We start from the raw sequence: 57,671 nt of genomic DNA, 5'->3' as shown, positions 1-57,671 counted from the left end.
CAATGCGGCGGGAATAAACGGCTCCTCGCTAAATACATCCAGTGCCGCGGCCTTAATACCGCCACGGCTTAATATTTCAGTCAGTTCAGGTTCGTTAACCACCGTACCGCGCGAGATATTAATCAGGGTTCCGGTCGGTCCCAGCGCAGTCAGCACGCCACGATCCACCGCCCCCTGCGTGTTACTGCCGCCCGGCACCGCCAGCACCAGAAAATCACTGAAGTCGGCCAGCTCTGTCAGGGTGGCAAAATAACGGTAATCAACACTGTTATCTTCACGGCGGTTGCAATAGGCGACAGACATATTGAAACTCTGCGCGCGACGGGCAATCGCCTTACCGATTTTACCCAGACCAAAAATACCGATTTTTTTGCCACTCACTTTGCCTGACAGCGCCGGGGGCTGTGAATGCCAGTTACCGTTGCGGCAGAATCTGTCTTGCAGTAACAAATTTCTGCTGCTGGCCAGAATAAATGTCAGCGCCAGATCCGCCACATCATCCGTTAAAACATCGGCGGTAATCGCCACGCTGATATTTCTTTCTCTGGCGCTGAGTAAATCAATACCGTCAGTACCAATACCAAAAACTGAAATAACCTCCAGGTTGGGTAACCGGGCCATAATTTCAGCATCCACCCCCACATCACCGCGGGTGGCGATAGCGCGGATTTTCTCTCCGTGATGCTGAATATAACGGGAAATATTTTCATGCTCATACAACAAGTGGCAATTAAACGTTTCTTGCAGCTTAGCCGTTAATTCTGGCATTAACGGTTTTATAATTAATAAGTCAATATTGTACGCAGGCATATTACTTCCTTATTTTCATCAGGCAGCAGGTGATGATGCGAATACATTATTTCCAATTCTGGCCTGTTCAGATGACACAGCCATATTGAATGACTCTTAATAAATAGACTAAATGGTTTTAGTTTTGTGATAAATGTCACAGAGCAGATTATGTTACACGACTCTGTTACGCATAACATAACCTTTATCACAAATCAGGCTGCCTGAAAGGTGAAAAAAACTTTCCTCATTCCGCTACTGCCAATTTCCCGCACCTGTTTACGGCTAAAATATAAATCAGCATCGTTGATCAACGCGTCGCAATATTTACCAGCCGTGGGCTGTCGATTAACAGGCGAAATGCTGCTTCAATTTCTGCCGGGATATCCACATGGGCAATAAAGTTTTTTCCCTGCGGACCATAACCCCTGGCATCATCGCGCAAGCGCGGAATCTCTCCCAGCAGCAGTGACAGAAAACGCTCCAGCGACCAGAGACCCTGCTCCGGTACACCGCTAAACTCTGCTTCGCCATTGTTCAGCGCCAGCTGCGGCACCAGTACCGGCCAGTTTAAAAAAGTGGCCGCCAGCCCGGCCTGCTGCCAGTGATGGCTGAAGGTGGCAAAAGTACGGCGCTGCATCAGCGGATCCTGCACCAGCACGATACGCTGCGCCTTAAGCTGTTTGTCAGCCAGTAACTGACAGCTAAAGGCGGCGTTCTGCCCGCAGTTAGTTGAGGCTTCTTCGCTAAAAATCTTCTCCGCCGGAATAGCGAAGCACTCCAGCGCGATCGCGCGCAACATCGCCGCTTCCGATAATCCGTCGGTGTGCAGATGCTGATAGCGCGGATGCGCTGCCATCGCCTGCGCCAGAAAAACCGTCGAATGGCCAATACCGCCACTCAGCAGCAGCGGCAGCTGATATTCGCGTGCAAGGCTGAAAGCCCCTTCGATATTCGGCAATACCGCATGGCCCGCCAGCACCAGCAGGTCAGCATCGAGTGTGGCGCGCTGTGGCGTCACATCGTCCAGCGCCAGCCAGCGCGCAATAGTATTGATCGCTGCGCATTGCGCCGGGTTAAGGGGGATTTGCGGCATTTCGGGTTCCTTAAAGGAGATCTGGGAGATATCACATCATCAGATATCTGATGCAGGCTGAAAACCCTGTTCGACGATTTTCAGACTACGTGAATTATTTGCTACACTCGCGCCAACATATTCAGGAGATAGCCATGACATCCCGTTCGGTGACCCTTGAAGACGTGGCGAAACTGGCCGGCGTCTCCTATCAGACTGTCTCACGCGTGCTGAATCATTCGGCAAAGGTTTCCGCGGCCACGCGCGAAAAAGTCAGTGCAGCGATGCTGCAACTTAATTATGTGCCGAACCGCGTGGCGCAGCAGCTGGCGGGAAAAGCGACCCGATCCCTCGGGCTGGCCACCACCGATTTGATGCTGCAGGCTCCGGCGCAAATTGCTTCGGCGATCCAGCATCGCGCTGCCGCACTTGGTTATCAGCTGGTGATTGCGATGGCTGACCTGCCTGGTTTCCCCTCCGCGCAGGCGGCAGTCAATGATTTGCTGGCGCAGCGTGTCGACGGATTGCTGCTGAATCTGCCGTTGCAGAACGATGAAGCGCAGGCGTTGGATCAACTGTGTGGTCAGCTGCCCTGCCTGTTTATGGATGTCGCCAGTGATGCCGCGGTTAACCGCTGCCAGTTCAGCGCCAGCCAGGGCGCGCGTCAGGGTGTCGAGCATCTGTATGCCCTCGGGCACCGGCAGATCGCGCTGATTAATGGCCCGCTGACCTCGGTTTCCGCGATGCAGCGTTTTCAGGCGTGGCAAAGCGTGCTGGCCGAACACCAGCTGGCACCACATTCGGTGCATCAGGGAGACTGGAGTGCAGAATCGGGCTATCAGGCGGTCAGATCGCTGTTACCGGATAATCTGCCGACGGCGCTGCTGGTTGCTAACGACCAGATGGCGCTGGGTGCGATGCGCGCCCTGCACCAGCAGGGTATTCAGATTCCGCAGCAGATCTCAGTGGTTGGCTATGACGACACCGCCGAAAGCGCCTGGTATCAACCACCGCTCACCACCATTCGGCAGGATATTCGTTTACTCGGTAAGCAGAGTGTCGATGGCTTAGTGGCGGCGATTCAGAGTCAGCAGGGAGAGCAGCTGGCGCCGTTATCCACCGAACTGGTGGTGCGCGAGACCACGGCCAGCGTGGATCAGGGAGCGGATATTAGCGAAGTCGCCGGGCAGTTAGCGTCGCTGGCGCAGCAGTTAAGACGGTTGAAGATTAAACCGTAGGGGCGGCGTTCTCACCGCCCGTATCACAGGTTAGCACTGTGTCTGCTATTTGAGCGGGAGCCGAAAACGGCTCCCCTACGATGTTGCAGATTGTCAGGGGAAAGTTATTCTTGTGGCTTTGGCTCGCCCATCGCTTTCAATTTCTTCGACAATTCACGACGTTCTTTCGACAGGTCGGCGTTTTTGATGATGTAGTCATCAACGCGATCTTCATAGTCGCTGCGCATGCTGGCGATGATTTCCTGAATGGCTTCAATGCTCATACCTGGCTTGATGTATTCGCCGAGGTTATCCAGCAACAGCACACGTTTCTGGTTATCACGAATTTTCTTTTCGTTGTCGTGAATTTCACGCTGCAGTTTATTCTTACGACGGAACATACGTACGAACTCCAGCACGTCCTGAAAAGATTGCTTTGCGTTTTCCATGATGACACCTTTCATTGGGCCTGCAGAGGCAGGCGTAATTGTCGTAGCCTTCAGCTTAGCGGCTCACTGTCGCCGTTGGCAATTCTTCACATTCAAATTCAGACAGGCGCTTATCTTAGCGCGAAAAGTGCCAGCGGCGCAGTAAGTTGTTGTTAAAGCTCTGCCGTCGTCATTGTGATACGTTACTTACGCATCGCCAGCCGAATCAGATCCGACAGACGCTCCAGCTGACGCGTCAGCTCAAGACTCAGCCAGACGTAGCCGTGGATCTGGGTCTCCACCCGCGGATCGCTGTTCGCCTCGGCGATCAGCTGTTTCAGCTCCTGCGACATCTCCGCCAGTTCGGCGCTGGTCGCCGCCAGTTTACTGGTATCGGCGCTTAACAGCGCCGCCGAAAGCGCCTGCAGGGTCTGCCCGGTCATCTGCTGGGTACGACGCAGGGTTGGCGCGTTAAGCATCAACAGGTGACTTTCACGCGACGACCACCAGGCATTGATTTGCAGCTCCAGCGTACACAGCATATTGCGGTTAACCGTCTGGATACCATCCAGCACCGACTTCGGGATGCGGGTTTCTTTGCTGGCGGGGTCGAGGAAGGCGCGCATTTTCACCACTTCCGTCAGCAGGCGCTGCATATGTTTGGTGAGCCGGGGTTGCTCCACCAGATTTGGCGAGAAACCGGCATGATGCAGTTTCGCCATCGAAGAGAGTGCGTCGGAGAGTTTAATCCGCCAGTGGGTATAGGCCTTCTGCGGGTAGATACTGCTAAACAGCAGCGCCAGCACGGAACCGAGGATCACATCACCACCGCGCCACAGCGCCGTCTCGAAATCACCGGCAGGCGCGCCGCACACCACTGCCAGCGTAATTCCAATCAGCAGCGCCATATAGGGATGTTTACCCAGCGTCAGATAGCCGCTGAGAAATACCACTACTGCGCACCATGCCAGCATGCCCGGCAGCGAGATCAGTTCCAGTTTCAGCGCAATCAGGCCGGAGATGGAGCCAAACAGCGTGCCGCCGATGCGCTGCACTGCACGCGGCAGCACGTTGCCCCACGACGAGATCGGTCCCATTACTACGACCAGGGTGATTAATGGCCAGGTGCCTTCGGGAATATCCAGCCCGCGCACCAGTAAAAAGGTCAACACAAATGCCAGTGAAATACGGCAGCCATGCACAATACGGTAATGTCGGTAAATGCTGAATTCAATGGCCGAAAGCGGCTTGTCGGGGCGCAAAAGTGTTCTCCGGTGAGTAATAAAGCGTTCGGGCGTTATCATAACCGATCGATTTGTACGGTTTTAAACCCATTATCGCTATTTCATCACCGTTTTTGCCGGTTTTACCTTATCACCTGGTTTAATTAACAATAACCCAACAGCTGCTAACCTTTGATTAGCAGCTGTTTTACCGGCTATTCCCTTTTCCGGCGGCGTACTGCTCAGGATTTAACCACCGGCACACAAATCTCAAACTCCCAGATGCCACTGAGTGAGCCGTCGTTAAGATAGCGATCAAAACAGGGAGCATCGGCTTTGTGGTAATCACTGCCAGCCAGCCACGCAAACATCGCCAGCCAGGGTTTGGCAAAATCGCCATCCTCAACCCGCACCTGCGCTACCGCATAGGTGCCAGCCGCCAGGTGACGAATCTCAACTTCATCGCTGTGCGACGGCAGGATAAAATCATCCGGCACGCTTATGGCGGTATCAATACGCAGCGCCTCTTCCGGCACCACTTCCGGGTTATCGTAGTAGACCGCCAGCCAGTCGCCGCCGACAATCTGGTGCTGTGTCACCCAGTGACCTAATTTCTCAAAACCCGCCGGTGCGGTTTGCGGCCAGGGGCCTGTCAGGCGATAACCCGCGATGGTTCGATGCGGTAGTTCCATAATCTGCACATTCATCTGCTTGCTCCTTTTATTGACTGATTAGCCATCGATAGTAGCGCATGGCGCGCGGCGCAATCTCCGATCGCGGCGGCAATAATAAGATAACGGCATCGGGAAAGAGGGAATACGGGCGCGCTGAACGCGCGCCCGTCAGCATCAGAATGTCAGTTTCAGATAATCTTCAATACGGGTCACCACGCCTGCGGTGGCGACACCCTGTAATGTCATCAGCGGATAGCTGGCAATCTGCTTGTCGCCCGCCATCAGCTGGATAGTACCAACCTGCTCATGGGCTTGCAGTGGTGCTTCCAGATCTTTTCGGTCAATAACGTATTTCGCTTTAATACTTTTCACCTGGTCGCGCGGCAGTGACAGATAAATATCTTTATCGACACCCACCTCGACCTGATGCGGATTACCGTACCAGACGGTTTCATGGCCGATAGCTTTGCCGGCATGGAACAAATGCACGGTATCAAAACTGTTCTGACCCCAGGTCAGCAGCTTGCGCGCCTGCTCTTCACGGCCTTTCGTACTTTTACCGCCCATCACCACCGCAATCAGGCGGCGCTGCCCCTCGGTGCTGGACGCGATAATATTAAAGCCCGCGCTTTCGGTATGACCCGTTTTCAGCCCGTCAACATGCAGCGTTTTATCCCACAGCAGGCCATTACGGTTCTGCTGGGTAATGCCGTTCCAGGTAAGGGATTTCTCGCCGTACATCTGATAGAAATCCGGCTCGCCCTGAATAATTGCCCGTGACAGTTTCGCCAGATCGCGCGCGGTGGTGAACTGTCCCGGCGCATCCAGTCCGTGTACGGTTTCAAAATGGGTATTCGTCAGGCTGAGTTTAGCCACATATTCATTCATCATTTTAACGAAACCCGCCTCGCTGCCAGCGACATAATCCGCCAGCGCCACGCAAGCATCGTTACCAGAATCGATAATGACACCCCGGCTGAGGTCACGCACCGTCACCTTCTCGCCAGGTTTCAGGAACATCAGTGACGAACCTTTAAACACCGGATTACCCGCGCCCCACGCATCGTTACCCACTGTTACAATATCGTCACGGGTGATATGGCCATTATCAATTGCACGATCAACCACATAGCCAGTCATCAGCTTGGTCAGGCTGGCAGGATTACGCCGCTCATCGGCATTGCCTTCGGTGAGGATCTGGCCGGTAGTGGCATCCATTAGTACCCAGGAGGCCGCATCAACCGCTGGCGGGGTTAACGGGAAAGGCATCGCACTCTCATCGGCATGCGCCAGGGAAACAAAAGCCAAAAACAGACTAAAACTTGCAAGCTGACGCCTTTTCAACGGTTCTTCCTCTAATCAAAAACATTTAGTTAATCAGGGCGATGTTTTACGGTAATCAATCTGCGATTGCGTTAATCAATTGCAAGTAAATATGAATAATTTCCTGCAGCGCTTCCGATCTGTTTTTGTAAAGGAATCGCCAGAAATGGGTGAAAAAGCGCCTCCCTCACCCAGGGATAATCCGATAATTTTCTTTTTAAGAATCATCAACATTGTTAAGAATTCTTAATCAACTAACCTCCCCCTACGGATTATGAATTATTCTGAGGTAGAAATGTCGACATCAAGAGGATGGTCAACTGAATTAGAGGGCCTGCGCGGATTCGCTTCGCTATGGGTGTTGCTCGGACATGTCAGCTTGCTGGTTCACTGCACCATCCCGATCATTTCGATGCCCAGCATGGGGGTCGATCTGTTTATTTTACTGTCAGGCTATCTGATGGCGAAAAACTATATTGAACGTCAGCAAAAAGAGCCGTGGAATAGCGCAAGTACCGTTAAAAAATTCTGGATCCGACGGTTCTTCCGTATTGCTCCGCTCTACTACCTGCTGCTGATTGTGGCGATGGTCAATGGTCACTGGTTTGGTGAAATGCGCGATACCATTGCGCAATTTTTCCCCTCTACCGCCACTGAAACCTCCCGTTATGCCGATCAGTCACTGGGCAATATTATTTCGCATCTGAGTTTCACCTTTGGTTTTTTACCGGGTTACAGTTTTAATACGGTATTACCCGACTGGAGCATCGGCCTGGAAATGCAGTTCTACCTGCTGTTTCCGTTTATTATGCTGCTGACCCTGCGCCTCGGCTATATCCCGACGCTGTTGATTCTGATGGCGGTGTGCGCCGCAGGACGTTTTGCTCTCGCCAGCTACTATGAAGCCTTTGCCATGCCGTCGATGATTCTGATTAAACTGCATATGTTTATGGCGGGTATGTTACTGGCCGAAGCGGTACGGAAAAAACATTTCGGTTATCTGCTGGCGGCATTGATCGCGCCGGTGCTGAGTGCGGTGATTAGCAGCGATTTAAGCAAGCTGGCCATTGTGGTGGAAGCGGTGATGATTATCGGTATGGCCGCTATCTTATGGCAATACCAGCCAGACGCCATAATGAAGAAAGTGATCGCGCTGCCGCGCGCTATCCTGACCAACCGCTTCAGTACCTGGCTGGGTGATGTCTCTTATTCGGTTTATCTGCTGCATCTGTTGATTGTGGTGCCCGCTATCGCCCTGCTGCTGCGCGATTACCATATGGATGGCGTCAGCGCGCCGCTGCGTTTCGCCATTGTCTGCGCTATCTGTATCCCGCTGACTTACGCCATTGCCACCCTGCTGTATCGCTTTGTTGAGAAACCGGGCATTCTGCTGGGCAAACGTGTACTGGCGCCGCGTCCGGCCGCCTCCGATATCGCCAGCTAACGCTGGCAGATCGTACGATAAGATCCGCAGCCCTCAGGGTTGCGGATTTTTTTTTGCGTTGTTTCGCGTGTCAGACAGCCTTAGCCGCGAGGAAGTCGTCCTCCCGGTCGAGGTTGCTCTCTGGCGGTTTCGGCAATACGTGCCTGCGCGTTGCCATCCGTTTCCCGTGCAGGCGCCGCGCTTAAATTTCCCCGGCCAAAAAACAGCAGGCGAAGGTCGCGTATCTGTTGCGCACCGGGCGTGACAGGCGATGAGTTGTTTAACGATCGTGCGGGTAGGTGAGTTGCCACTCGTGCTGGTGGCCGATGGCTGATACGCAGGGTGGCCTCTGTTCTCTGCGGCACTAAGGCTTGATAAAGGACATTATCACGGCTTTGCAGTTCACTCATCGTCCTGATATTCGTTCCGCTGTGTGGCGCATAAGTGGATTGCCAGGCCCTGACAGGATGAGTCCATTGGCTGCCCTGCTGCGGCAGTTGGGGCACCGTGCCGGGCGACAGCAGTTGCGTCACCGTTCCCCCACCACCGCGGTTAACCATCATGCCACCGCTTGCCGCAACGGCCACCGCCTCGCTTATCGGCACGGGCGCAACACTGACAAATTGCGGCGCCTGCTGCTCAGCCAGCGGCTGTTCAACCGCCACTTCACTGCCAGCGGCGTTCCCCGCGCCATCGCTGGCTGGCTGATTATGGCCAGAATCCGTGATATCGGCATCATCGGTCAGCCACGTTAGATGCTCGCGCCGTCCTGCCCGAGCTTTACTCTCCGCCAGCCACTGTTGCAGCTCGAAGCTAACGTTTATCAGACCATGGCGGATTTGCCTTATTAACTCCTCCGATCTGACATCACGCTTAGCCCGATCGATCTCTTTTTGCTGATTTATCTGCTGATCACGCTCAAGGCACTGCTGTTGATAATCAGAACTAAATGGCGTGCGGGACATTATTCCGAGGGGGCCGTTAAATACCAGGTTTACTATATCCGCAAAGGATTCAGCGGCGACTGCTGGCGGCAATAAACTACCGCTGTTTTCTGCCATTATCGCCGGCTCAGATGCGAAATACTCGCGCAGCCGGCCAGCGTGATAACCTGAGAATGTGCCATCCCGCCGCTCACTGACCATCGAATGGATTTTTCCTTTGGTTTTAAGTGTCTGACTGATCCCCGCTTCGCTATTGCGGCTGATTTTTTTAACATCACGCTGTTCAGCGCGAGTGCTATTTTTATGTCGCTGGCTCTGGCTGTAACTGCGACTCAGATTTAACGTGTGTTTTCGCATCTGATGAAAATCGGCGGGCAGCGTATTAAAATGCCGCAGGCGCAGGTCAATCCCCTCGCTCACGCTTATCTGCTGCAGTTTCGCTTCGATTTCACTAATACACCCAGAGATGGCGTTGACTTCCGCTCTTTCAGCATCACTTACAAGGCGGGCGGCAAACTCAGTTAACGACCTTTTAATCCTGGACAGCGCCCCTTCCTCTCCCCGCTGTGTAAACCGCGTATCCGCCGTTATTCTCCAATGGTATTTATCGAGCTGGCGATGAATTTTCACCGCATTTTTGTGCACCTGACTGGTATTACTCAGATCGGCCAGCCAGCCCGTGGCCGGCATTGCCGCGGCTGGCGCGACCGCTTCGGTCGCTGGCTGTTCGGCGTTTGTAAGTGATATTCGCCTTAAAAATTGCTGGTTGATCAGTTGCTGGTTAGTTGACGGATTCACCGTCAGTTGCTGTACTGCGGCAATCAGCGCATGATTATTACCGGGCTGCCACAGGCTACTGCCAATATCCCGTGGTCCCTCGGGTAACTGCTGGTAGAGATGAAGCGTATTGCCGCGTAACACCAGCACCAGTTCGTTATTCTCCAGTTGCGGCGGTTGAGCGCTAATATCATTGCCCAGCGGATCAAAGAAATATTGCATCTCCCCCTCTTCATCTTCGCCGACGACAAACCAGCGATGCTGCGTTGCCACCCCTGCCAGCATTTCCGCCAGTCCGAGCCGCTGAATCTGTTCATCATTAATGATATGTCTGAACTCTCTGACGTAATTTAATGTGCTGAAGATATCCATCACGGCCACCGGCGAAGCGGTTTCGACGCCACGCGGCATCAGATTGCGGATATCAAACGCCAGTTGATAGCTAAAAGGGATCAGGCCGTCTTTGATCAGCATACTCAGCGTATTAATGACCTCAGGATAATGTTCGCTGTAAGGGGCAATCTCACGCAGCTGGTTAGCCAGAGTTTTCAGCAGCTCCCGTCCGTTGGGGGAAGAGATAAATTCATCCTGGTAGCTGTGCCGAATCGGCCAGTGGAGCAGATTAAAACAGTCATTAACCAGTTGCTGCCATGCCAGTAGTTTACCCGCACACCAAAAGTTGCTGGCGACGGCTTCGCATATTGACCAGCCCTGATAACTGCGCCCGGGCAGGATAACGTTAAGAATCTGCTGCGGTGTCATCAGCTTTTCGCTTAACATTTTCCTCATCGTCGTGAGAAACAGGGTGGTGCTGATCTGCGGCAACGCTGACTGCTGGCCCGTCAGATAACCGAGACGCGCGGCAATCCTCGCTGCCGTGCGTGTAAGAAACCGACTGACCGCCAGCATATCTGCGCCTTCAGGATGCCGGGTGTCAGCCAGTGTGGTCGATGCGTGCGCCAGGTCCTCCAGCGCGCTGTGCAGCTGGTAAGGCGTGAGCGTCTCCGGATGCGCCAGCGCGGTATAATTGGGTTCCGTTGTCAGACTGGTATCCGATAACGTATCAAAACTATCTGACGACATGTCGCGCTGAATAAACCGGTGCCCCTGGCGGTCTAACTGCCTGGCGAGCTGCTCATCGTAACCGAAAACCAGGGTAACCAGCGAGTCGGCATTTTGCAGAATCACTTTTAATAACATCATCTTATTAGCATGAACATCCGCCAGCAAACCCGCAGGACTGGTTGGATTGAGTCCGGTAAGACGCGCAAGCACCCTCCAGATACGATTGTGATAAATCTCCTCGCGCAGCGTGTTTAGCTCTTCCGGCGATAGCGGATAATGGTGCGGTGCATAGCGAAGAAATTGCTGCCAGCGCTGATCGTCCAGAACCGCACTTCTGATACGCTCCAGCATTTCCAGAAACTGCGGTCTGCGCATCCCCGCTGGCGTCCTGGATTTCATCATCAGGTCATCAAAGATTTTCGCCAGTATCAGTTCGGTAAAACCCTGCAATGATGCGCTCTCCTCCTCCTCGGCTACCATAGCGGCGATCCCTGCCGTTGTGCGCCGCAGCTCATCAGGCAGGCCATAACTGATGTCATACCATAAGTCATCAGTTGACTCTTCGCCCGGCAGCATATGACTGTTCTCATGGGAAACCACATGCAATTTTTCCAGAAATGAGGAGCCATTATTAATGGTGGTAAACACGATACGGTGTTGACTGTCACCGGGAAACGCCTGGCCGCCGATCCCTTCACGCTTCTTATTTTGCTCAGAGAGCAAAATCTGGCCGCCATCCTCTTCCAGATAACGCAGGGTAACGCGATAATAATTAAGCAAACGCGCGCGCGTCATTTCAAGCATCTCAGATGTGACCTGATCCGGGCGGATCCCCAGCCGTCGGGCAAGCAGCCCCGCCAGCCGTGAGGTATTTTTCGCGCTATGGTTCAGGGTGTAGTGCAAACTGCTATTAAATAGTACCTGTGCTTCATGGATTTGCGGCACCTGGCGATATACATCCTCGCCGCGCGCGATAATGGTAAAACCGAGGGTGGACAGATGATGCTCAAACTCGTCGTTATTGCCACGGTAGGGTGGCGTGGTGACAGGCGCTGCTGGCGCCCAATGGAAAAAGCGTTGCTCGATAAAATCACGGCAATTTTGGTTATGTTCCAGGGTATATTGCAACTGCTGACGAAAGCCGCCCACTTCATGGCTTCCTAACTGACCGGGTAGCAGATTAAAGTTTGCCGCATAGATCGCGGCTAAAAAATGGTCGCCATACTTACCGCTACTGATCTCCTCAAAGCGTTGCCCCACCAGCGGCTGATAGAATAACTGGCCGTGCTGATTTTGCGCCTGACGTATCACAATCAGTATATTGGCTTCATCCCGCATCGCCGGCAAAAACAGGACGCAGTGACTCTCTTCGTCTTCAATGCGCAGCGCAACCTGTTCCCAGCCCGGTAAATTCAGCGCAATAAAAGGCGCCAGCTCCATCACCTCAGTGTTCCATAATCCGTTATGGCCCAGATCGCTGATGATGGCGTTATAGCGTTCTGCGCTTAGCGTTGACAAATAGTTTCCCGGCGGGGCCGGAGGCGGCGGTGAAGAGATTGAGGTAGATGGCCTTCTGATGGGCGAACTGTATTCGCCAGAGTAATAATGACTGCCAGAAGCAACCGGGTCCATAATCACTCCTGATAAGTGAGATAAATATCAGTAAGCTGTTTCGAAGATGAGCTGGCACGCCCTGCGCGCACAGGCAGCAACCGGGTTAATAATAAAACTAAAAATTAATCACTCCGCTTCTATAAATCACCCGGCAGCGATCAACCGGCGAAAAAAAACGCCCGCTAACATCGCGGGCGTTGAGTATTACTGCGTATCAGTTATTTCTGCTCAGGCAGTGCGTAGGCAACCACATAGTCGCCGAGCTTCGTGCCAAATGAACCATGACCACCGGCAGCAATCAGCACATACTGTTTACCGTTTACTTCATAGGTCATTGGCGTCGCCTGGCCACCTGCCGGCAAACGTGCTTCCCACAGTTTATTACCGTTAGAGACGTTAAAGGCGCGCAGATAGTTATCCGCCGTTGCCGCGATAAAGAATACGTTACCTGCTGTGGTAATTGGCGCACCCAGCATTGGCATTCCCATCTTAAATGGCAATGGTACCGGAGAGCTGTCACGTACGGTACCGATGCGTTTTTTCCACACGATATCGTTGGTTTTCAGATCAACCGCGGAGATATAACCCCATGAAGGCTGCTTACAGGGGAAACCAAGCGGTGACAGGAACGGATTCAGCGTCACACCGTAAGGCACGCCATACTGCGGCTGAATGCCCGATTCGGAACCGGTGCCGCCTTTATCGCTCTCATCAGGCTCGATCGGATTGCCCGGGCCACGTGGGATCAGTTTTGATACAAACGGCAGCGCCATCGGGTTAGTGATAGCAAGCTGACGGTTAGTATCAACCGAGATGCCACCCCATTCGAACATACCGAGGTTACCCGGGAATACCAGCGTCCCCTGCTCTGAAGGCGGAGTAAACGGACCTTCATAACGCAGGCTGTGGAACATCACACGACAGATCAGCTGATCGTAGATGGTCGCGCCCCACATATCTTTACCCTGCAGATGCTCTTTCGGACGGAAAGAGAGTTCAGAGTACGGCTGGGTCGGTGACACGCGGTCGCCTTTGGCCGCTCCTTGCGGAACCTGCATTTCCGGCGCCGGCGTGACCGGTTTACCATCACGACGATCAAGCACAAAGATATCGCCGGTTTTGGTCGGTACATAGACCACCGGAACCTTGTTACCGTTTTTATCATCGATATCCGCCAGCGTCGGCTGGGCCGGAACATCCATATCCCACAGATCGTGATGAACGGTCTGATAAAACCACGCCAGTTTGCCGGTGGTGGCATTCAGCGCCAGCAGGCCGGTAGCATAATGCTCCATCTCCGGTGTGCGGTTGCCCCCCCAGATATCAGGCGTTGCGACACCGATTGGCAGGTAGACGGTATCCAGTTTTGCGTCATACGCAGCTGGCGCCCACGAGTTTGGTGAGTTAGGCGTATAGTGCTCATCCACACCTGGCACTTTATTCGGATCTTTCGCGCCGGTATCGAATGCCCACAGCAGTTTGCCGCTGTTAACATCGAAACCACGGATCACACCTGACGGCTCGCGCGTTGAGTAGTTATCCGTTACCGCACCGGCAATCACAATTACCTTGTCGGTGATCACTGGCGGTGAAGTCGGCTCATAAGCGCCTGCGCGCGCATTTGGCATATTGGCTTGCAGATTCACATCGCCGTTATCACCAAATTCAGCACAACGCGCACCGGTTTCCGCATCCAGCGCATACAGATGGCCATCATTGACCGGCAGGATAATGCGACGCGCGCAGAGTGCTGGCTGGGTGCCTGCGGTTTGCGCTTCTGCTACCGCCGGGGTTTCATGATAAGAAACGCCGCGACAGGTCACATGCTGGAAGGTTGGATTGGTTTTCAGCTGCGGATCAAAACGCCATTTCTCTTTACCGGTGGCAGCATCCAGCGCAATCAGCTTCTGGTGCGGTGTACAGAGATACAGGGAATCGCGGATTTTAATCGGCGTCACTTCGTCGGTGATTTCACCCGGATCGTTAGCGGTTTTCAGATCGCCAGTGCGGAAGGTCCAGGCCTCTTTCAGCTCACCGACATTTTTGTCGTTGATCTGGTTCAGCGGCGAGTAACGCGTACCTTCCTGGGTACGGCCATAGGCAGGCCAGTCACCGTCAGGAATGCCCTGTGCGTTCTTCTCAATCGCGGCGGTCTGATCAGACGTCAGAGTGCCATTGATCTCTTGCGGATCGTTAAACACTGAGTAAGCCAGAACAATTACCGTAAACAGCAGCGATGCCGCCAGCGCGCCACGCGCCAGCTTGCCGCCAGACGGCAGACCGCGCCAGATCAGCGGTAATGCAATCCACAGGCCGAAGAAGAAGGTAACATCCAGACGCGGCGTCAGCGCCCAGAAATCTGAGCCCACTTCCCACAACGACCAGATAGTGGTGCAGAGCAGGAAAATCGCGTACAGCAGCAGCGCGACGGTACGACGGCGGAACAGCAACCAGGCAGTGATCAGCATCACCAGGCCAGCCACAATGTAATACAGTGAGCCGCCCAGTTTCGCCAGCCAGATGCCACCGACTAACAAGTACACACCACTCAGGGCCGCAAACAGCACCGTGAGTATTAGCAGAACGCGTGATAACGCAGTTCCATTTTTCATATTTTTAACCTTACCAAAATTTAACATCGTCGATTTAGAGATTAAGCTAAATCTTCAAAAACGCCCGGTTTGTGTCTGATTATCCATCCGGGTGTCTCGCACCGATCACATAAAGCGATCGGCTTGCTGGATTCTGTTAGCGGCGTTATCAGCCGCTTATTTTATTATTCAAAGCTGTAAGTCAAAGTCGCGCCGCCGCCCCAGTTACGTCCCGGCGCCGGTTCGAAGTAACGGCCATTGCCTTCATTGACAATCACCGAACCGACATAGTGGCGGTCAAACAGGTTATCTACCCGTCCGAACAGATCGAGCGACCAGCTGCTCCAGTTAAAACGGTAGCCGCTGTTCAGGCTGGCAACGGTATAAGACGGCGCCTGCGCACTGTTTTCGTCGTTAACCTGAATATCGCTCATATAACGGATATCTGCGCCTGCGTGCCAGCCCGCTTCCGGTGCCCACTGCAGCGAAGCGTAGCCCATATTGCGCGCAATGCCCGGCAGACGGTTGCCGGACGGTGTGCAGCTGACGCCACAGGTTTCATTGCGGAAGGTGGCATCCAGCAGTGTCCAGGCCATCTTCATGCGCCAGTCCATACCAAACTGTTGATCGATGCCCAGTTCAACGCCGCGACGGCGGGTTTTACCGGCATTGGTGTAGCTGGCGCGTCCACCGCTGCTCTCCGCGACAATCAGTTCATTGTCGGTATTGGTCTGGAACAGCGCTGCGGTGACCAGCCCATTGCCGATGCGGTTTTTGCTGCCCAGCTCAAAGGTATCGCTGGTGGCCGGCTTCAGTGCGGTATTCAGACCGGTCTGGCCGTCGGAACGGTATGAAAGCTCATTAATGGTCGGCGTTTCGAAACCGCGTCCCGCGGAGAAGTAGAGATTCCATGCCGGCGTCACCGCATAGTTAATCGATCCCATCGGCAGCAGTTTGTGATAGCGAGCGCTGCCGCTGTCGTCACCATTGCCGTTGGTGATGTAATAATCTTTTGAGTCGAAATTCACCGTGCTGTAACGCAGCCCGGCATCCAGCGTCCACTGTGAAGTCAAATTCCAGCTGGTTTGCAGATAGGGATCGAGGTTCCACATCTGGTTCTTTTCATTACGACGTTGCGCGCCCTTCTCACCATACTCCGGCACGCCATTACTGAGATTGTAGTTCTCAAAACCCTGACGACGTTCGGTCATGGTTTCGTAATCGATACCGCCGGTCAGGCTATACGGCACTGAACCGATATTGTCCTCATGCTTCCAGCGCGTATCGATCCCCTGATATTTTCTTTCCAGCACAATCACCCCGCCTGCATGGCTCGGGTTTAACTGCGGTGACATCGGGATCGACTGATACTGCGTGGTATGACGCTCGCCGTGCCACGCCATCATGGTCAGCTCGTCGTTTTCGCTCATCTGACGCTGATAGCGCAGACCAAGCTGGGTCTGATCGAGAGATTTACGGGTATTGTACTGATCGCCGCGCGGCGACTGGCGCGGATTATCTTTCCATTCGGACTCAGACAATCCGCCCGGATCGTTGGCGTCAACCGAGACGCTGTTAAACAGCAGCGTCAGGGTACTGACGTCATCGAGGCGCACGCCAAATTTACCGTTGCCAAGGCTCTTCTGCGTGCCGCTATGGTCACGATAGCCGTGGGTGGTAAAGCGCGAGCCGGAAATCGCATAGTTGACGTCGCCCGCATGGCTGCCATCGCCGGTGGCGCCGGTAGCTTTAACACTGTTATGTACGCTGCCGTAGCTGCCGTAATAAGTCCCGGCCTGCAAGGTGGTGGGCTGAGTACCGGTTTCAGTATCGATATTGACCACGCCGCCTGAGGCATTGCCGTACAGCGCAGAGTAAGGCCCGCGCAGCACTTCGACCTTATCAACAGAGTTAATATCGATATTGGAGGTCTGCCCCTGGCCATCCGGCATGGTGGCCGGAATACCATCAACATAAAGACGCACGCCGCGCACGCCATACATTGAGCGGCTACCAAAGCCGCGCACAGACAATTGCAAATCCTGCGCATAGTTCTGGCGGTTCTGGATTTGCAGGCCTGGCACACTGCCAAGGCTTTCCGACAGATTGACCTGTGCAGTGCTGTTGCGCAGATCCTGACCGTCAATCACGCTGACAGCGGCCGGGGTATCCAGCTCGGATAAGCCACTGCGTTGTTTGATAACCATCAGGGATGAGCCCTGCGATCCGACGGATTCGCTGGCGGTGGGGACAGAAGACTGTGCATAGCTGACAGAAAATGGGTGTAACAAAAACAGCGGAGTCAAAATAAAAGCTGAGGTTTTATTGTTCACTGGAATGATTCATTTTTAGAGTTAACACTTCAACAATTCTTCTCAGGACTTAACCCGGAGAGAAGTCACCCGCTCTTCATTAACACAGCACTGAACGGCCACGGCGCATCACCGCTGCCGAAAGTATAAAGGCAGTTGCTTAATTTGCCTGGTTTTCAGCCCGCTGGCGTCCGCGGCAGGTTGCTGACCTTGGTCAGAAAGGGGCCTTCAATGCAAACGAAAATGAGATGTTGCAGAAAAACGTGATCATTGTAGCAGTTATGAGTTTGCTTGCGAACTGTTTAGCGGGGTGAAAGCTGAATTGATTCAGCTAAAAGATTAACAGAATGTTACTGGTATCAAAGACTCACAACCTCAATTTATAGAAGGTGGTTTTTGCAAGAAGTTGGCGGGGAAGGAATTTTAGTGGGAGATGCAGGTATGAGTGACTACGTTGTAATAACACACCGCAGCCGGCATGAAGATGAACGAAGTCTATAGCTGCCAGTATTTGGTTTTTTTAAGTTAAATCTTCACTTTTAGTTGCGCTCTATTTCATGACGTTTAATATGGCGTAGCCTATAAAATTAAGAGTTCAAAATGCTTAAGTCTAAGAACAGAATTGGGGCCGTTGAGGGAATTCGTGGCCTTGCCTGCTTAATGGTTTTCCTTTCTCACCTTTCTTCTACTTTTGCTCCTTCTATGCATACAGGAAACCCATCCTCAGCAAAAACTTCACTTGACCTGCTGATTCACAATTCACCTTTTGCATTCATGTATTCAGGCGCTGCAGCTGTAGGTATATTTTTTGTTCTAAGCGGTTTTATTCTAGGGTATGCCTTGTCGGAAAAAGGTGATGTGGTTGAAAGAGCATCAGCAATGTTTGTGAAGCGATACTTCAGATTGATGCCTGTCGCTCTTTTTTCATCTGTACTGGCCTACTTTATTTTTAAATATATAAGTGTAGACGCATCAGGCTTAGGTCAGTGGGCTAAGAACTATGAAATAAAAAACCCTTCCTTATTAGATTCCATTTACTACGGCTCAATTACACCTTTTTTCTCAGGGGCTGCTCCGTACAATTGGTCTCTTTGGACCATGAAGATTGAAATGTTTGGGTCCGCAACAGTTTGCTTTCTTACCTGTTTTTTATCTAAAACAAAATTCAAAAAATCCATAATATTAATTTGCATGATTATTCCTTTCTTCATGAATATCAAGAAAGGTGATGAAATATATTACGCATCATTCATATCAGGCTTGTTAATATATCACTTAGATCTAAGGTTAAACAAACATTTTCTTACACTCACTTTTTTGTCTGGCTTGTACCTTTGTGGATTTCATCAAACATCCTCTTATTACAAATGGTTGAGTACTATCACGAATATAATAGTAGATGGCAGAGTTATAGATAATTATACTCTTTATAACAATATTGGTGGTTTCTTGGTTGTTTTCTCAGTGATCAAAAGTGATATGCTCAGTAAAGCGTTATCAACAAAGCCTCTTGTGTTGCTGGGAACGCTGTCTTTTTCAGTGTACGCAATACATCAACCACTAATGCATGTATTTTGCCCCTCAATTTTTAATTTAATGATGACAAATGAATTTACCTACTCAGCATCTTCACTAATGGCCTCTCTACTAACTCTTTTAATAACATATTGTTTATCATTTTTTGTATACATTTACATTGATAAATCCAGCGTGTATTTATGCAAGTTAGTAGAAAGACGCGTTATAAACTCCAATGGTGCTTTATAAGCATGGGTTTAAGTAAAAAGTCATATTCAATCCGGGTTTTATTGTGGTTAAGATGGCCATACAGGGCTAGCCGTCTTTACTGAAGACATTGAATTTATGTAATCCATCCATGCATTAAGAAACATTGTTTCCATATCAGATACTTTTTTACACATTAACAGCTTAATCTGCCAAATGGCAATCTTATCTGTAGCAAAGTCAAGTAGCCCGCTGTCGTACATAAACCCTGAGGTCAGCCACAATATTTCTGGCATCTTTAAGGCTAACTGCAGGATACCTTCCAGGCCCGATACACTGAGGCTTTACTTTCCACCGATACCGGTACAATAAGGCCATCAGCATCTGCTGCTTCTGGACTTCCTGAATATGGTTTACCATGTAACGAGCGTAGTTTAGTGTCACTGAGAGCCATAATAATATTTTGTACGCACCGAGATTGAGATTCTGTACCGGGTTTGTACGCAATATTACATGAACTAAAGTGAACCACCATGACCGCATGTGTACATAAGTGAACGTAGACAGGTATGAAAGGTGAATTTTACACTGCGTTTTCAAAAGGTTAAACAACAGATATGGACAAACAAAAACAGTGAAAAACGAAGCTAAACAGCCCACCTTCCTCTTTCACGACTACGAGACCTTTGGCAAAAGCCCGTCTCTGGATCGTCCGGCACAGTTTGCTGGTGTGCGAACCGATATGGATTTCAACATTATCGGTGAGCCGGAAGTGTTTTACTGCCAGCCAGCAGATGACTATCTGCCGCAGCCGGAGGCGGTGATGATCACCGGTATCACCCCGCAGCAGGCGAAAGCGCGCGGTGTCAGTGAAGCAGAGTTTTCACGCCGTATTCATGCGCTGTTTAGTGAAGCCAATACCTGTGTGGTGGGCTACAACAATGTGCGCTTTGATGATGAAGTGACACGCAATATCTTTTATCGCAACTTCTACGATCCCTATGCCTGGAGCTGGCAAAATGGCAATTCCCGCTGGGATTTGCTGGATGTGATGCGCGCCTGCTATGCGCTGCGCCCGGAAGGGATCAACTGGCCAGAAAACGACGATGGTATGCCGAGTTTCCGTCTGGAACATCTGACTAAAGCCAATGGCGTCGAACATGCCAATGCCCATGATGCGATGTCCGACGTCTACGCCACGATCGCCATGGCGAAGCTGGTCAAAGAGCAGCAGCCAAAACTGTATGACTATCTGTTTACGCATCGTACTAAGCAGAAACTCACCCCGCTGATCGATATTCCGCAGATGAAACCGCTGGTGCATATCTCCGGGATGTTTGGCGCATTTCGTGGTAATACCAGCTGGATTGCCCCACTCGCCTGGCACCCGGATAACCGCAATGCGTTGATTACCTGCGATCTGGCGGGTGATATCACACCGCTGCTGGAGCTGGATGCCGATGCCCTGCGTGAGCGTCTGTATACGCGGCGTGACCAGCTGGGCGATGCGGCCGCGGTGCCGGTTAAGCTGGTGCATATCAATAAATGCCCGGTGCTGGCGCCCGCCAACACCCTGCGGCCGGAAGATGCACAGCGTATTGGTATCGATCGTCAGCGTTGCCTGGATAACCTCGCCCTGTTGCGTCAGCATGCGGAAATTCGCGAAAAAGTGGTGACGCTATTTGCCGAAGCCGAACCTTTTATCGCCGCTGATGATGTTGATGCGCAACTGTATGCTGGCTTCTTCAGTGATGCCGATAAATCAGCAATGAATATTATTTTGCAGACTGAACCAGCCAATTTACCGGCGCTGGATTTAACCTTTAACGATAAGCGTATTGAGAAATTGCTGTTCCGCTACCGCGCGCGCAACTTCCCCGGCACCCTTGATGACGCCGAGCAGCAGCGCTGGCTGCAACATCGTCGCGAAGCGCTGAACCCGGAACGAGTGCAGAGTTATGTGCAGGAGCTGGAGTCGCTGGCGAATTTATATGAAGGGGATAATGACAAGATGGCGCAGCTGAAAGCGTTGTTTGATTATGCCCGCGAGCTGGTTTCCTGAATACAATGACGGCATTAATGCCGTCATTGTCTCGGGCGGCGAGAACGCCGCCCCTGCAATTACCTTTACATCAAATCTTCACTGCACTGCGGCACCGGATTGCGGAACACGCGGGTGACAAACGCCAGGTAAGTCAGACCAATTGCGCCCCATACCAGGCCGAGAATCATTGAGCTCTCTTCCAGGTTAATCCACAACGCCCCCACAGTCATTGCGCCCAACAGCGGCAACACCAGGAAGTTGAAGTTATCTTTCAGCGTCTTATTGCGACCTTCACGGATCCAGAACTGCGAAATCACCGACAGATTCACAAAGGTAAACGCCACCAGCGCACCAAAGTTAATCAGTGCGGTGGCGGTAACCAGATCAAAGGTTACAGAAGAGAGCGCAATTACGCCCACCAGCAGCACGTTCAGCGCCGGGGTACGCCATTTGGGATGGATGTAACCGAAGAAACGCTCCGGGAAGACACCATCACGGCCCATCACATACATCAGACGTGATACGCCAGCGTGAGCCGCCATACCGGAAGCCAGTACAGTGACGCAGGAGAAGATCAGAATACCGAACTGGAAGGCTTTGCCCGCCACATACAGCATAATCTCTGGTTGTGATGCATCAGGATCTTTAAAGCGGCTGATATCCGGGAAATAGAGCTGCAGGAAGTAGGAGACGAGAATAAAGATCACGCCACCAATCAGCGCGGTCAGGAAGATCGCTTTTGGGATCACCCGGCCTGCATCTTTGGTCTCTTCGGACAGCGAGCTGATGCCATCAAAACCAAGGAACGAGAAGCAAAGAATGGTTGCCCCGGTAATCATCGGCACCACATGGGCATTCTCGGACCAGAACGGACGGCTGCTGACCAGCGTACCTGCCCCTTCGCCATGGGCGACGCCGTAAACCACCATGCCCATTATCGCCACCATCACCGCCACCTGCAGCACCACAATCACGCTGTTAAAGTTAGCAACGGTTTTGATGCCCTTCAGATTAGAGATAGTCATAAAGCCCACCAGCAGCACGACAAATATCCATGACGGAATGCCGGGCACCAGTGCTTCAAAATAAATTTTCGCCAGCAGGATGTTGATCATCGGCATAAACAGATAATCAAGCAGCGAAGACCAGCCAACCATAAAGCCGACGTGCGGGCTGATAGCTTTCTGTGCGTAGGTATAAGCGGATCCCGCAGATGGGAAGCGGCGTACCAGCTTACCGTAGCTTAACGCGGTAAACAGAATCGCAATCAGTGCAAAGGCATAGGCGGTGGCGACATGACCATCGGTCAGACCTGAAACGATGCCGAAAGTATCAAACAGCGTCATTGGCTGCATATACGCCAGACCCATCATTACAACAGGCATCAGCGTCAGCGTTTTTTTCAGGTGCGCACGCGGTTGTGGCGCAGAGGTAACGTTATCAAGCGACATGATTCAGCCTCCCTATAGCGCCAACCTTTCTGGGTTGTACCACAGGGAAACTTCGCGAATTGCGATAAATACTCTCAAGAGGGGAAATGGTCGAACAGGCAGGCGAAAAATGACCTGCAGCGGCGCCGTAATCATCACGCTGGCGAAGACCGGTAGTGACCGGTACATAGTTAAAATGTTGACCCATCTTTCTTTTCCTCAACAAGACACGTTCATGTGTGCTTAAAGCGACTATCTATCCGGAAACTGGCCCGGCCTCTGAGTTTGATTTGGTTTATTGCAAAAAAAATAACCGGCGCTGGCGATAAGCGTCGGTTATTTTCATCCCCAAAGTCATTGGTGTGGCAGCAAGGCAGCAAGCGACGAATCCCAATGAGCTGACTCAAGTCAGTGATTTGGGTGAGTGAGCGTCGCTAACACCGCTGCAACGTCAAGGACGAAGGGGATGTTTTGCAGGGCGCATATTCTGCACTACCTGGAGGGAGGATGACAAGATGTTGAGACCTTCAGTAACAATTTCTTTTTCAGCTGTCAGCGGAATGAGAAAACGAATCACATTGCCGCGCACGCCACAGGAGAGTAATACCAGCCCCTGACGACCAGCCTCCTGCACCAGCGCCTGGGTTAAGGCTTTATCCGGTTTATGGTGATCGCGCTGCTCCACCAGCTCCATGGCAATCATCGCGCCGACGCCACGCACTTCACCGATACAGTCAAACTCTTCGGCAAGATGATGCAGATGCTGCATTACCCACTCGCCCTGCGCCTGAGCTTTCTGGTTCAGCTGTTCTTCTTCAATTAACGCAATCACCGCCAGCGCCGCAGCAATAGCGACCGGTGAACCGGCATAGGTGCCGCCGAGGCCGCCGACCTGCGCTTTGGCCATTAATGACTGTTTGCCCACCAGCGCCGATAGCGGAAAACCTCCGGCCAGACTTTTCGCCATGGTGATCAGATCCGGCTCAACGCCGCTGTGTTCTATGGCAAAGGTTTTACCGGTGCGGCAAAAGCCACTCTGAATCTCATCGACGATCAGTACAATGCCGTGTTCATCGCACAGCTGACGCAGCTGCCGTAAAAAACTGTGCGAAGCCGCATAGAAACCGCCCTCCCCCTGCACCGGCTCAATAATAATCGCCGCTACCTCGTCCGGCGCAATATCGGCGGCAAAGATCCCCTGTAAAGCGCCAATCGCCTGCATATCGCTAATCCCGAGATAGCTGGCAGGATAAGGCGCATGGAATATACCGCCCGGGAAAGGACCGTAGCCTTTTTTATACGGCTGAACTTTACCGGTCAGCGCCATGCCGAGCAGCGTACGGCCATGAAAAGCGCCGCGAAAAGCGATAACCGCACTACGTCCGGTGGCAATACGCGCCACCTTAATGGCATTCTCCACCGCTTCCGCACCGGTCGACATCAGCAGAGTCTGGGCTGGCTGATGGATCGGCGCCAGTTGATTGAGCTTTTCCGCCAGCTCGATATAGCTGCCGTAAGGGGTGACCTGAAAACAGGGATGGGTAAATTTTTCCAGTTGTGTTCTGACCGCCTCAATCACTTTCGGGTGATTATGGCCGGTGTTCAGCACCGCAATGCCGGATGCAAAATCGATGTAGCGTTTGCCCTCAGCATCCCACAGCTCGGCATTACGGGCTTTTTCGATATAGACCTGAAGCGAGTTGCCTACGCCTGGCGTGACTGCCGCTTCACGCCGCGCCTGCCACTGCTGATTAGTCTGCTGCATAGATCTGCTCTCCACATCAGGCGTTTTTTAACATCCAGTCGATTTCGGTCGCGGTAATTAACCGTTCGAAATGCATCAGCTCATGATGTTTACAGCTGTGCCAGACAAAACCAAATCGTTCACCCAGCAGTTTTTGTAGCGACTTGCTCTGCTCAAACTCATACAGCGCGTCGCTCTGACGGATCGGCAGCGGATTGCCCTCGGCCTCATGCCCGTTACCGGTGACGGCATGCGGCAACGGTAGCGGGTTATCCATACCATGCAACATACCGGCGAGAATCGCCGCTACCACCAGATAAGGGTTGGCGTCAGCACCGGCAACCCGATACTCAATACGGTGATTATCGATATCGCCACAGGGAATACGCAGCGCCACGGTGCGATTATTGTGTCCCCAGGAAGCCTGCAACGGCACAAAGGCATCGGGCAGAAAACGGCGATAAGCATTCACGTTCGGCGCCAGCAGCGCCATTGAGGCCGGCATCAAATCAATCATGCCCGCAAGGGTACGCTTCAGTAATGGCGAATCGCTGCCATCATCAGTGGCAAAGGCATTTTGATCGGCGGCATCCAGCATGCTGATATGCACATGCATCCCGCTGCCCGCGTACTCTTCGTAAGGTTTCGCCATAAAGGTGGCGTTCATACCGTGGTTTTCCGCCACCTGACGCACCAGCCGTTTCAGCTGGATAGCGTGATCACAGGCGCTCAGCACATTACGTGTATGGTGCAGGTTAATCTCAAACTGACCCGGCGAGGCCTCTGCCAGCGCGCCGTCGGCAGGAATGCCCTGCAAACGCGCCAGTTCGTCGATATCACTCAGCACCTCAGAGAAATGGTCGAGGTTATCGACGGAGTAAACCTGGCTTTGCATATTACGTTCGTCGCTACCCGGCGCGCACGGCGGCTGAATATAGCCTTCGGCATCACGCTGTTTGTCGACCAGATAGAACTCCAGCTCTACCGCTACCACCGGAAACAGACCTCGATTGCGCAATTGCTGCCAGAGGTGATTAAGGACATTTCGGGGTTCAACGTCAAAGGGAGTGCCATCTTGATTACGCATAGTCAGCAGCACCTGCGCAAGATGTTCGGGATCGGAAGCAGAGGGGATAAGCGTACCGGAAACCGGAACACAAATATTATCGGGTTCACCCAGCGCCTGGCCTAAACCGGCCTCTTCTACGGTATTACCGAGGATATCCATGGCGAAAACTGACGCCGGGAAATAACAACCTTTTTCAACTTTTGCCAGACTGGCGAAGGGTATGCGCTTACCGCGAAAGACACCATTTAAATCGTTAAGAAGAATATCAACATACTGCGTTTCAGGATGGCGTTCCAGATAGGCCTTGACCTCATGCTGGAACGCGCTGGTTCGTTGCCCTTCACTGTGTCTCGTGAAGTCTTCTACTTCCACCAGATTCGTCATAATTCCACCCGCCGTTGACCTGTAATTATCGGTTGTGCGTGATGCTCAAAATAACAGCCACATTTCTAACATAGCTCCAACACAAAAAGTGTGCAAATGTTACATTTCAGTTTGAATAATGAACAAGCGGTTGCTAGATTGAAAATATATTGCACAGTTTCGCGCCATGAGCGCCTTGCCGGTTAATATTTTTGACAGCGCAGCGAGGATGAGATGGGCATTATATTTAACAAGCCGTTGATTGGCGTAGTAATGTGCCAGATCGATAAAGGCGGTCACCCCACCCAAATGGTGCATAACAAGTATCTTGACGCCGTGGCGCTTGCCGGTGGCGTGCCGCTTGGCCTGCCCCACAACCTGATGAGCCAGCCCGAACTATTGGAAAACGCTATGGCGGCGCTGGACGGCATTTTGCTGACCGGCAGCCCGAGTAATATTGAGCCATGGCACTACGGCGAAGAAGGTAGCGAGAGTTATGCCGACCCGGGCCGCGACCAGCTGGCGTTTGCGTTAATTACTCAGGCGATTGCCCGCCAGATGCCGATTATGGCTATCTGCCGCGGCTTGCAGGAGCTGGTGGTCGCCACCGGCGGTTCGTTATATCGCCAGTTACACCTGCAGCCGGGTTTTCAGCAACACCGTGAAGATGAAACGCTGTCGCTTGACGAGCAGTATGCTGACGCCCACCAGGTATGGATCGAACCCGATGGCCTGCTGGCGGGATTAATGAATGGCAGCCAGTCGATATGGGTCAACTCGTTGCATCAACAGGGAATTCGTCGTTTAGGTCCGCAACTCCGCATCGAGGCGCGTGCCGCCGATGGGCTGATCGAAGCGGTCAGTCTGCAGCATCATCCGTTTGCTTTCGCCGTGCAGTGGCACCCCGAATGGCATTGCGATGCATCGGCGCAGTCACGCCTGTTGTTCGATGGCTTTATTCACGCCTGCAACAGGTATCAAAAGGAAACACGGCTATGAGCGAAGCCACTCTGGCGCCCGGACGGCGTTTATCGCAGATCCGGCAGCAGATGGGATTGTCACAGCGGCGCGTCGCCGAACTTTCGGGACTGACGCACAGTGCTATCAGCACCATTGAACAGGACAAGGTCAGTCCGGCAGTCAGTACGTTACAGAAATTATTAAAGGTTTATGGCTTATCACTGTCGGAGTTTTTCTCCGAGCCGGTGATCGCCGAAGAACCGAAAGTGGTAGTCCATCCGGCTGATCTGATCGATATCGGCAGTCAGGGCGTGTCTCTGAAGCTGATCCATAACGGCAATGCCGAACGTACACTGGCAATGCTGCTGGAAACCTATCAGCCGGGCGCCACCACCGGTGAAAAGATTCGCCATCAGGGCGAAGAGACCGGCACCTTGCTGGAAGGCGAGATTATGCTGGCCATCAGTGGCCAGATCTATCATCTGCATGCCGGTGAAAGTTATGTGATTAATACCGGTAATCCGCACAGTTTTACTAATAATTCGACCGAACCTTGTCGCATTGTCAGTGCTCACACGCCAGCGACATTTTAGATCGATATTTTTGTCAACCGTGCCAGGGAGGTTGTATGAAACATGTGGAAAGCTATTACGCAGCGACAGCCAACCCGCACGCAGACTGGCCGCAACTGGAAGAGAGTCTCCAGTGTGATGTCTGTATTATCGGTGGCGGCTTTACCGGCCTGTCATCGGCGCTGTATCTCAGTGAAGCCGGTTACGATGTGGTACTGCTGGAAGCCGCACGTATCGGTTATGGCGCCAGCGGCCGCAACGGCGGCCAGCTGGTGAACTCTTACAGCCGCGATATTGATGTGATCCAGCAGCGTTATGGTGTAAACGTCGCGAAAATGCTGGGAAGTATGATGTTTGAAGGCGCCGATATTATTCGTGACCGTATCGACCGCTACGCCATTGATTGTGATTATCGTCCCGGCAACATTTTCGCTGCGCTAAATAACCGGCAGATGGGCCATCTGCGCGCGCAGAAAGCGTTATGGGAGAGCTACGGCAATCAACAGATCACTCTGCTGGACGAAAGTGGCATCCGGCGTGAAGTGGCTACCGAACGCTATGTCGGCGGCCTGCTGGATGAACGCGGCGGCCATCTGCATCCGCTCAATCTGGCGCTGGGCGAAGCCGAGGCGATTCGCCGCCACGGCGGGCGCATTTATGAGCATTCGGCCGCCACTAATGTGCTTTACGGTTCACCGAATGTGGTTAAAACCGCGAAAGGCGATGTGCGGGCAAAATTTGTCGTTTTCGCCGGTAACGCCTATCTGGCGCCACAGCTGGAGCCAAGGCTCGGTAAAAAAAGCATGCCTTGTGGTTCGCAAATTATTACCACCGAACCGCTTAGCGCCGATACCGCGCTGTCGCTGTTGCCCAATAATCGCTGTGTCGAAGACTGTAACTATCTGCTCGACTATTTCCGCCTGACCGCCGATAACCGGCTGTTGTATGGCGGCGGCGTGATTTATGGTGCGCGCGATCCGCAGGATATTGACGCGCTGATCCGGCCGAAACTACTGAAGACGTTCCCGCAGCTGAGCGGCGTCAGCTTTAGCTATCGCTGGAGCGGTAATTTCCTGCTGACGCTGTCGCGTATGCCACAGTTTGGCCGGCTGGAAAACAATGTCTATTATATGCAGGGCGACAGCGGACACGGTGTCACCTGCACCCATCTGGCAGGCAAACTGATTGCCGAAACCCTGCGTGGCGATGCCGAGCGTTTTGATGCTTTCGCCACCCTGCCGCATCTGCCCTTCCCGGGCGGACGCCGTTTTCAGATCCCGTTAACCGCGATGGGCGCGGCGTGGTATGCGCTGCGCGATCGGCTGGGGGTCTGATTATTAAAACGCCATCATCAATACCGTGCAAATCCGCGACACGGGCGGCGAGAACGCCGCCCCTACAGTGATTCTGGCGTAAATCATCGACACGGGCGGCGAAACGCCGCCCGTGCGAGGTATTTTTTATTTTTTTGTAGGGGCGGCGTTCTCGCCGCCCATCTTGCTATCCTTACCGCTCTAAGCCAGCGGCATTTTCTGCGGATCGGGCCAGCTGTATTCAAAACCCAGCTCACTACAAATCTTATTGCCGTCAATGATTTTACCGCTGGCGGCAGTCTGGTCATCGATAAAGGTGGGCGGTGTCAGACCCAGCTGGCTGGCGACAGCCGGATAGAACTGATTACGTGGCGGATGGCCGGGCGCGCTGAGATTATAAATATGACCGCCTTTCGGCGTCTGCAATAACAGTGTAATGGCTTCCACCACATCATCCAGATGCACTAAATTAACCCCCTGATCACCATCGGCCACATCGGTTTTACCAGCAAGAAACCGCCCCGGATGACGATTTGGCCCCACCAGCCCGGAGAGGCGCAGAATATCCACCGAGGTTCCTGGCAGGGCATGCAGCCAGCTCTCCAGTTCCACCAGCGTTTTACCGGCGACCGTTTCCGGCAACAGCGGGCTGTTCTCTTTTACTACGCCGCTGGCTTTACCGTACACTGAGGTGGAACTGGTAAATACAATGCGCGGAACATTAAATGCCAGCGCACTGTCGACGATTTGCTGCACCGCCTGCACATAGTGATCCCCCCCTTCCACCGTGCGGCTGGCCGGTAGCGTGACCACCAGCGCATCAACACGCAGCAGCGACTCCAGGTCGTCAGCATCGCAGATAAGTTCTGGCGTCAGTTCCAGCTGATAGCCGTCAATGCCGCACATGCGCGCCGCCTCAACGCCATCCGGCGTGGTTTTACTGCCGCTAACCTGCCAGCCACGTGACGCCAGCGCCATTGCCAGCGGCATCCCCAGCCAGCCCAGCCCCACTATCGCGACTCTCTTCATGCCCTTCACTCCCACACAGTTCCGTCCAGATAATTAAGGCTACGCCACTGCTATCAGGCTGACAATCTCCGCCTGATAAGAGAATATGTCATCGTTGACAAAAAAGGGTTGCCATCAGCGCCCATCTTGGTTAGGTTATTTACACATTAAATGAATACACATTCATCTACGGAATTTATATGACACGCGTTCAGTTCAATCACCATCATCACCATCACCCTGACTAGTCTTTCAGGCGATGTGTGCTGGAAGACGTTTAGGATCTTCCAGTGGTGCAGAACGCAAGAGAGCCCCCGGAAGATCATCTTCCGGGGGCTTTTTTTTGGACTTTACGCGCATCAGAATCGTTTCATTGCTAACCAGCAGCTAAGAGTTAAAAGAGGACAGGACCCATGTTAGATAACACCCGTTTGCGCATAGCTATGCAGAAATCAGGCCGTTTAAGCGATGAATCACGCGAATTACTGGCGCGCTGTGGCATCAAGATTAATTTACAGCAGCAGCGTCTGATCGCCTTCGCCGAAAACATGCCAATCGATATCCTGCGCGTACGTGATGACGATATCCCTGGCCTGGTCATGGACGGTGTGGTTGATCTCGGTATTATCGGTGAAAACGTGCTGGAAGAAGAGCTGCTGACCCGCCGCGCACAGGGCGAAGATCCGCGTTACTTTACGCTGCGTCGCCTCGATTTTGGCGGCTGCCGTCTGTCACTGGCGATGTCGGTGGATGACGAATATAGCGGTCCGCAGTGTCTGCAAAACAGCCGTATCGCTACCTCTTATCCTCACCTGCTGAAGAAGTACCTCGATAAACAAGGCGTTAATTTTAAATCCTGTCTGCTGAACGGCTCTGTTGAAGTCGCGCCGCGCGCCGGTCTGGCCGACGCCATCTGCGACCTGGTCTCTACCGGCGCCACGCTGGAAGCCAATGGCCTGCGCGAAGTCGAAGTGATCTACCGCTCTAAAGCCTGTCTGATTCAGCGCGATGGCGAAATGCCAGCGGCTAAACAGGAACTTATCGATAAGTTAATGACCCGTATTCAGGGCGTGATTAAAGCGCGCGAATCCAAATATATTATGCTGCACGCACCAAGTGACCGTCTGGATGAAGTGATTGCCCTGCTGCCAGGCGCCGAGCGTCCAACCCTGCTGCCGCTGGCCGGTGATAAGAGCCGTATTGCGATGCATATGGTCAGCAGCGAAACCCTGTTCTGGGAAACCATGGAAAAACTGAAAGCGCTGGGCGCCAGTTCAATCCTGGTGCTGCCAATTGAGAAGATGCTGGAGTAAGCCCATGAGCGCGTTCAATACGGTAATCGACTGGCAGGCATGCAGTGCCGAACAGCAGCAAAACTTGCTGACGCGTCCGGCCATCGCCGCTTCAGAGAACATCACGCAAACCGTGCGTGGCATTCTCGACAAGGTTAAAAATGAAGGTGATGAGGCACTGCGTTACTACAGCGCAGCCTTTGATAAAACCCAGGTTGATGCCCTGCGCGTCAGCGCGGCAGAAATCAGCGCCGCCGCAGCGCGTCTTGGTGATGATATCAAACAGGCGATGGCGGTCGCAGTGGGCAATATCGAGACATTCCACCTTGCTCAGCAGCTGCCTGCAGTAGATATCGAAACCCAGCCCGGCGTGCGTTGCCAGCAAATCACCCGTCCGGTAGCCTCGGTGGGCCTCTATATCCCGGGTGGTTCTGCCCCGTTGTTCTCCACGGTATTGATGCTGGCCACGCCAGCGCGCATCGCCGGTTGCCAGCGTGTGGTGCTCTGCTCGCCGCCGCCAATTGCGGATGAGATTCTCTATGCTGCGCAACTGTGCGGCGTGCAGGAAGTATTTCAGGTTGGCGGCGCGCAGGCGATTGCCGCGCTGGCGCTGGGCACCGAATCCGTACCGAAAGTGGACAAGATATTTGGCCCGGGTAATGCTTTTGTTACTGAAGCAAAACGCCAGGTCAGTCAGCGTCTGGATGGCGCCGCCATCGATATGCCAGCGGGTCCGTCGGAAGTGCTGGTGATTGCCGATGCCGAAGCAACGCCGGATTTTGTCGCCTCCGATCTGCTTTCGCAGGCGGAACATGGCCCGGATTCGCAGGTGATTTTGCTGACGCCGTCGCGGGCGATGGCAGAAGCGGTCGCCGTGGCGGTTGAGCAACAGCTGACCCAACTGCCGCGTGCGGAAACCGCGCGTAAGGCATTAGAGAGCAGCCGCCTGATTGTGGCGCGCGATCTGCAACAGTGTGTTGAGATCTCGAATCGTTACGGCCCGGAGCATCTGATTATTCAGACGCGTCAGGCGCGCGATCTGGTCGACAGTATTACCAGCGCCGGTTCGGTATTCCTTGGCGACTGGTCTCCTGAATCCGCAGGCGATTACGCCTCCGGCACCAACCATGTGCTGCCGACCTATGGCTATACCGCCACCTGTTCCAGCCTCGGTCTGGCGGATTTCCAGAAGCGCATGACGGTGCAGGAGCTGACGCCACAGGGCTTTCTCAATCTGGCGCCTGTCATCGAAATTCTGGCCGCTGCCGAGCAGCTGACCGCCCATAAAAATGCCGTGACATTGCGCGTGGCCGCGCTGCGGGAGAAAGCATGAGCACCGTTAATATTGAAGATCTGGCACGTGCCAATGTCCGCGCCCTGACGCCTTATCAGTCGGCGCGTCGTCTTGGTGGTAATGGCGATGTCTGGCTGAATGCCAATGAGTACCCGCTGGCGGTGCCGTTTGAGCTGTCGCAGCAGACGTTAAACCGTTATCCCGAATGCCAGCCAAAATTGGTGATTGAACGTTATGCTGCGTATGCCGGCCTGACGCCGGAGCAGGTTCTGGTCAGTCGCGGCGCCGATGAGGGCATTGAGCTGTTAATGCGTGCCTTCTGTGAGCCGGGTAAAGACGCGGTGCTGTTCTGCCCGCCAACTTACGGCATGTACAGCGTTAGCGCCGAAACCATCGGTATCGAATACCGCACCGTTGAAGCGCGCGAAGACTGGCAGCTGAATCTGCCGGCGATTGCCGACCAGCTGGAAGGGGTAAAACTGGTTTATGTCTGCAGCCCAAACAACCCAACCGGCAATCTGATTAATCCTGACGATCTGCGTCAGTTGCTGGAGATGGCGCGCGGTAAAGCCATCGTGGTCGCTGATGAGGCGTATATTGAATTCTGTCCGCAGGCGACGCTGGCGAGCTGGTTAACCGAGTATCCGCATCTGGTGGTGCTGCGTACGCTGTCGAAAGCCTTTGCGCTGGCCGGACTGCGTTGCGGCTTTACGCTGGCCAATAAGCCGGTTATCGATCTGCTGATGAAAGTGATTGCGCCCTATCCGCTCTCGACGCCGGTAGCTGATATTGCCGCGCAGGCGCTTAGCGATCAGGGCATCGCGCTGATGCGTCAGCACGTAACCGATCTGATCGCCACCCGCGAGTGGCTGATTGACGCTCTTAAGGGCTGCGACTGCGTTGAACAGGTGTTCGCCAGCCAGACCAACTATCTGCTGGCGCGCTTTAGCGCGTCCAGTCAGGTATTTAAAACACTCTGGGATCAAGGCATTATCCTGCGTGACCAGAACAAACAACCGGGACTTGCCGGATGCCTGCGCATCTCCATTGGCACCCGTGAAGAGTGCGAGCGCACTATCGCCGCACTGAAACCTTTACCCGGCGCAGCTGGATCCAGGGAGCAAGCATGAGCCAGAAAACGCTTTTTATTGACCGTGACGGCACCATTATTTCTGAACCACCCGCCGATTTTCAGGTAGACCGCATGGATAAACTGGCCTTTGAGCCGGATGTGATCCCTGCCCTGCTGGAACTACAAAAAGCCGGTTACCAGCTGGTGATGATTACCAATCAGGATGGCCTCGGCACCAGCAGTTTCCCGCAAGCCGATTTCGATGGCCCGCAAAATCTGATGATGCAAATCCTGACCTCACAGGGCGTGAAGTTTGACCAGATCCTGATCTGCCCGCACAAGCCGGAAGATAACTGTGACTGCCGTAAGCCAAAGGTGCAGATGGTTGAAGCCTGGCTGGGGGATGGCGTGCTGGATAAAGTCCACAGCTATGTGATTGGCGACCGCGCAACCGATATCGAACTGGCGGAAAATATGGGCATCGGCGGCCTGCGCTATGCCAAAGATGGACTGAACTGGCAGCAAATCAGCCAGCAGCTGACCAAACGCGACCGTTACGCGCGGGTAAACCGCAATACCAAAGAGACACAGATTGAAGTTGAAGTCTGGCTGGACCGCGAAGGCGGCAGCAAGATCAATACCGGCGTCGGTTTCTTCGACCATATGCTCGATCAGATCTGCACTCATGGCGGCTTCCGTATGAATATCGAGGTGAAAGGCGATCTCTATATCGACGATCACCACACGGTGGAAGATACCGGTTTAGCCCTCGGTGAAGCGTTGCTGAAAGCGCTCGGCGACAAACGTGGTATTGGCCGCTTTGGCTTTGTCCTGCCGATGGACGAGTGTCTGGCGCGCTGTGCGCTGGATATCTCGGGTCGTCCGCACCTTGAATATAAAGCCGAGTTTAATTACCAGCGCGTTGGTGACCTGAGCACCGAGATGGTCGAGCACTTCTTCCGCTCACTCTCCTACTCGATGGCCAGCACTCTGCACCTGCGCACCAAAGGTAAAAACGATCACCACCGCGTCGAAAGCCTGTTTAAAGCCTTTGGCCGCACGCTGCGTCAGGCGATCCGCGTTGAGGGCAACACCCTGCCGAGTTCGAAAGGAGTGCTGTGATGAATGTCGTTATTCTTGATACCGGCTGTGCCAACCTCTCTTCAGTGAAGTGGGCGATCCAGCGTCTTGGTTATCAGCCACAGGTCAGTCGCGAAGCGGATGTAGTGTTAAATGCCGATAAACTGTTTCTGCCCGGTGTCGGCACCGCTCAGGCGGCGATGGATCAGCTGCGTCAGCGTGAACTGATAGAATTAATCAAAGCCTGCACCCAGCCCACGCTGGGGATTTGTCTCGGCATGCAGCTGCTGGGATCCGGCAGCGATGAGAATGGCGGCATTGAGACACTGGGCATTATCGACCAGCCGGTAAAACTGATGAAAGATTACGGCCTGCCGCTGCCGCATATGGGCTGGAATCAGATTACCTCACAGGCGGGCAACCATCTGTTCCGCGGTATCGAGGATGGCAGCTATTTCTACTTCGTCCACGGCTATGCCATGCCGGTCAATGAATTTACCATCGCGCAGTGTAACTACGGCGAGCCGTTTACCGCCGCGGTGCAGAAAGATAATTTCTTTGGCGTGCAGTTCCACCCTGAACGTTCCGGTGCTGCCGGCGCACAGCTGATGAAGAATTTCCTGGAGATGTAACAGCGATGATTATCCCGGCATTAGATTTGATTGAGGGTAAAGTGGTGCGTCTGCATCAGGGCGATTATGGTCAGCAGCGCGATTACGGCAGCGACCCGTTGCCGCGTTTGCAGGATTATCAGCGTCAGGGTGCAGAGGTATTGCACCTGGTGGATTTAACCGGGGCAAAAGATCCTGAAGCGCGCCAGATCCCGTTGCTGCAAAAACTGCTGGCTGGTGTCACCATTCCGGTACAGGTTGGTGGCGGCATTCGTACGCAACAGGATGTTGAAGCGCTACTGGCTGCGGGCGCGACCCGCGTGGTGGTCGGTTCTACGGCGGTAAAACAGCCGGAAGAAGTACAAAAATGGTTTCGCCAGTATGGTGCGGAAGCGATTGTGCTGGCGCTGGATGTTCGCATCGACGCCAGTAATCGTAAAGAGGTGGCGATTAGCGGCTGGCAGGAAGCTGCGGGCGTCACGCTGGAACAGGTGATTGAACAGTTCCTGCCGTTCGGCCTGAAGCATGTGCTCTGCACCGATATCTCGCGTGACGGCACGTTAAGCGGTTCTAACGTTGAACTGTATAAAGAAGTGACCGCGCGCTACCCGCAGATCGCTTTCCAGTCTTCCGGCGGTATTGGCTCGCTGGATGATATCGCCGCCCTGCGCGGATGTGGCGTGCAGGGGGTGATTGTTGGTCGCGCCCTGCTTGAAGATAAATTTACGGTGACGGAGGCTATTTCATGCTGGCAAAACGGATAATCCCTTGTCTTGACGTGCGCGACGGCCAGGTAGTGAAAGGCGTGCAGTTCCGCAACCATGAAATCATTGGCGATATCGTACCGCTGGCGCAGCGCTATGCACAGGAAGGCGCCGATGAGCTGGTATTTTATGATATCACCGCCTCTTCCGATGGTCGTGTTGTTGATAAAAGCTGGGTATCACGCGTGGCGGAAGTGATTGATATCCCTTTTTGCGTCGCGGGCGGCATCAAATCGGCGGAAGATGCCGCGCAGATCCTCTCCTTTGGCGCGGATAAAATTTCGATTAATTCGCCGGCGCTGGCCGATCCCGAACTGATTACCCGTCTTGCCGATCGTTTTGGCGTGCAGTGTATTGTGGTGGGTATTGATACCTGGTTTGACGAGCAGAGTGGTAAATATCACGTCAACCAGTATACCGGTGATGAAAGCCGCACCCGCGTAACCCAATGGGAAACGCTGGAGTGGGTTCAGGAAGTGCAGAAACGCGGTGCGGGTGAGATTGTACTGAATATGATGAATCAGGATGGCGTACGTAATGGCTACGATCTGGTTCAGCTGAAAAAGGTGCGGGAAGTCTGTAAAGTGCCTTTGATTGCCTCCGGCGGTGCGGGCACCATGGAACATTTCCATCAGGCATTCCGCGACGCAGATGTCGATGGCGCACTGGCAGCTTCAGTGTTCCACAAACAGATTATTAATATCGGCGAACTGAAAACGTTCCTGATTAAGCAAGGTGTGGAGATTCGCGCGTGTTAACACAACAACAACTGTCCAGTCTGGATTGGGTAAAAACTGACGGCATGATGCCGGTCGTGGTACAGCATCGCGTCTCCGGCGAAGTGCTGATGCACGGTTATATGAATCAGGAAGCGCTAAGCAAAACGCTGAGCGAAGGCAACGTCACCTTCTTCTCGCGCACTAAGCAGCGCCTGTGGACCAAAGGTGAAACCTCCGGTCACTTTTTGCAAGTGGTTAGCATCACACCGGACTGCGATAACGATACATTGCTGGTACTGGCGAATCCGATTGGGCCAACCTGCCATAAGGGCACGTCCAGCTGCTTCTCCCCTGCCGCAGCGGACTGGACCTTTCTTTACCAGCTGGAGCAACTGCTGGCGGAACGTAAGCATGCTGACCCGGAAAGTTCTTACACTGCGCGTCTCTATGCCAGTGGCACCAAGCGTATTGCGCAAAAAGTCGGTGAAGAAGGCGTGGAAACCGCACTGGCAGCCACCGTCAACGACCGTCACGAACTGACAAACGAAGCCTCTGACCTGATTTATCACTTGCTGGTGCTGCTGCAGGATCAGGATCTTGATTTGAGTACGGTGATTGAGAATCTGCGCGAAAGACATAAGTAAGCGGGATTTGAGGTTAAAAAAAAGGCCGGGGAACCGGCCTTTTGCTTTTCTGCCGTGTCCAGACGAAAAAAACCCGGCAATGGCCGGGTTTCATATTGGCGAAAATTTAGTGAGTTTCGCGGTAGTGGCATGCCATATTGCGGCCAAGTACGATTGCTGAGCCAGCAATCCCACCTAATATAACGGCAAGAATCATAATCAGTGCTTTTTTAGGACTGTCACGACGAATCGGCAAATCTGGCTGCATAATCGAACGGTAAGATTGCAGATTATCTACCTGAATTTTCAGATTTTGAATCGATAGTAGTCCGCGCTGCGTTTCATAATAATAATCATCAAATGCTAGCGGCTTAGTGTGTTCATTGGCGATCATTGATTGCAGCGCATCAGTGCCTAAGAGATACAAAGTATCGTCTGACAAATACTCGGCTTGCTGCAACTGTGATTTTTCTATGTTAGATGATTCGGCAATCTTCAACGCCTGCTTCATCACATCAATGCGACGTTGTTTCTTATCTTTTGCAACCTGAAGCTGTGAAGCCAGAGATTCAGTCAGCTCGCGTTTTTTCACTGTCAGGTTACGCATAATATCGGCGCTATAGTCGTCAACGACATCATCATTGATAGTCTGAATATATTTTGTTAATTCCTGTTGCGCCTGTTTAGCGGTTTCAGCAGTAAAAGCGATACTTAGTGGATCACTTTGCCCTTTAACCAACTGCTCGACCTTAAGATCAAGTGGCTGTTCAAGATTATGCAATGATCCTGATAGCGCTGAAATAGAGGCACTAAAGCGACCAAAAAGCTGCTTCTGCAGATCACCTATTGCCAGCTTATCCTGTGGATACTGGGAATAAAGTGCATTAAGCGCAACATTATAGTTAGCTACCTGGCCAGCACTTGGCGCCGTAACGATCGCATGGGATGTCCACTTCTCTTTGGCTACTGAAAGATAGATACCCGCTAATACTACGGCCAGAACCATAACAGCGATTATAATAATTTTTCCACGCCAAAGCTGGGCGATAACATCCAGCAAATCAAGCTCATTATCGTTATTATAAAAGGTTTGACGTAGGGGAGACTGCTCCGACACTTCAGAATTATTGTTGCTCATGATTTCCTTGAAACTTCGCTCAATAAAAAATTGATGGAATTAAGGCTGGTCGAATAAATTTACTCGCCAAGGACAGAATGGAGAACAGCAGGTAAATCGGAGAAACCGAAATAAAACCTCTACAATTTCAAGTAAAAAACTCCCCTGCCAGGACGCGGGGGAGTTTTTGATCTGACTTAGTCCAGCCACTCGGTGTGGAACACACCATCTTTGTCAGTGCGCTTGTAAGTATGGGCACCGAAGTAATCACGCTGAGCCTGAATCAGGTTAGCTGGCAGCACCGCAGAACGATAGCTGTCATAGTATGCAATCGCAGCAGAGAAGGTAGGCGTTGGAATACCGTTCTGAACGGCATAAGCCACCACATCACGCAGCGCCTGCTGATACTCATCAGCAATATTTTTAAAGTATGGCGCCAGCAGCAGGTTAGCGATGTTAGCGTTGTCCGCATAAGCATCGGTGATTTTCTGCAGGAACTGAGCACGGATAATGCAACCTGCACGGAAGATTTTAGCAATCTCGCCATAATGCAGATCCCAGTTGTTCTCATCAGAGGCCGCTTTTAACTGAGAGAAGCCCTGCGCATAAGAAACAATTTTACCGAGATACAGTGCACGACGCACTTTCTCCACAAACTCAGCTTTATCACCGCTGACTGTCTGAACAGTTGGACCGCTCAGCACTTTAGAAGCCGCAACGCGCTGGGTTTTCAGAGAAGAGAGGTAGCGTGCAAACACAGATTCAGTAATCAGTGACAGCGGCTCGCCGAGATCGAGGGAGCTTTGGCTGGTCCACTTACCGGTGCCTTTGTTGGCAGCTTCATCCAGAATCACATCGACCAGATATTTACCTTCTTCATCCTTCTTGGTGAAGATATCTTTGGTGATATCGATCAGATAGCTGCTCAGTTCACCTTCGTTCCACTCGCTGAAGGTTTTAGCCAGCTCTTCGTTATCAAGATTCAGGGCATTCTTCAACAGCGAATAGGCTTCAGCAATCAGCTGCATATCGCCATATTCGATGCCGTTATGCACCATCTTCACGTAGTGACCCGCACCGTCCGGACCCATATAAGCTACACAAGCTTCGCCTTCAGCAACGGCAGCAATCTCGGTAAGGATTGGCGCGACCAGTTCGTAGGCTTCTTTCTGACCGCCAGGCATGATAGAAGGACCTTTCAATGCGCCCTCTTCACCACCTGAAACGCCAGTGCCGATAAAGTTAAAGCCCTGCTCAGACAGTTCTTTGTTGCGACGGATAGTATCTTTATAGAAGGTGTTGCCGCCGTCGATCAGAATATCGCCTTTATCGAGGTGTGGAGTCAGGGAAGCGATAGTTTTGTCAGTAGCTTCACCCGCCTGCACCATTAGCAGGATACGACGCGGTTTTTCCAGTGAATCGACAAAGTCTTCCACGCTATAGTGAGCAACCAGATTCTTACCTGGATTCTCAGCAACGACTTCATCTGTTTTTTCACGTGAGCGGTTGAAGATAGAGACTGAATAGCCGCGGCTCTCAATGTTGAGTGCCAGATTACGGCCCATTACAGCCATACCTACAACGCCGATCTGTTGCTTGGACATACCTACTCCTGTCTAAGGTTGTTGCATCTCGCAGAAACATTGCTGCTATGTGAGTGTGATGTTAACCCATTCGAAGAATTCTTGGATAGTAATTAATGCGATTGATAAGAGCATAATAGCTCAACAAAACAGCACATTTTCTATGGAATATACTTGTCGTCGGTTTTAAATGTGAACGAATCTTTTAGCGCATCGAACACCACTCGCACCTCACTGAAACGTAAGCGAATAAGCGAATAGATCAAATAACCGCCAGCGATAATAAACGGTTTGACATACGCGCTTTTTTTTACCGAGTGAGTAAAATACAGACGAAAAAGATTTCTCAGCATAAAATATCCTTTCCAGGAGGAAAGGTCATTTTTCTGATTATTTACTAATAACCTGGTAGCCATTGCCTCTGTGGCACAAAAAATCTGAAAGCCTTTCTTTTTAGCGCGAAGCGAATAATCCATATCATCATAAAAGATAAAGAACCGTTTTTCCGGGATACCAACTGCATCAACTACTGCTTTTTTGATTAAGGGACCTTCAAAAGGTACTCCATCGATAGAGATTGGCCCTTTGATATAAGGTTGCTCTTTTAAAAGACTTTGTACTGTTCCTTTTTTTGGCAAAATAGCAAAAAAATCGTTTAAATCAAATTTTAACGGTGAAAGCTCAGCAATTGAACCGTCGATATTCTTGCGTAAAGGCTGGACAATGTCACCCTGAGAACAATTGAGTAAATTCTCCAGGCAATTATCAGAAGGAAGCAGGTCGTCATCCATTAACCAAAGATGGTCATAATCGCGTCCAGCCATCTTTTCAAAGCCGAAAGCAAACCCTCCCGCACCTCCAAGATTCCCCCCCGTATTAAAATACTCTAATTTATCAGGGTAAGAATTAATAACACTTTTTACCAGTTCGACAGTGCCATCATTGCTATTATTATCTATAACTACAATTTTTGACAAAGAATGGGTTTGGTTCAACAAGGAATTTAATACTTTCTCTAACAAATCTTTTCTTTTAAAAGTAACCACCAGGGCGATGACATTTGTCATTTAAATTCCTTAGAAACACATTTCAGAGCCGATGCTATGATTTGATGCATATCATAATACTTATATTCAGCAAGCCTGCCACCAAAGATGACATCCTGGTATTCGTCAGTCATAGATTTATATTTTACATATACACTGGTGTTCTTCTTATCATTGACAGGGTAATAATACTCATCACCCTCAGAAAACTCTTTAGGGAATTCTTTTGTAATAACAGTCTTTTCTTGCTTACCAAATTCAAAATGCTTGTGTTCTATAATACGAGTAAAATCATATTCTTTATCGATATAATTCACCACCGCATTCCCCTGATAATTATCTGAGTCTACGATGACAGTTTCAAAATTCAGGGAACGGTAATCTAATTTACCATGCCGATAATCAAAGAATTTATCAATCGGGCCAGTGTAAATTACTTTTCGCGCAGATTTAATAAGCTCATCTTTATTTTCAAAAAAATCACAATTAGTTTCAACTTCGATGCCGTTCAATAATGCATCGATTAATACGTTGTAGCCACCTTCAGGAATCCCCTGATAGCGGTCATTAAAGTAATTGTTATCGTAGGTAAAACGAACAGGCAAGCGCTTGATGATAAATGGAGGAAGTTCTGTACAGCTGCGCCCCCATTGTTTCTCTGTATACTCTTTAATTAATGTCTCATAAATATCTTTGCCAACTAAAAAAGTGGCCTGCTCTTCGAGATTATTAATGTTCTTTTCATCAATATGAGCGCGCTGAGCATCAATTTTTTCTTTTGCCTCAACTGGAGTCTTTACTCCCCAAAGCTGGTAAAACGTGTTCATATTAAATGGCAAATTGTAAAGCTTGCCTTTAGATATAGCGACAGGAGAATTAGTAAAACGATTGAATTCAACAAACTGATTTACATAATCCCAAATTTCTTTGTCATTGGTATGGAAAATATGAGCACCATATTTATGCACATTGATGCCTTCAATATTTTCACAATAAAGGTTCCCACCGATATGTTCTCTTTTTTCGATAACCTTAACTTTTTTCCCACGTTTGTGAGCTTCATGGGCGAATACAGAACCAAATAAACCAGAACCTACGATCAGATAATCGAACATATATTAAATCTCAGTTAATTCTTTCATTTTATCAATATGAGAACTATTTATATCATTCTCGCCGAAATAATCCAAGTCGACTAAATAACTGTGAATATATTGCTGTAACCGAGATGAGTTAAAGTTACTATATATAGCACGCCCCAGCACCACGAGATCTTTTTCAAAAATAAGGCTCTCAAGGCCTACTGTTGAGTTTATTGTGTAGACTTTTCGTGCCTTTCTGATTAGTTCAATAGTATTATTATTTACCAATATAATTTTCTTTTCGTCCGCTAAGGCCCTGAAGAAGTTTATTGTCGAAATATCAGACTCTGCCGGGTGAATTTTAACGTAGATGGCCTGCCCTTTCTCAAGTTCAATTATCTTATTTATCGCACCAATATTATCTACTTCGCTATTTATCTTTAATTGTGTATCCGATGTGACTTGCGTTGGATAAAAAACATATTCACTATCGACATCCAGATTAGCTCTAATATTGCTGGCTAAAATTTTCCTGGACTTGTACTTATCAATAAACATATTGATTTTTTTACTTAGTGGTAACGAGTCTTCTCTTATAAACAAAGGAAAGATCCTGGACATGAAATCATCAAAAGCAATAACTGCGTAGGTTTTAACATTTATCCTGGATTGCGGCAATGGGCTGCTTTTATAATCAATATATCTGGCAACCCATTTTTTATGCACTTCATCAGCAACTATTGGTAAAGTATCAAGAATTTCAGGGCGTTTAAAAAGTACAGATTGAGCATTAACACCCGAAGGATCAAAAATCATTTTTCCAGGCAAATTACTAATTTCCGAATATAATGTTTTAGCATTATGACTTCGGAAAAAATCTGCAGTAGCGATGGCTGAAGCATGATTCCCATTAAATAAAACAACAGTATCATTGCTACTTAACCTGGATTTTAGCGTATTAAATAATGCAAAAAAAACTTGCTGATAGTTTTTTACTGCATTACTAAGAGATTGCCGACCATTAAGCACTGAGATAGTATTTTTTAACCTTTCAATATCGACATCAGCTTTAGCGTTGTTTATGGACTTTAAAAATATTACTTCTCGTGTGGTTTTTAATTTTAGAAATAAATAACAAGAAGGTTTATTAGTTAAATAAATTACATTATCAAACTTAGCAAATGATATAAAGAATTTTGCTTTTAAGATATCGTCTACCAGAATATAAAACATATATAACACCAAGGTTCTTATTTAATGTAGGTATAAAAATATCTAATTCATTGTGGAAATTGGTATATCACATACATCAGTGGTGTTGATACAATAATTTATATTGTAATTCCCATATGATGGATCATATAACCCTCTCGGCATGAACATGGCAATATTAGCAACAATTAACATCAATACTACACAGAGTAAAAAGGTCGGCTTCAGTTTCAAGGAAACCCTATTTTGAAGGTACCATGTTATCGCCAAAGCTATAAAGAAATACAATACCGGTGAAAAATATCTCGACATCCTTGCAAATATAAACAATTCACTTGAAAATATTCTAAATGCAATGAATAATAAAATAGAAAGTTGGAAAACTGATTTAAGCCTCCTGTTTTCTATAAAGACATAGCGTGTAAATGAGAAATAAAATACTAAGGCGAGGACAACACCACCATAGGCTGACAATTGTCCGATGAAGTTAGCTGGGACGGCATATGTCTCTGACAAAAAATAGTTATAGTACATTAACTGATAAGTTACAAATATATACTTAACAATACTTATCGGATTAGTAATTAAAATGATTGAAAAAATAAGGAAAGTTTTATTTTTAACCGGGAAAACAAATTTCAACAGTACTACACTAGATACTGCTATAGGTATCAAGCTAAAATGAATAGTTCCACCCAGAGCAAGTAACAACAACATTAATGCACGTTGATTTTTAATATAATAATAAAGACTCATAACATAAATAGCTGCAGCAAGGCAAGATCTTATACTGTTCAGCGTCAGGAAATAATAATTACCGACGAATAATATCGTCGATAAAGCAAATACCATTTTTGTGTTTATACTGAGATACACTTTCGACATTTTATAATAAAACAGCGAAAACAGAGAGATTGTAGATATCGAGTATACGAAAAAAATGAACTGTGGACCTAATTCAAAGTAGTTTGCAAATTCATTTAAGAGGTAATGAAATGGCTCCAAATGCAAGTAACTCTGATAACCAGCCTTTATGTCGTAGTACAAGCCAACATAGCTAAGATAATCAGAACCTACTTCAAATCTAAACGCCGAAACCAATGTGATAAAGATCCAAAAAAAAACAGTTACTCTATTACGGCAAACAGTAAGAAGCACAGATGATGACAGTAAGAGCAAAAAAAAGATCATTATTAAGGCCATATTTTAGATATTTATAAATAACAATATCATTTAAATGATACCACCCTACACTCCAATAGAAAGCAATTATTGCGTTTAATAAATACCGTTGCTCCTCCCAGGAATAAATTTATAGCGTTCTAAAATATGTTAGCAATGATTTAACATCATATTTATCAATAATAGCTTCATCTAGTTTTTGATAGGGGGATTGAATAAACAAAGAGAGCTCTTTTTTCAACGATGAATGATCTATTTCAAAATCAATAACAAAAATATTACTTTTCCTGTAGAAGTCGTAATTTTTGACACTATGGTTATCTGTTATGAGTTTTTTATTAAAAAAAATAGACTCCAGCGCGCGTAATGTTAATCCAAGCTGTCCTTCCTGATTTATTTCAACAATTATATTGATTTGACTTAACTCTTTGATGTAATCCTGATAAGTCACAGGACTTGAGATAAAAGACACACCTAAGAAATCTTCAGTATCAGCAACTGTATTATCAACAACTTTGAAGTCAGCCTTAACATCGGCCTCATCAAGTATTAAAGCCAACTCTTTTAACTTCTGAGCTCTACCTTTATTAGTACCAACAAAAAACGCCTTTAAAACCTGTTGCTCTTCGCCATTAAATTTTCTTGCGGCTATAAAGCTGGAGTATATTTGTGGATGATAATTCAAATTATATTTATTTGCATCTGCCTCATCGAATGTAGCGATCTTAAATCCTGCAAATTTCATTAATTTTATTCTAAACCAAAAGTCAATTTTTTTTAGTTTATTTTTTGGTTGTGGGTTCCATTGCCAAAAAAATAGCTCATTTACAGTGGAGTATTTTTTATAGACCGGAGCAAGATCATATAGATCCTCAATACCCACAACCAGCAGTTCGTCATAACTGCTATTGTTTTTCTTCAACCAGCGAATTATTATTGAGTATATGATAGAAATATAAGCAAACAATCGCCTTTGAAAAATCGCCTGATATAAATTAGTTAGCCAACCAGTACTGGTTTTATCCTTATATCTGTCAGGAGCTGACACAACATCAGTCGTTTCATTTCTTAAACCGTCAAAAATAATCTCAGCAAGAACGTTTCTGTCATTAAAAACAAGTGTTCTCGGTTTTTTTTTCATAAGTTATATCAGATCTCAGCGATTTTTTAGAACGTGATAGTTATACGATATTCATGTCTATCAGTTATTGAATGATTGATTCAATTTAAGGAAACATATTTAGTAATAAATTCTTCTACATTTTTCTCAAAAGAGTTATTTTCGTTCTGTATGGATTCGCGGTATTCATGAAAATGCAACCATTCATTAGCAAAGTCATCAAATATACTTCTGCATAGAACTTCAAAGTGAGCAATAAAATCCGGGTCACTTTCTTCAATTTTGAATTTATCAGGAAGCGGGAGGTCGATATTATTCTGAGCACTGCCTCGCCTGCCAGTAATAACGCAGCAATTTGCTAATGCAGCTTCTCGCGGAAAACGATCTTTGCCCGGATGATTGCCAAAATCTATATAAATCATAGCACTAGCCAGAGTTTTATTTACTTCCGATGGTGACATATTAATTAATGGTACGTAATCAAATTCAGGTAATTTATCAATTAACTTCCTGGTTATTTCAAAACCTTTTTTGGGATTATAGGTTATAAGTTTTTTCTTTTCATTGATATTTAGTTCATTTTTGGATGCAAAGTGAGCACCGCTGATATAATCAGTTAACTGCAATGAACTAATGTTATTTTCTGCCAGCAAAATTTTCGCATATTCACTTTGATGAAGATGGATGAAATTTCTCATTTTTCTGAAGGACAGCTTCTTATGACAAATCAAGCTTGCTACATGCTTTATTTTGGCAATCCCAAAACTTTTAGGTGAACATCCAAAATAATTATCTACAGACAACCACCATATCGCAACATTATCGCTGGGAAACATTTCGGCTAATTTAGTGGCTGTTTCCGGCAGAATCACCAGCGAAGTACTCTTAACCTTATCTAAGGTAGCAACTTTTGCATGATAATGTTTATATTGATTGGGCGTATCAGCGTTTAAATCAAATGGATAATACAAAATATAAGCATCTACACCTTTACCCTGTAATTTATTCACAAACTGATGTAATAGTTCCGGCCCCCCGGTTGTGGTATTCGCGGGACAACAAACAAACACATTGGAGAAAGACATTTCAACACCATTAACTGAGAGATTTAACTCATTTGAGTAGATAGATGATTTTTAATAGCATCAAATATCCGACTACATTTCACAAAATTCATTATTATTACTTACTGGAATAATTTTTATGGTGGTAATTATTATTAATCTAAAGATATAGATGTGACAGTATGTCAATTAATGAAGTATTTTTCTATTATTAATAAAGCTAATCATTAAAATTGTTACTAATGCTTCAGAAAGGACGACTGTAATTGCAGCACCAGTTTCAAGATAAAATTTGGAGAGGGGGTAAAGAGTAACTATGCAAATAGAACTTGCCATTAATAATATATTGAAAAATTGTTTTTTAAATCCTAAGGCTGACATAGTATGGATGCCTAAAATATTGCTTATGCCTACTAAAAAGGGACATAATGACAATATTTGCAACGTAGAAATCGATGGGATGTAATTACTACCATACAGAAAGTTAATGATATATGGGGAAGAGAAAAATATACATATGCTAATTAATACGCCCAGACCTCCCTGAAATACTAATAGTTTACGAATGAAAGCAATACCTTCTTTCTTATTTTTTGATAATAATGATACCACTCTGGGGTAACAAGCCTGCGATACAGGGATGATTAGCCCCTGGGCTGCTAACCTTAGTTTGTCTGCTGCAACAAAATATCCTACAACTACCGGGCCGCATATAATCCCCAGCAACACTGTTATGCTGGATGTATATATATTAATTGCGGCAGTGGAAAGAAATAGATACCAGCCATCATTGAACTCTTTTATTGCCACAGATAAGTTCACTTTCTTCCAAACTATCCATTTCTCTTTAATAAGAATTATTATAGAAAAAATTCCACCAAGAATACTTGCAGCAGACATTATTAATGCAGCGATCCATGCATCACCGGGTTCATCAACAAAGATAAAGACTAATGGGATTGTTAGCAATCTGGAAATAATATTTACAAGAGAAGATAAGGTCATACGTTCTTTCCCCTGAAACAACCAGACAGGAAAAAGGACGTTACCTAATAATAATCCCATACAGGCGAATAATATACTCCACTGTTCCTGTAGAAAAGAGCTAAATTCAATCGATATTATAATAATTAAAAAGCTAACGATGACTAATATCACCTGGCAGGCTATCACATTCCAGAATATCTTACTAACCTCATTTTTGTCATGAGAAACTAATGCTATTTTTTGCGTTGCTGAAAGGTTGAACCCGTAATTGATTAAAACATTAAAATACTGTATAAGAGCTAGTGAAAACCCTAATAACCCATATGAATATGGCCCTAATGTTTTAACTAAATACGGAAGGGTAATAAGGGGGATTATATAATTCCCGCCCTGCACCGCCGCCAGAGACATTATATTTTTTAGTAAATTTTTTTCCACTGTTGATTCCGCACTATTCAGGTAATTCAGCATGTAAAAAAGCAGGGCTGATTTTATCTTTTTCGGACAAAACTATGCCACCGTTTTCTGGCACTGGCCAATTAATAGCGAAATCTTTATCATTCCATATGATGCTTCTCTCATGCGCAGGGTTGTAATAATCAGTGGTTTTATATAAAAACTCAGCACTCTCACTCAACGTCAAAAATCCGTGAGCAAACCCTTCTGGAATCCAAAGCTGTCTGTGATTATCGGCAGAAAGATTGATACCAACCCAATGACCAAAAGTTGCAGATTCTTTACGAATATCAACGGCAACGTCAAATACCTCACCAGCGATGCACCGGACAAGTTTACCTTGAGCATATGGCGTCAATTGGTAATGTAATCCGCGAAGGACCCCTTTTGCTGACTTCGAATGGTTATCCTGTACAAATTTTATTTCAGAACCTACAGCTGCTTCAAATACCTGCTGATTAAAGCTCTCAAAAAAGAACCCGCGGTCATCACCAAACACCTTAGGTTCAAAAATCAGTACATCAGGAATTTCCGTTTTAATCACATTCATCGCAATCAGAGGCCTTTGATCATTTTGAGCAAATATTTGCCATAATTATTTTTTGCCAGTGGTTCTGCCAGCTTGCGCACCTGTGCAGCATCGATAAACCCTTTACGGTAGGCAATCTCTTCCGGACAGGAAACTTTGAGGCCCTGGCGCTCTTCAATAGTCTGAATAAAGTTGCTGGCCTCGATCAAACTATGGTGAGTTCCGGTGTCTAACCAGGCGTAACCACGTCCCATCGTCTCTACCGATAAACGCCCCTGTTGCAGGTAGAGGTTATTGATATCCGTGATTTCCAGTTCGCCGCGCGCGGAAGGCTTAAGATTCTTCGCCATTTCCACCACGCTGTTATCATAGAAATAGAGTCCGGTAACGGCATAATTACTCTTCGGCTCCAGCGGCTTCTCTTCCATCGAGATAGCTTTACCCTGCATATCAAACTCTACTACGCCATAGCGCTCTGGATCGTTAACATGGTAAGCGAAAACCGTTGCTCCGGACGTCTGGTTTACCGCTGATTCCAGCTGTTTTGGCAAATCGTGACCGTAGAAGATATTATCGCCCAGCACTAACGCACAGCTATCCTCACCGATAAATTGCTCACCAATGATAAACGCCTGTGCTAAGCCATCCGGGCTTTCCTGTACTTTATATTGCAGGTTTAGTCCCCACTGATGACCATCGCCCAGTAATTGTTCAAATCGCGGTGTGTCCTGCGGGGTGCTGATTATCAGGATATCGCGGATACCAGCCAGCATTAGTGTACTGATCGGGTAGTAGATCATCGGCTTATCATAGATAGGCAGCAACTGCTTGCTGACAGCGATTGTCACCGGATACAAGCGGGTGCCGGAGCCGCCGGCCAGGATAATTCCTTTACGCATCATTGTTTTCTCTAATCGTTTTTTTCTGCGTCAGCGCCAGAGATGGCTGGCTGTGCAATTAAATAGCCCGTAATGCGATTAACTCATCGAGCATCCGTTGTACCCCACTCTGCCATTCAGGTAATGTCAGATCAAAAGTGTTGCGAAACTTTTGCGTATCCAGCCGTGAATTCAGAGGGCGGCGTGCGGGGGTTGGATAATAACTGGTCGCTATTGGGTGAACGGTGGTTAGCGTCAATTCCACACCGGCTTTTTTGGCCTCTGCAAAGACCAGGCTGGCATAGTCAAACCAGCTTGTGCTGCCGCCAGCCGCCAGATGATAAATTCCAGCAACCTCAGGTCGCTGCAGTGCTGATTTAATCGCATGTGCAGTACAGTCAGCCAGTAGTTCTGCACTGGTAGGCGCACCATGCTGATCATCTATTACCGATAGCTCTGGTCGTTCTTTTGCCAGACGCAGCATGGTTTTTGCGAAGTTATTACCTTTAGTGGCATAAACCCAGCTGGTACGGAAGATAAGGTACTTGTCGCAACACTGTTGAATCGCCTGTTCGCCAGCAAGTTTGGTCGCGCCATAGCGATTCAGGGGTGCGGTCGCATCACTTTCACGCCATGCGCGGCTTCCGTCCCCCGGAAATACATAATCGGTGGAATAATGAACCAGCCAGGCGCCCACTTCCTGCGCCGCTTTAGCAATCGCCTCGACTGCAGTGGCATTTATAATTTCCGCCAGCTCACTTTCGCCCTCGGCTTTATCAACAGCAGTGTAAGCCGCAGCATTGACGACAACGTCTGGTTTGATATGGCGCACGGTCCGGGCAACATCTTCAGGACGAGTGAAATCTGCGCAATAGTCTGTTGAGCGGCTATCCAGCGCGATTACATTACCTAATGGCGCCAGCGCACGCTGTAGCTCCCAGCCCACCTGGCCACTCTTACCAAACAGTAAGATATTCATTAACTACGTTTCCCGTAATTCTGGTCTATCCAGGATTGATAAGCTCCGGATTTAACATTACCGACCCAGGTACTATTGTCCAGATACCAGTTAACCGTTTTACGGATACCACTCTCGAAGCTTTCTTGTGGTTTCCAGTTCAGTTCTTTACCGATTTTACTGGCATCAATCGCATAGCGCCGGTCATGGCCTGGGCGGTCTGTGACATAGGTGATTTGCTGGCGATAACTGCCACTCTTTGGTCGCACTTCATCGAGAATGGCGCAAATGGTGTCAACGACTTCGATATTTTTCTTCTCGTTATGGCCGCCGATATTATAGGTTTCACCACTTTTACCCTGCGTCACTACCACATATAAAGCGCGTGCATGATCTTCGACATAGAGCCAGTCACGAATCTGGTCCCCCTTACCGTAAACAGGTAATGGCTTACCATCCAGAGCATTCAGGATAACCAGCGGTATCAGCTTCTCAGGAAAATGATAAGGCCCATAATTGTTTGAGCAATTAGTGATGATCGCGGGCAGACCATAAGTACGTTGCCATGCTCTGACAAGATGGTCGCTGGATGCTTTGGATGCAGAGTAAGGGCTGCTGGGTGCATACGGAGTCACTTCAGTAAATAAGGGTAGTGCTTCATCAGCAGCCTGTTCGTCCGGATGCGGCAGATCGCCATACACTTCATCAGTAGAAATATGGTGGAAGCGGAAAGCGGCCTTTTTAGCATCATCAAGCTTTGACCACCACTCGCGGGTCGCTTCTAACAAAACATAGGTGCCAACGATATTTGTTTCGATAAAGTCTGCCGGGCTGCTAATTGAGCGGTCAACATGGCTTTCTGCCGCCAGATGCATCACAGCATCAGGTTGATACTGTTCAAAAATCTGGCCTAACGCTTGCTTATCACAAATATCAGTTTTAACAAAATTGTAGCGCTCGCTATCTGCCACTTCAGCTAAAGACTCAAGGTTTCCGGCATAAGTCAACTTATCAACATTAATTACTGAGTCTTGTGTGTTTTTGATAATGTGTCGAACTACCGCTGAACCGATAAATCCAGCACCGCCAGTAACAAGAATCTTCACTTTATTTATCTCTCATCTGAATATGAAAATACCCAACTCTTTAGTACCGGGTATAATCCGCTGCAAATATCTGGCCTACAGACCAGATAATAATGATACCTGTATCTTCCTTTTTAACGAGTTAAGCTCTGAAGGAGTCAGTAAACACAAACAGAATGTTGATTACAGGGTTCATCGCAACTCAAAAAAATAGCAGGAGAAAATCGCTAAAAACGTCTGATTAACGGCGGTACAGAGAAGCAGTGCGAGATCTTACACTATAACCACGCTACCGCCCCTGGCTCTCAGCAACCAGTTGCTGAAAAGACTTCAGCGATGTAAATCAGGCAGCAAAGCACGCGAGATATCAGGGCATTCAGTTAAAATTCACCCTGAAACGTTCAGCGCCATGTCGCATTTGACAGCCATCCTGGTGCTGCGCTGATCCATAATTCTCGTACTAACCTGCGTTACAGACAAGCTTAGATTAGGCAAGTTTTGAGGCAACCCCAAGAAGAATCTCTGATTCGGTGGCCAACTGGCTATTTCACGCACGATCCAGAGGTTTTCGCCGTGGGCCGGCAGGGCTGAATTCGCGGAATTTCGCGGCTAAAAAAGCAAAAAAAAAGCCCCCCTTTTACGCTGCAAAGGAGAGCTTTATTGGAAAAATTATTTATAGCCTTGCGGATTCTTCGACTGCCAGTTCCAGGTATCACGCATCATCGCATCAATACCGCGGGTGACACGCCAGTCCAGCTCTTTATCAGCCAGCGTGGCGTCTGCCCAGAATGCGGCCAGATCACCATCACGACGAGGGGAAATCTGATAAGGCACGGCGCGGCCTGATGCTTTCTCAAAGGCTTTAACCATCTCCAGCACCGAGAAACCGGTACCAGCACCGAGGTTATAAGCTTTGTAGCCTTCGATGGCTGCCAGATGATCCAGCGCTTTCAGATGCCCTTCCGCCAGGTCAACCACATGGATGTAGTCACGCACGCCGGTGCCATCTTTGGTGTCATAATCATCACCAAAGATGCCCAGTTTTTCCAGACGACCAATCGCGACTTGCGCAATATAAGGCAGCAGGTTGTTGGGAATACCGTTCGGGTCTTCACCAATCTCACCAGACTCATGCGCCCCTACCGGATTAAAGTAGCGCAGCGCGATAGTCTTAAAATTGCTGTCAGCTTTAGCATAGTCCTGCAGAATCTGCTCGACCATCAGCTTGGAGGTGCCATAGGGACTGGTGGTACCACCAATCGGCGTCGTCTCTACATAAGGAACCGGTGAGTTGGCGCCATACACGGTTGCACTGGAGCTAAAGATAAACTGGAAAATGCCGGCATTACGCATCTCTTCCAGCAACACTACGGTGCCGGAAACATTGTTCTCGTAGTACTCAAGTGGCTTACGCGTTGACTCGCCTACCGCCTTCAGGCCAGCAAAGTGAATCACTGCGCTGATGCTGTGACTGGCAAAAATATCGCGCAAACAGGCGCGATCAAGAATATCGCCTTCGCAAAAAACGGCTTTTTTACCCGCCAGTTTTTCCACCCGATTCAGCGACTCACTCGACGCATTGCTCAGATTATCCAGCACCACAACATCGTCACCGCGCTGTAACAGCGCCAGTACGGTATGGGAACCGATATAACCCGCTCCCCCCGTTACCAAAATAGCCATCTGAACTCCTTTAAGCCGCAGCTTAGATACGGCGTTTAGATTGAATTATTTTGCCAGTAGCTTCTGAATCTGTTCGCGGAATTCACGCCCCTGGGCATTATTGCGCAGGCCGTAAGAGACAAATGCCTGCATATAACCCAGTTTACGTCCACAGTCGAAGCTGTGCCCCGTCAGCAGGCAAGCATCAACCGGCTTTTTCTTGCTGAGATTGGCAATCGCATCCGTCAGCTGGAAACGTCCCCATGCACCGGGTTCTAAAGTCTCCAGCTCTTGCCAGATATCAGCTGAGAGGACATAACGGCCGACCGCGGCAAGATCCGAGTCCAGCGTCTGCGGGTTTTCTGGCTTCTCAACATATTCAGTGATGGTGGCAGTATGGCCTTCGTTGTCGAGGCTTTCTTCGGTAACAATCACTGAGTACTCAGAAAGATCAGAATCAGGCATATGTTTGGCTAATACCTGGCTGTGACCTGTCTCTTCAAAACGTGCCACCATCGCGGCGAGATTATAACGCAGCTGGTCAGCGGTGGAATCATCTAACAACACATCCGGCAGGACCACCACAAAAGGATTGTCGCCGATCATTGGACGCGCACAGAGCACCGAGTGACCAAGACCCAGCGGCTGCGCCTGACGTACGTTCATAATAGTCACGCCCGGCGGGCAGATTGACTGCACTTCGCTCAGCAATGAACGCTTAACACGCGCTTCAAGCAAGGCTTCAAGCTCGTATGAGGTATCAAAATGGTTTTCAACCGCGTTCTTGGACGCGTGGGTGACCAGCACAATTTCCTTAATACCTGCCGCAACACACTCATCAATGATGTACTGAATCATTGGCTTATCAACGACAGGCAACATCTCTTTAGGAATGGCTTTTGTAGCAGGGAGCATATGCATACCGAGACCCGCAACGGGGATAACTGCTTTAAGCTTGGTCATATTTTTTCCATATTATGTTGTTTAAACATTTTGAAACTATGCAACAAAATTATTTAAAAGAGTATAATCTTCATCTGAAAAATTGAAAGCGGGTTATCTTTAGCACAACCACTGTGTAGTGCTGAATAGTGCCGAAGTAGAGATAACCACTCTTATTTTTAAAAAATTTTGCTCACAGCTGCATTTCCTGAGCCAAAATTATTAATACTGACTTAATACCTGCCAAATTATTATTATATTCACCACTTTTAATCGTGGTGCGTAGGGCAAAGGGCAATAGCAATTAACTGGCTACCTGTTTAATTTTTCTTAAACCAAAGCGAATCACACGGTATAAGAAGAAATTCACACCGGCAACCTTACTCATAAAGTTTGCATGCTTATCACAAATCGCATTGTAGCGTCTGCGAGTCTCGGCACTGAGTTGTAAATCAGATGATTTTTTCATCAGCGTAATATTAATGATATTTAAAATAATCCGCTGTTTAAGATTGCTACGCGTTGTCTCATTTTTCGCTGACATTGCCAGTGACTCAAGCGTATCAATACTGCAAAGATAACCTGTAATATTCTTTTCCGAATGCGCAGTATTCATAATCGAACCAGGACGCACACGACGCTTAAAATAGATGCGATCGGTGACGACCGTTTTACCGGCAACCAGGAACATACGCGGGGTAAATTCCTCATCCTCATGAATGATAGGCTGGAAAAATAGCTGATTCTCTACCTGCACGCGTCGCGCATAGACATAAAGCCATGCATTGGGATAAAACACCTGACGCAGCGAGAGATCATTAAACGCCTCTTCACCGGTACTGAATACTGATTCCGCCGCACGCCGGTAAACCGGCAGGCGTGCTTTATCGGGAACTTCAACCGTTTCAGCCAGCGGATCAAAAAACGACTCTGCGGAGAAAGCAAAGACATCCACATCAGGCTCTGTTTGCAGAACCTGGAAGAAATCTTCCACCAGGCCAGGAAACAGCAAATCATCTGAATCAAAATAGTAAATATAGTCACCAGTAGCAGCACGGGTGCCGACATTACGGGCTTCTCCAAGCCCCTGGTTTTGCGTGTGAATAATCTTCACATGACTTAAATGACCATAATGTTTTTCAGCTAATTCGCCAGAGTCATCGGTAGAGCCATCATTGACGATGATAATTTCATCAGCCTGAACAGTTTGCTCCAGAACGGAATCCACTGCCAGGATGAGATATTTACTCACGTTATAGACAGGGATGACTATTGATAAAGTTGCTGTTTTATCTATTTCATTCATAAAGTTATCAACTCGCACTCGGGAACATCCTTGGTCCATGCTTGATAATAGCCTGAATTTTTACCATAGGAATTGTCTAATAACTTCGTTTTAACGCCGAGCAGGCAGCAAAGAATATGGCCATGCATACGTGAAGTCACTACGGTGTCATAAGACATAAAGTAGTTGTTTACGCGCGAGACTAACTTGTCGGTATAGTTTTCCCAGATAGAGGATGTACCAATCAGGCCGCTGCTAAAGGTTTTATTAATGCGTTCAGTTCTTTCAAGAATCTTCAGCATTTTACGGTCTTTATCGTTGCAAATATCTTCCCAGTCTTCGTACTCACTGGCGGAAGGTAAATCAATCTCGCCAGAAACCTTACCACCTTCGATATCTTTCCTGATCATCCATAAGGTTTCATTTGGTACTGATGCGCGTTCCTGATTAGGGAAAACACCCCACAGGGCATGAGCCATATCCGGGCACATCACTACGTTATCGCAGAAGTGCTCTTTAAAGATTTTAAAGCTGCGCTCATCGCGACAGAAAATGGTTAAATCTTTATGACTGCGGATGATATTGCCGGATTTGATCAGTTCAGCATGATCTTCAAAATGCAGCGTCTGTGGCAGGAACACCACTTTGTTATTGGGGAACTTTTTCACCACCGCTTCACGCAGGCGCTGATGGTGCACATACAGATCGCCGAAGTTACCGCCACCATGTAACAGAATAATGGTATCCGCTGGCAGAGAACGAGTCTCTTCAACGTATTTCAGGCTGCTTTTGTCCGTGCGGCGCGCCAGCACCTTGTAGTTCTGCTCTTTGAAAAACTGCTCTGTACCCTTATAAATCAGCAGATCGCCGACATTAAGATGAAGAGGAATATCGAGATAAACCACCTTGCTGCCACGTGGTACAACACTATCAATCACAGACAGCTTTTGTTTAAGAAGACTCATAGGATGCATATAATGTCACGCTCTTAATAGTTTACGGAGTTTAGGGTTTTTAAACAGTTGCTGCTTAATTTCAATAATTAATGGCGCTTTGCTTACCATCATAGTGATGGCAAATACAATCACACCCGCTGAAACTTGCAGCATTAACATTGCGGCTACGGGCAAATGTAAGCCTGGAATAAATGCTATGCCATACGCCACGGCAATGGTCGGTAACGACAGTAACAGTGGCAGCCATATGCTGTTGATATATTGTCTGTAACTACTCCCTAACACTGGTTTAATCAAAATAAAGTAACTCAGGTAAGTATTAAGTACCTGGACGGCCAGGAAGCCAAGAGCAGCACCAATGCCTCCGGCAAGGTGGGCGCCAAGCCAGATGCTTGGAATGAAAAGCACCAGTTTGAACACATTGAATTTAAAACTGATATCAACGCGTGCTTTGGCCATCAGCAGCGAACCAATCGGATTACCAATCGAACGTAACAAGCCCACTACACATAAAATTTGCAGAATTGGCGTAATAAAGCGCCATTTTTCACCAAATAACACCAGAACAAAATTGTCCGCTACGACCATCAATCCCAGCAGAGCCGGGAAGTTGATTAAGCCAACCAGCGACAGCAACTTATAAAAGTTTTCACTGAGTTTTTTCTGGTCGTCCTGAATCTTGGCAAATGCCGGGAATAACACGCGGGTAATAATCGGATTTAAACGCGTTGGCGGTAATACGGCGACGTTAAACGCCAGATTATAACCACCGGCGACAATCGCACCGAGTGAACGGGACAGCACCGCGGTGGCAATATTGGAGTTCAGCTGATTAATCAGCGCATCCGCCGTCAGATAGAGGCCAAAACGCAGATTGGATTTCACCGTTTTCAGTTTGAAAATAAAACGCGGTGAATACTGTTTTCTGCCGACCCAAGACAGCAAGATGGTTCTGACCGTCGACATCACCAGATAGCCCCACATGGCGCTGATCGCTAATGGCTTGAACCACGCACTGATCATGGTAACGCAGAAACCCGCAACAATCGCCAGCGTCTCAATCGCGCCAATCTTGGAGAATTCCAGCTCTTTTTGCAGTAACGCTCTGAACTGCTGACCATGCGGAATAATCAGGAAAGCAAAAGCCATGGTGGCGATCAGCGATTCCAGATCCGGTTGCTTCAGCAGCAGCGCAATGGTGTGACTGAAGAAGAAGGTGCCACAAAAAACCACGAAACCAATGGCGATATTGATCCAGTAAAGTGTCGATAACTCGACTTCAGTGATGTCCTTGCGCTGGATAATCGAGTTGGATATGCCGAAATCACTGAGTGTGTCCGCAATAATGATCACCACCATCGCAATGGTCAGTAACCCAAATTGATGCGG

At 49.1% G+C, this 57,671-nt stretch carries 47 protein-coding genes, 1 pseudogene and 1 other annotated feature (2 of these 49 only partly in view); of the genes and pseudogenes, 16 read left to right on the top strand and 32 right to left on the bottom strand.

Annotation, left to right across the window (positions count from 1 at the left end):
- Both N5923_RS15365 and N5923_RS15360 read right to left on the bottom strand, forming a co-directional pair.
- Nucleotides 1-810: the 5' portion of a 2-hydroxyacid dehydrogenase gene (locus tag N5923_RS15365; RefSeq protein WP_267143611.1), read on the bottom strand. It extends 138 nt beyond the left edge of the window; 810 of the gene's 948 nt are visible here — the first part of the coding sequence; its start codon is at nt 808-810; its stop codon lies beyond the left edge, outside the window.
- 289 nt (nt 811-1,099) lie between these two features.
- Entirely contained in the window at nt 1,100-1,885 is a 786-nt protein-coding gene (locus N5923_RS15360) for a YdcF family protein (RefSeq protein ID WP_267143610.1), read from the bottom strand.
- Between the two features lie 134 nt (nt 1,886-2,019).
- On the opposite strand from N5923_RS15360, the gene N5923_RS15355 reads away from it, so the two are divergent.
- Nucleotides 2,020-3,102 (top strand): LacI family DNA-binding transcriptional regulator, encoded by a 1,083-nt coding sequence (locus tag N5923_RS15355; RefSeq protein ID WP_267143609.1) that lies wholly within the window; start codon nt 2,020-2,022, stop codon nt 3,100-3,102.
- A 104-nt stretch (nt 3,103-3,206) separates the two neighbouring features.
- Here N5923_RS15355 and N5923_RS15350 read toward each other — a convergent pair whose 3' ends face one another.
- The 4 genes from N5923_RS15350 to dacD all read right to left on the bottom strand — a co-directional run bounded on the left by N5923_RS15350 (nt 3,207) and on the right by dacD (nt 6,750).
- Nucleotides 3,207-3,530, bottom strand: coding sequence for a DUF496 family protein (locus N5923_RS15350; RefSeq protein WP_267143608.1), 324 nt, complete (start codon nt 3,528-3,530; stop codon nt 3,207-3,209).
- 182 nt (nt 3,531-3,712) lie between these two features.
- A complete protein-coding gene (locus N5923_RS15345) occupies nt 3,713-4,771 on the bottom strand; it encodes an FUSC family protein (RefSeq protein WP_267143607.1) in 1,059 nt (352 codons plus the stop codon).
- 203 nt (nt 4,772-4,974) lie between these two features.
- On the bottom strand, nt 4,975-5,439 hold the full coding sequence (gene sbmC, locus N5923_RS15340; RefSeq protein WP_267143606.1) for a DNA gyrase inhibitor SbmC: 465 nt from the start codon (nt 5,437-5,439) through the stop codon (nt 4,975-4,977).
- A gap of 141 nt (nt 5,440-5,580) precedes the next feature.
- Nucleotides 5,581-6,750: a serine-type D-Ala-D-Ala carboxypeptidase DacD gene (gene dacD, locus N5923_RS15335; protein WP_267143605.1), complete on the bottom strand. Its 1,170-nt coding sequence runs from the start codon at nt 6,748-6,750 to the stop codon at nt 5,581-5,583.
- Nucleotides 6,751-7,024: 274 nt separating this feature from the next.
- Here dacD and N5923_RS15330 point away from each other — a divergent pair, with 274 nt between their 5' ends.
- Entirely contained in the window at nt 7,025-8,173 is a 1,149-nt protein-coding gene (locus N5923_RS15330; protein ID WP_267143604.1) for an acyltransferase family protein, read from the top strand.
- An 80-nt stretch (nt 8,174-8,253) separates the two neighbouring features.
- On the opposite strand, the gene N5923_RS15325 is transcribed toward N5923_RS15330, so the two are convergent.
- The 3 genes from N5923_RS15325 to pqqU all read right to left on the bottom strand — a co-directional run bounded on the left by N5923_RS15325 (nt 8,254) and on the right by pqqU (nt 17,476).
- Complete coding sequence (locus tag N5923_RS15325; protein WP_267143603.1) at nt 8,254-12,456, bottom strand: terpene synthase family protein; 4,203 nt, start codon at nt 12,454-12,456, stop codon at nt 8,254-8,256.
- Between the two features lie 314 nt (nt 12,457-12,770).
- A complete protein-coding gene (locus tag N5923_RS15320) occupies nt 12,771-15,164 on the bottom strand; it encodes a glucose/quinate/shikimate family membrane-bound PQQ-dependent dehydrogenase (RefSeq protein WP_267143602.1) in 2,394 nt (797 codons plus the stop codon).
- A 164-nt stretch (nt 15,165-15,328) separates the two neighbouring features.
- Nucleotides 15,329-17,476, bottom strand: coding sequence for a TonB-dependent receptor PqqU (pqqU, locus tag N5923_RS15315; protein ID WP_267143601.1), 2,148 nt, complete (start codon nt 17,474-17,476; stop codon nt 15,329-15,331).
- A gap of 579 nt (nt 17,477-18,055) precedes the next feature.
- On the opposite strand from pqqU, the gene N5923_RS15310 reads away from it, so the two are divergent.
- On the top strand, nt 18,056-19,222 hold the full coding sequence (locus tag N5923_RS15310) for an acyltransferase family protein (RefSeq protein ID WP_267143600.1): 1,167 nt from the start codon (nt 18,056-18,058) through the stop codon (nt 19,220-19,222).
- 225 nt (nt 19,223-19,447) lie between these two features.
- On the opposite strand, the pseudogene N5923_RS15305 reads toward N5923_RS15310, so the two are convergent.
- Nucleotides 19,448-19,634, bottom strand: a pseudogene (locus N5923_RS15305) (Arm DNA-binding domain-containing protein); the annotation flags it as partial.
- 180 nt (nt 19,635-19,814) lie between these two features.
- Between N5923_RS15305 and sbcB the strand changes: the two are divergent.
- On the top strand, nt 19,815-21,242 hold the full coding sequence (sbcB, locus tag N5923_RS15300) for an exodeoxyribonuclease I (protein ID WP_267143599.1): 1,428 nt from the start codon (nt 19,815-19,817) through the stop codon (nt 21,240-21,242).
- A 65-nt stretch (nt 21,243-21,307) separates the two neighbouring features.
- Here the strand turns inward: sbcB and N5923_RS15295 are convergent, their stop codons facing one another.
- From N5923_RS15295 to N5923_RS15285, 3 genes are all read right to left on the bottom strand, one after another.
- Nucleotides 21,308-22,675: an APC family permease gene (locus N5923_RS15295; RefSeq protein ID WP_267143598.1), complete on the bottom strand. Its 1,368-nt coding sequence runs from the start codon at nt 22,673-22,675 to the stop codon at nt 21,308-21,310.
- Nucleotides 22,676-23,105: 430 nt separating this feature from the next.
- A complete protein-coding gene (gabT, locus tag N5923_RS15290) occupies nt 23,106-24,419 on the bottom strand; it encodes a 4-aminobutyrate--2-oxoglutarate transaminase (RefSeq protein ID WP_267143597.1) in 1,314 nt (437 codons plus the stop codon).
- A 16-nt stretch (nt 24,420-24,435) separates the two neighbouring features.
- Nucleotides 24,436-25,851 (bottom strand): glutamine synthetase family protein, encoded by a 1,416-nt coding sequence (locus tag N5923_RS15285; protein ID WP_323372738.1) that lies wholly within the window; start codon nt 25,849-25,851, stop codon nt 24,436-24,438.
- A 213-nt stretch (nt 25,852-26,064) separates the two neighbouring features.
- On the opposite strand from N5923_RS15285, the gene puuD reads away from it, so the two are divergent.
- Genes puuD through N5923_RS15270 form a run of 3 tightly spaced genes read left to right on the top strand, consistent with a single transcriptional unit; the run spans nt 26,065 to nt 28,696 of the window.
- Nucleotides 26,065-26,829, top strand: a complete 765-nt coding sequence (gene puuD / locus N5923_RS15280; protein ID WP_267143596.1) for a gamma-glutamyl-gamma-aminobutyrate hydrolase — start codon at nt 26,065-26,067, stop codon at nt 26,827-26,829.
- Nucleotides 26,826-27,383 carry an HTH-type transcriptional regulator PuuR gene (puuR, locus tag N5923_RS15275; RefSeq protein WP_267143595.1) on the top strand — a complete coding sequence of 186 codons (558 nt, stop codon included), beginning with the start codon at nt 26,826-26,828 and terminating at the stop codon, nt 27,381-27,383. Before puuD ends, puuR begins: the two co-directional genes overlap by 4 nt.
- Nucleotides 27,384-27,418: 35 nt before the next feature.
- The gene (locus N5923_RS15270) at nt 27,419-28,696 is read left to right on the top strand and encodes an NAD(P)/FAD-dependent oxidoreductase (protein ID WP_267143594.1); all 1,278 of its coding nucleotides are present in this window, start codon (nt 27,419-27,421) and stop codon (nt 28,694-28,696) included.
- A gap of 180 nt (nt 28,697-28,876) precedes the next feature.
- Here N5923_RS15270 and N5923_RS15265 read toward each other — a convergent pair whose 3' ends face one another.
- Entirely contained in the window at nt 28,877-29,704 is an 828-nt protein-coding gene (locus N5923_RS15265; protein ID WP_267143593.1) for an SDR family oxidoreductase, read from the bottom strand.
- Between the two features lie 179 nt (nt 29,705-29,883).
- Between N5923_RS15265 and hisL the strand changes: the two genes are divergently transcribed.
- The 9 genes from hisL to hisIE all read left to right on the top strand — a co-directional run bounded on the left by hisL (nt 29,884) and on the right by hisIE (nt 37,159).
- A complete protein-coding gene (hisL, locus tag N5923_RS15260; RefSeq protein WP_100396937.1) occupies nt 29,884-29,931 on the top strand; it encodes a his operon leader peptide in 48 nt (15 codons plus the stop codon).
- Nucleotides 29,907-30,028: a sequence feature (His leader region), on the top strand. Its footprint overlaps the gene before it by 25 nt.
- 68 nt (nt 30,029-30,096) lie before the next feature.
- A complete protein-coding gene (gene hisG / locus N5923_RS15255) occupies nt 30,097-30,996 on the top strand; it encodes an ATP phosphoribosyltransferase (protein WP_026111590.1) in 900 nt (299 codons plus the stop codon).
- Nucleotides 30,997-31,000: 4 nt separating this feature from the next.
- Nucleotides 31,001-32,308 carry a histidinol dehydrogenase gene (hisD, locus tag N5923_RS15250; RefSeq protein WP_267143592.1) on the top strand — a complete coding sequence of 436 codons (1,308 nt, stop codon included), beginning with the start codon at nt 31,001-31,003 and terminating at the stop codon, nt 32,306-32,308.
- On the top strand, nt 32,305-33,399 hold the full coding sequence (gene hisC, locus N5923_RS15245; protein WP_267143591.1) for a histidinol-phosphate transaminase: 1,095 nt from the start codon (nt 32,305-32,307) through the stop codon (nt 33,397-33,399). Before hisD ends, hisC begins: the two co-directional genes overlap by 4 nt.
- Nucleotides 33,396-34,463: a bifunctional histidinol-phosphatase/imidazoleglycerol-phosphate dehydratase HisB gene (hisB, locus tag N5923_RS15240; RefSeq protein ID WP_267143590.1), complete on the top strand. Its 1,068-nt coding sequence runs from the start codon at nt 33,396-33,398 to the stop codon at nt 34,461-34,463. The genes hisC and hisB overlap by 4 nt, the downstream gene beginning before the upstream one ends.
- Nucleotides 34,463-35,053 (top strand): imidazole glycerol phosphate synthase subunit HisH, encoded by a 591-nt coding sequence (gene hisH / locus N5923_RS15235; protein ID WP_267143589.1) that lies wholly within the window; start codon nt 34,463-34,465, stop codon nt 35,051-35,053. Before hisB ends, hisH begins: the two co-directional genes overlap by 1 nt.
- Before the next feature lie 5 nt (nt 35,054-35,058).
- Nucleotides 35,059-35,796, top strand: a complete 738-nt coding sequence (hisA, locus tag N5923_RS15230) for a 1-(5-phosphoribosyl)-5-[(5-phosphoribosylamino)methylideneamino]imidazole-4-carboxamide isomerase (protein WP_267143588.1) — start codon at nt 35,059-35,061, stop codon at nt 35,794-35,796.
- The gene (gene hisF / locus N5923_RS15225) at nt 35,778-36,554 is read left to right on the top strand and encodes an imidazole glycerol phosphate synthase subunit HisF (protein ID WP_017800217.1); all 777 of its coding nucleotides are present in this window, start codon (nt 35,778-35,780) and stop codon (nt 36,552-36,554) included. The genes hisA and hisF overlap by 19 nt, the downstream gene beginning before the upstream one ends.
- Entirely contained in the window at nt 36,548-37,159 is a 612-nt protein-coding gene (hisIE, locus tag N5923_RS15220) for a bifunctional phosphoribosyl-AMP cyclohydrolase/phosphoribosyl-ATP diphosphatase HisIE (RefSeq protein WP_267143587.1), read from the top strand. The genes hisF and hisIE overlap by 7 nt, the downstream gene beginning before the upstream one ends.
- 106 nt (nt 37,160-37,265) lie before the next feature.
- Here hisIE and wzzB read toward each other — a convergent pair whose 3' ends face one another.
- The 18 genes from wzzB to N5923_RS15135 all read right to left on the bottom strand — a co-directional run.
- On the bottom strand, nt 37,266-38,276 hold the full coding sequence (gene wzzB, locus N5923_RS15215; RefSeq protein ID WP_267143586.1) for an LPS O-antigen chain length determinant protein WzzB: 1,011 nt from the start codon (nt 38,274-38,276) through the stop codon (nt 37,266-37,268).
- 176 nt (nt 38,277-38,452) lie between these two features.
- On the bottom strand, nt 38,453-39,859 hold the full coding sequence (gndA, locus tag N5923_RS15210) for an NADP-dependent phosphogluconate dehydrogenase (protein ID WP_267143585.1): 1,407 nt from the start codon (nt 39,857-39,859) through the stop codon (nt 38,453-38,455).
- A 140-nt stretch (nt 39,860-39,999) separates the two neighbouring features.
- Complete coding sequence (locus N5923_RS15205; RefSeq protein WP_267143584.1) at nt 40,000-40,905, bottom strand: glycosyltransferase; 906 nt, start codon at nt 40,903-40,905, stop codon at nt 40,000-40,002.
- The gene (gene glf / locus N5923_RS15200) at nt 40,902-41,999 is read right to left on the bottom strand and encodes a UDP-galactopyranose mutase (RefSeq protein ID WP_267143583.1); all 1,098 of its coding nucleotides are present in this window, start codon (nt 41,997-41,999) and stop codon (nt 40,902-40,904) included. Before glf ends, N5923_RS15205 begins: the two co-directional genes overlap by 4 nt.
- A 3-nt stretch (nt 42,000-42,002) precedes the next feature.
- On the bottom strand, nt 42,003-43,199 hold the full coding sequence (locus N5923_RS15195; RefSeq protein WP_267143582.1) for a capsular polysaccharide export protein, LipB/KpsS family: 1,197 nt from the start codon (nt 43,197-43,199) through the stop codon (nt 42,003-42,005).
- A gap of 42 nt (nt 43,200-43,241) precedes the next feature.
- Nucleotides 43,242-44,369, bottom strand: a complete 1,128-nt coding sequence (locus tag N5923_RS24815) for an EpsG family protein (protein WP_407704469.1) — start codon at nt 44,367-44,369, stop codon at nt 43,242-43,244.
- Nucleotides 44,370-44,490: 121 nt separating this feature from the next.
- Entirely contained in the window at nt 44,491-45,501 is a 1,011-nt protein-coding gene (locus N5923_RS15190; RefSeq protein WP_267143581.1) for a hypothetical protein, read from the bottom strand.
- Between the two features lie 80 nt (nt 45,502-45,581).
- Complete coding sequence (locus N5923_RS15185) at nt 45,582-46,565, bottom strand: hypothetical protein (protein WP_267143580.1); 984 nt, start codon at nt 46,563-46,565, stop codon at nt 45,582-45,584.
- Between the two features lie 168 nt (nt 46,566-46,733).
- Nucleotides 46,734-47,969 carry a flippase gene (locus N5923_RS15180; protein WP_267143579.1) on the bottom strand — a complete coding sequence of 412 codons (1,236 nt, stop codon included), beginning with the start codon at nt 47,967-47,969 and terminating at the stop codon, nt 46,734-46,736.
- A gap of 13 nt (nt 47,970-47,982) precedes the next feature.
- Nucleotides 47,983-48,537, bottom strand: a complete 555-nt coding sequence (rfbC, locus tag N5923_RS15175; protein ID WP_267143578.1) for a dTDP-4-dehydrorhamnose 3,5-epimerase — start codon at nt 48,535-48,537, stop codon at nt 47,983-47,985.
- A 5-nt stretch (nt 48,538-48,542) separates the two neighbouring features.
- On the bottom strand, nt 48,543-49,418 hold the full coding sequence (rfbA, locus tag N5923_RS15170; RefSeq protein WP_267143577.1) for a glucose-1-phosphate thymidylyltransferase RfbA: 876 nt from the start codon (nt 49,416-49,418) through the stop codon (nt 48,543-48,545).
- A 55-nt stretch (nt 49,419-49,473) separates the two neighbouring features.
- Nucleotides 49,474-50,373 (bottom strand): dTDP-4-dehydrorhamnose reductase, encoded by a 900-nt coding sequence (rfbD, locus tag N5923_RS15165; RefSeq protein WP_267143576.1) that lies wholly within the window; start codon nt 50,371-50,373, stop codon nt 49,474-49,476.
- A complete protein-coding gene (gene rfbB / locus N5923_RS15160) occupies nt 50,373-51,458 on the bottom strand; it encodes a dTDP-glucose 4,6-dehydratase (RefSeq protein WP_267143575.1) in 1,086 nt (361 codons plus the stop codon). Before rfbB ends, rfbD begins: the two co-directional genes overlap by 1 nt.
- Before the next feature lie 648 nt (nt 51,459-52,106).
- Entirely contained in the window at nt 52,107-53,120 is a 1,014-nt protein-coding gene (gene galE / locus N5923_RS15155; protein ID WP_267143574.1) for a UDP-glucose 4-epimerase GalE, read from the bottom strand.
- A gap of 45 nt (nt 53,121-53,165) precedes the next feature.
- A complete protein-coding gene (galF, locus tag N5923_RS15150) occupies nt 53,166-54,062 on the bottom strand; it encodes a UTP--glucose-1-phosphate uridylyltransferase GalF (protein ID WP_267143573.1) in 897 nt (298 codons plus the stop codon).
- A gap of 283 nt (nt 54,063-54,345) precedes the next feature.
- The gene (locus N5923_RS15145) at nt 54,346-55,347 is read right to left on the bottom strand and encodes a glycosyltransferase (RefSeq protein ID WP_267143572.1); all 1,002 of its coding nucleotides are present in this window, start codon (nt 55,345-55,347) and stop codon (nt 54,346-54,348) included.
- Nucleotides 55,344-56,291: a polysaccharide pyruvyl transferase family protein gene (locus tag N5923_RS15140; protein ID WP_267143571.1), complete on the bottom strand. Its 948-nt coding sequence runs from the start codon at nt 56,289-56,291 to the stop codon at nt 55,344-55,346. The genes N5923_RS15145 and N5923_RS15140 overlap by 4 nt, the downstream gene beginning before the upstream one ends.
- A 15-nt stretch (nt 56,292-56,306) precedes the next feature.
- Nucleotides 56,307-57,671 carry the 3' portion of an MOP flippase family protein gene (locus tag N5923_RS15135; RefSeq protein ID WP_267143570.1) on the bottom strand. It continues 111 nt past the right edge of the window, so the window shows 1,365 of its 1,476 coding nt (coding positions 112-1,476); the start codon falls outside the window, past its right edge — the gene reads right to left on this strand; the stop codon is at nt 56,307-56,309.

Source organism: Winslowiella arboricola (assembly GCF_025527015.1).
Taxonomy (GTDB): Bacteria; Pseudomonadota; Gammaproteobacteria; order Enterobacterales; family Enterobacteriaceae; genus Erwinia; species Erwinia arboricola.
This window is presented reverse-complemented; position numbering and strand designations above follow the sequence as displayed.

Coding starts and splice junctions, on each gene's coding strand:
- N5923_RS15360 (WP_267143610.1), bottom strand. CDS start 1,885: ATGCCGCAAATCCCCCTTAACCCGGCGCAATGCGCAGCGATCAATACT.
- N5923_RS15355 (WP_267143609.1), top strand. CDS start 2,020: ATGACATCCCGTTCGGTGACCCTTGAAGACGTGGCGAAACTGGCCGGC.
- N5923_RS15350 (WP_267143608.1), bottom strand. CDS start 3,530: ATGGAAAACGCAAAGCAATCTTTTCAGGACGTGCTGGAGTTCGTACGT.
- sbmC (WP_267143606.1), bottom strand. CDS start 5,439: ATGAATGTGCAGATTATGGAACTACCGCATCGAACCATCGCGGGTTAT.
- N5923_RS15330 (WP_267143604.1), top strand. CDS start 7,025: ATGTCGACATCAAGAGGATGGTCAACTGAATTAGAGGGCCTGCGCGGA.
- N5923_RS15320 (WP_267143602.1), bottom strand. CDS start 15,164: ATGAAAAATGGAACTGCGTTATCACGCGTTCTGCTAATACTCACGGTG.
- N5923_RS15310 (WP_267143600.1), top strand. CDS start 18,056: ATGCTTAAGTCTAAGAACAGAATTGGGGCCGTTGAGGGAATTCGTGGC.
- N5923_RS15295 (WP_267143598.1), bottom strand. CDS start 22,675: ATGTCGCTTGATAACGTTACCTCTGCGCCACAACCGCGTGCGCACCTG.
- gabT (WP_267143597.1), bottom strand. CDS start 24,419: ATGCAGCAGACTAATCAGCAGTGGCAGGCGCGGCGTGAAGCGGCAGTC.
- N5923_RS15285 (WP_323372738.1), bottom strand. CDS start 25,851: ATGACGAATCTGGTGGAAGTAGAAGACTTCACGAGACACAGTGAAGGG.
- puuD (WP_267143596.1), top strand. CDS start 26,065: ATGGGCATTATATTTAACAAGCCGTTGATTGGCGTAGTAATGTGCCAG.
- puuR (WP_267143595.1), top strand. CDS start 26,826: ATGAGCGAAGCCACTCTGGCGCCCGGACGGCGTTTATCGCAGATCCGG.
- N5923_RS15270 (WP_267143594.1), top strand. CDS start 27,419: ATGAAACATGTGGAAAGCTATTACGCAGCGACAGCCAACCCGCACGCA.
- N5923_RS15265 (WP_267143593.1), bottom strand. CDS start 29,704: ATGAAGAGAGTCGCGATAGTGGGGCTGGGCTGGCTGGGGATGCCGCTG.
- hisG (WP_026111590.1), top strand. CDS start 30,097: ATGTTAGATAACACCCGTTTGCGCATAGCTATGCAGAAATCAGGCCGT.
- hisD (WP_267143592.1), top strand. CDS start 31,001: ATGAGCGCGTTCAATACGGTAATCGACTGGCAGGCATGCAGTGCCGAA.
- hisC (WP_267143591.1), top strand. CDS start 32,305: ATGAGCACCGTTAATATTGAAGATCTGGCACGTGCCAATGTCCGCGCC.
- hisB (WP_267143590.1), top strand. CDS start 33,396: ATGAGCCAGAAAACGCTTTTTATTGACCGTGACGGCACCATTATTTCT.
- hisH (WP_267143589.1), top strand. CDS start 34,463: ATGAATGTCGTTATTCTTGATACCGGCTGTGCCAACCTCTCTTCAGTG.
- hisA (WP_267143588.1), top strand. CDS start 35,059: ATGATTATCCCGGCATTAGATTTGATTGAGGGTAAAGTGGTGCGTCTG.
- hisF (WP_017800217.1), top strand. CDS start 35,778: ATGCTGGCAAAACGGATAATCCCTTGTCTTGACGTGCGCGACGGCCAG.
- wzzB (WP_267143586.1), bottom strand. CDS start 38,276: ATGAGCAACAATAATTCTGAAGTGTCGGAGCAGTCTCCCCTACGTCAA.
- gndA (WP_267143585.1), bottom strand. CDS start 39,859: ATGTCCAAGCAACAGATCGGCGTTGTAGGTATGGCTGTAATGGGCCGT.
- N5923_RS15205 (WP_267143584.1), bottom strand. CDS start 40,905: ATGACAAATGTCATCGCCCTGGTGGTTACTTTTAAAAGAAAAGATTTG.
- glf (WP_267143583.1), bottom strand. CDS start 41,999: ATGTTCGATTATCTGATCGTAGGTTCTGGTTTATTTGGTTCTGTATTC.
- N5923_RS15195 (WP_267143582.1), bottom strand. CDS start 43,199: ATGTTTTATATTCTGGTAGACGATATCTTAAAAGCAAAATTCTTTATA.
- N5923_RS24815 (WP_407704469.1), bottom strand. CDS start 44,369: ATGATCTTTTTTTTGCTCTTACTGTCATCATCTGTGCTTCTTACTGTT.
- N5923_RS15190 (WP_267143581.1), bottom strand. CDS start 45,501: ATGAAAAAAAAACCGAGAACACTTGTTTTTAATGACAGAAACGTTCTT.
- N5923_RS15185 (WP_267143580.1), bottom strand. CDS start 46,565: ATGTCTTTCTCCAATGTGTTTGTTTGTTGTCCCGCGAATACCACAACC.
- rfbC (WP_267143578.1), bottom strand. CDS start 48,537: ATGAATGTGATTAAAACGGAAATTCCTGATGTACTGATTTTTGAACCT.
- rfbA (WP_267143577.1), bottom strand. CDS start 49,418: ATGATGCGTAAAGGAATTATCCTGGCCGGCGGCTCCGGCACCCGCTTG.
- rfbD (WP_267143576.1), bottom strand. CDS start 50,373: ATGAATATCTTACTGTTTGGTAAGAGTGGCCAGGTGGGCTGGGAGCTA.
- galE (WP_267143574.1), bottom strand. CDS start 53,120: ATGGCTATTTTGGTAACGGGGGGAGCGGGTTATATCGGTTCCCATACC.
- galF (WP_267143573.1), bottom strand. CDS start 54,062: ATGACCAAGCTTAAAGCAGTTATCCCCGTTGCGGGTCTCGGTATGCAT.
- N5923_RS15145 (WP_267143572.1), bottom strand. CDS start 55,347: ATGAATGAAATAGATAAAACAGCAACTTTATCAATAGTCATCCCTGTC.
- N5923_RS15140 (WP_267143571.1), bottom strand. CDS start 56,291: ATGAGTCTTCTTAAACAAAAGCTGTCTGTGATTGATAGTGTTGTACCA.